At 72.8% G+C, this 55,173-nt stretch carries 58 protein-coding genes (1 of these 58 only partly in view); 37 read left to right on the top strand and 21 right to left on the bottom strand.

The features are described from left to right. Positions 1-828 carry part of the coding region annotated (locus ABD875_RS08355) for an Ig-like domain-containing protein (RefSeq protein ID WP_345173276.1) on the bottom strand (this coding region is incomplete at its 3' end). 1,274 nt of the annotated region lie to the left of the window's left edge, so 828 of the 2,102 annotated nt are shown. 174 nt (positions 829-1,002) lie between these two features. Between ABD875_RS08355 and ABD875_RS08350 the strand changes: the two genes are divergently transcribed. Both ABD875_RS08350 and ABD875_RS08345 read left to right on the top strand, forming a co-directional pair. Further along, a complete protein-coding gene (locus tag ABD875_RS08350) occupies positions 1,003-2,433 on the top strand; it encodes a fatty acid desaturase (protein ID WP_345173273.1) in 1,431 nt (476 codons plus the stop codon). Next, positions 2,414-2,977, top strand: coding sequence for a TetR/AcrR family transcriptional regulator (locus ABD875_RS08345; protein ID WP_345173270.1), 564 nt, complete (start codon positions 2,414-2,416; stop codon positions 2,975-2,977). Before ABD875_RS08350 ends, ABD875_RS08345 begins: the two co-directional genes overlap by 20 nt. Positions 2,978-2,981: 4 nt before the next feature. On the opposite strand, the gene ABD875_RS08340 is transcribed toward ABD875_RS08345, so the two are convergent. After that, on the bottom strand, positions 2,982-3,842 hold the full coding sequence (locus ABD875_RS08340) for a GTP-binding protein LepA (protein WP_345173267.1): 861 nt from the start codon (positions 3,840-3,842) through the stop codon (positions 2,982-2,984). Between the two features lie 70 nt (positions 3,843-3,912). On the opposite strand from ABD875_RS08340, the gene ABD875_RS08335 reads away from it, so the two are divergent. Next, entirely contained in the window at positions 3,913-5,325 is a 1,413-nt protein-coding gene (locus ABD875_RS08335; protein WP_345173264.1) for an MFS transporter, read from the top strand. Between the two features lie 54 nt (positions 5,326-5,379). Here ABD875_RS08335 and ABD875_RS08330 read toward each other — a convergent pair whose 3' ends face one another. From ABD875_RS08330 to ABD875_RS08320, 3 genes are read right to left on the bottom strand one after another with little or no spacing between them, the layout of a single operon-like run. Next, a complete protein-coding gene (locus tag ABD875_RS08330; RefSeq protein WP_345173261.1) occupies positions 5,380-5,997 on the bottom strand; it encodes a pyridoxamine 5'-phosphate oxidase family protein in 618 nt (205 codons plus the stop codon). Beyond that, the gene (locus ABD875_RS08325) at positions 5,994-6,458 is read right to left on the bottom strand and encodes a GNAT family N-acetyltransferase (RefSeq protein ID WP_345173258.1); all 465 of its coding nucleotides are present in this window, start codon (positions 6,456-6,458) and stop codon (positions 5,994-5,996) included. Before ABD875_RS08325 ends, ABD875_RS08330 begins: the two co-directional genes overlap by 4 nt. Positions 6,459-6,504: 46 nt before the next feature. Beyond that, on the bottom strand, positions 6,505-6,930 hold the full coding sequence (locus ABD875_RS08320; protein ID WP_345173256.1) for a VOC family protein: 426 nt from the start codon (positions 6,928-6,930) through the stop codon (positions 6,505-6,507). 54 nt (positions 6,931-6,984) lie between these two features. Between ABD875_RS08320 and ABD875_RS08315 the strand changes: the two genes are divergently transcribed. Together ABD875_RS08315 and ABD875_RS08310 are read left to right on the top strand one after the other, a co-directional pair. Further along, entirely contained in the window at positions 6,985-7,158 is a 174-nt protein-coding gene (locus ABD875_RS08315; protein WP_345173253.1) for a hypothetical protein, read from the top strand. Continuing rightward, positions 7,155-7,316 carry a hypothetical protein gene (locus ABD875_RS08310; RefSeq protein ID WP_345173250.1) on the top strand — a complete coding sequence of 54 codons (162 nt, stop codon included), beginning with the start codon at positions 7,155-7,157 and terminating at the stop codon, positions 7,314-7,316. Before ABD875_RS08315 ends, ABD875_RS08310 begins: the two co-directional genes overlap by 4 nt. A 3-nt stretch (positions 7,317-7,319) precedes the next feature. Here ABD875_RS08310 and ABD875_RS08305 read toward each other — a convergent pair whose 3' ends face one another. Then, positions 7,320-8,162: a hypothetical protein gene (locus tag ABD875_RS08305; protein ID WP_345173248.1), complete on the bottom strand. Its 843-nt coding sequence runs from the start codon at positions 8,160-8,162 to the stop codon at positions 7,320-7,322. Then, entirely contained in the window at positions 8,162-9,007 is an 846-nt protein-coding gene (gene purU / locus ABD875_RS08300; protein ID WP_345173245.1) for a formyltetrahydrofolate deformylase, read from the bottom strand. Before purU ends, ABD875_RS08305 begins: the two co-directional genes overlap by 1 nt. A gap of 76 nt (positions 9,008-9,083) precedes the next feature. On the opposite strand from purU, the gene ABD875_RS08295 reads away from it, so the two are divergent. The 3 genes from ABD875_RS08295 (at position 9,084) to ABD875_RS08285 (ending at position 13,383) form a co-directional block, all read left to right on the top strand. Beyond that, positions 9,084-10,301, top strand: coding sequence for a M15 family metallopeptidase (locus ABD875_RS08295; RefSeq protein WP_345173243.1), 1,218 nt, complete (start codon positions 9,084-9,086; stop codon positions 10,299-10,301). A gap of 10 nt (positions 10,302-10,311) precedes the next feature. Next, complete coding sequence (locus tag ABD875_RS08290; protein ID WP_345173240.1) at positions 10,312-11,274, top strand: NADPH:quinone oxidoreductase family protein; 963 nt, start codon at positions 10,312-10,314, stop codon at positions 11,272-11,274. A 159-nt stretch (positions 11,275-11,433) separates the two neighbouring features. Beyond that, positions 11,434-13,383, top strand: coding sequence for a M13 family metallopeptidase (locus ABD875_RS08285; RefSeq protein ID WP_345173237.1), 1,950 nt, complete (start codon positions 11,434-11,436; stop codon positions 13,381-13,383). A gap of 108 nt (positions 13,384-13,491) precedes the next feature. Here the strand turns inward: ABD875_RS08285 and ABD875_RS08280 are convergent, their stop codons facing one another. Then, complete coding sequence (locus tag ABD875_RS08280; RefSeq protein ID WP_345173234.1) at positions 13,492-13,884, bottom strand: hypothetical protein; 393 nt, start codon at positions 13,882-13,884, stop codon at positions 13,492-13,494. Positions 13,885-13,936: 52 nt separating this feature from the next. Between ABD875_RS08280 and ABD875_RS08275 the strand changes: the two genes are divergently transcribed. Both ABD875_RS08275 and ABD875_RS08270 read left to right on the top strand, forming a co-directional pair. Next, complete coding sequence (locus tag ABD875_RS08275) at positions 13,937-14,632, top strand: 2-phosphosulfolactate phosphatase (RefSeq protein ID WP_345173232.1); 696 nt, start codon at positions 13,937-13,939, stop codon at positions 14,630-14,632. After that, the gene (locus tag ABD875_RS08270; protein WP_345173230.1) at positions 14,629-15,081 is read left to right on the top strand and encodes a pyridoxamine 5'-phosphate oxidase family protein; all 453 of its coding nucleotides are present in this window, start codon (positions 14,629-14,631) and stop codon (positions 15,079-15,081) included. Before ABD875_RS08275 ends, ABD875_RS08270 begins: the two co-directional genes overlap by 4 nt. On the opposite strand, the gene ABD875_RS08265 is transcribed toward ABD875_RS08270, so the two are convergent. Continuing rightward, on the bottom strand, positions 15,074-15,610 hold the full coding sequence (locus ABD875_RS08265) for a hypothetical protein (protein WP_345173227.1): 537 nt from the start codon (positions 15,608-15,610) through the stop codon (positions 15,074-15,076). The two genes, ABD875_RS08270 and ABD875_RS08265, sit on opposite strands and share 8 nt — an antisense overlap. Positions 15,611-15,728: 118 nt before the next feature. Between ABD875_RS08265 and ABD875_RS08260 the strand changes: the two genes are divergently transcribed. The 3 genes from ABD875_RS08260 to ABD875_RS08250 are packed head-to-tail and all read left to right on the top strand — an operon-like array spanning position 15,729 to position 19,519. Next, a complete protein-coding gene (locus tag ABD875_RS08260; RefSeq protein WP_345173224.1) occupies positions 15,729-17,828 on the top strand; it encodes a RecQ family ATP-dependent DNA helicase in 2,100 nt (699 codons plus the stop codon). 53 nt (positions 17,829-17,881) lie between these two features. Next, positions 17,882-19,024 carry a CDP-glycerol glycerophosphotransferase family protein gene (locus ABD875_RS08255; protein WP_345173221.1) on the top strand — a complete coding sequence of 381 codons (1,143 nt, stop codon included), beginning with the start codon at positions 17,882-17,884 and terminating at the stop codon, positions 19,022-19,024. 54 nt (positions 19,025-19,078) lie between these two features. Then, a complete protein-coding gene (locus ABD875_RS08250; protein ID WP_345173218.1) occupies positions 19,079-19,519 on the top strand; it encodes a hypothetical protein in 441 nt (146 codons plus the stop codon). Here the strand turns inward: ABD875_RS08250 and ABD875_RS08245 are convergent. Further along, positions 19,516-20,880 (bottom strand): flavin monoamine oxidase family protein, encoded by a 1,365-nt coding sequence (locus ABD875_RS08245; protein ID WP_345173216.1) that lies wholly within the window; start codon positions 20,878-20,880, stop codon positions 19,516-19,518. The genes ABD875_RS08250 and ABD875_RS08245 overlap by 4 nt on opposite strands. A gap of 61 nt (positions 20,881-20,941) precedes the next feature. Here ABD875_RS08245 and ABD875_RS08240 point away from each other — a divergent pair, with 61 nt between their 5' ends. Next, positions 20,942-21,982, top strand: coding sequence for an NAD(P)H-dependent amine dehydrogenase family protein (locus tag ABD875_RS08240; RefSeq protein ID WP_345173213.1), 1,041 nt, complete (start codon positions 20,942-20,944; stop codon positions 21,980-21,982). A 3-nt stretch (positions 21,983-21,985) separates the two neighbouring features. Here the strand turns inward: ABD875_RS08240 and ABD875_RS08235 are convergent, their stop codons facing one another. Together ABD875_RS08235 and ABD875_RS08230 are read right to left on the bottom strand one after the other, a co-directional pair. After that, a complete protein-coding gene (locus tag ABD875_RS08235) occupies positions 21,986-23,449 on the bottom strand; it encodes a DHA2 family efflux MFS transporter permease subunit (protein ID WP_345173210.1) in 1,464 nt (487 codons plus the stop codon). 134 nt (positions 23,450-23,583) lie between these two features. After that, a complete protein-coding gene (locus ABD875_RS08230) occupies positions 23,584-24,072 on the bottom strand; it encodes a glutathione peroxidase (protein ID WP_345173207.1) in 489 nt (162 codons plus the stop codon). Between the two features lie 96 nt (positions 24,073-24,168). On the opposite strand from ABD875_RS08230, the gene ABD875_RS08225 reads away from it, so the two are divergent. Further along, positions 24,169-27,258, top strand: coding sequence for an Ig-like domain-containing protein (locus ABD875_RS08225; RefSeq protein ID WP_345173205.1), 3,090 nt, complete (start codon positions 24,169-24,171; stop codon positions 27,256-27,258). Here the strand turns inward: ABD875_RS08225 and ABD875_RS08220 are convergent. Continuing rightward, complete coding sequence (locus tag ABD875_RS08220) at positions 27,195-27,485, bottom strand: DUF2249 domain-containing protein (protein WP_345173202.1); 291 nt, start codon at positions 27,483-27,485, stop codon at positions 27,195-27,197. The two genes, ABD875_RS08225 and ABD875_RS08220, sit on opposite strands and share 64 nt — an antisense overlap. A 64-nt stretch (positions 27,486-27,549) precedes the next feature. Between ABD875_RS08220 and ABD875_RS08215 the strand changes: the two genes are divergently transcribed. The 6 genes from ABD875_RS08215 to ABD875_RS08190 are packed head-to-tail and all read left to right on the top strand — an operon-like array spanning position 27,550 to position 35,591. Beyond that, positions 27,550-28,260, top strand: coding sequence for a helix-turn-helix transcriptional regulator (locus ABD875_RS08215; protein ID WP_345173199.1), 711 nt, complete (start codon positions 27,550-27,552; stop codon positions 28,258-28,260). Beyond that, positions 28,257-29,327, top strand: a complete 1,071-nt coding sequence (locus ABD875_RS08210; protein WP_345173195.1) for a hypothetical protein — start codon at positions 28,257-28,259, stop codon at positions 29,325-29,327. Before ABD875_RS08215 ends, ABD875_RS08210 begins: the two co-directional genes overlap by 4 nt. Further along, positions 29,324-31,825 (top strand): multicopper oxidase domain-containing protein, encoded by a 2,502-nt coding sequence (locus ABD875_RS08205; protein ID WP_345173191.1) that lies wholly within the window; start codon positions 29,324-29,326, stop codon positions 31,823-31,825. Before ABD875_RS08210 ends, ABD875_RS08205 begins: the two co-directional genes overlap by 4 nt. 33 nt (positions 31,826-31,858) lie before the next feature. Next, entirely contained in the window at positions 31,859-32,278 is a 420-nt protein-coding gene (locus ABD875_RS08200; protein ID WP_345173188.1) for a hypothetical protein, read from the top strand. Further along, positions 32,275-34,911 carry a DEAD/DEAH box helicase gene (locus tag ABD875_RS08195; protein ID WP_345173185.1) on the top strand — a complete coding sequence of 879 codons (2,637 nt, stop codon included), beginning with the start codon at positions 32,275-32,277 and terminating at the stop codon, positions 34,909-34,911. Before ABD875_RS08200 ends, ABD875_RS08195 begins: the two co-directional genes overlap by 4 nt. Beyond that, positions 34,908-35,591, top strand: a complete 684-nt coding sequence (locus tag ABD875_RS08190; RefSeq protein WP_345173182.1) for an SWIM zinc finger family protein — start codon at positions 34,908-34,910, stop codon at positions 35,589-35,591. The genes ABD875_RS08195 and ABD875_RS08190 overlap by 4 nt, the downstream gene beginning before the upstream one ends. Here ABD875_RS08190 and ABD875_RS08185 read toward each other — a convergent pair. The 5 genes from ABD875_RS08185 to ABD875_RS08165 are packed head-to-tail and all read right to left on the bottom strand — an operon-like array spanning position 35,539 to position 37,494. Further along, positions 35,539-36,108 carry a TetR/AcrR family transcriptional regulator gene (locus ABD875_RS08185; RefSeq protein ID WP_345173179.1) on the bottom strand — a complete coding sequence of 190 codons (570 nt, stop codon included), beginning with the start codon at positions 36,106-36,108 and terminating at the stop codon, positions 35,539-35,541. The genes ABD875_RS08190 and ABD875_RS08185 overlap by 53 nt on opposite strands. 19 nt (positions 36,109-36,127) lie before the next feature. Continuing rightward, the gene (trxA, locus tag ABD875_RS08180; protein WP_345173176.1) at positions 36,128-36,508 is read right to left on the bottom strand and encodes a thioredoxin; all 381 of its coding nucleotides are present in this window, start codon (positions 36,506-36,508) and stop codon (positions 36,128-36,130) included. Between the two features lie 43 nt (positions 36,509-36,551). Next, positions 36,552-36,815, bottom strand: a complete 264-nt coding sequence (locus tag ABD875_RS08175) for a metal-sensitive transcriptional regulator (protein WP_345173173.1) — start codon at positions 36,813-36,815, stop codon at positions 36,552-36,554. Positions 36,816-36,820: 5 nt separating this feature from the next. Then, entirely contained in the window at positions 36,821-37,216 is a 396-nt protein-coding gene (locus ABD875_RS08170; RefSeq protein WP_345173170.1) for a DUF302 domain-containing protein, read from the bottom strand. Next, entirely contained in the window at positions 37,216-37,494 is a 279-nt protein-coding gene (locus ABD875_RS08165) for a thioredoxin family protein (RefSeq protein WP_345173167.1), read from the bottom strand. The genes ABD875_RS08170 and ABD875_RS08165 overlap by 1 nt, the downstream gene beginning before the upstream one ends. Positions 37,495-37,596: 102 nt before the next feature. On the opposite strand from ABD875_RS08165, the gene ABD875_RS08160 reads away from it, so the two are divergent. The 8 genes from ABD875_RS08160 to ABD875_RS08125 are packed head-to-tail and all read left to right on the top strand — an operon-like array spanning position 37,597 to position 47,814. Next, positions 37,597-39,756 carry an MMPL family transporter gene (locus ABD875_RS08160; protein ID WP_345173164.1) on the top strand — a complete coding sequence of 720 codons (2,160 nt, stop codon included), beginning with the start codon at positions 37,597-37,599 and terminating at the stop codon, positions 39,754-39,756. A gap of 14 nt (positions 39,757-39,770) precedes the next feature. Beyond that, the gene (locus tag ABD875_RS08155) at positions 39,771-39,974 is read left to right on the top strand and encodes a YgaP family membrane protein (RefSeq protein ID WP_345173161.1); all 204 of its coding nucleotides are present in this window, start codon (positions 39,771-39,773) and stop codon (positions 39,972-39,974) included. Between the two features lie 48 nt (positions 39,975-40,022). Then, a complete protein-coding gene (locus tag ABD875_RS08150) occupies positions 40,023-41,540 on the top strand; it encodes an acyl-CoA carboxylase subunit beta (RefSeq protein ID WP_425576187.1) in 1,518 nt (505 codons plus the stop codon). Positions 41,541-41,545: 5 nt separating this feature from the next. Further along, positions 41,546-43,483, top strand: a complete 1,938-nt coding sequence (locus ABD875_RS08145) for an acetyl/propionyl/methylcrotonyl-CoA carboxylase subunit alpha (protein WP_345173155.1) — start codon at positions 41,546-41,548, stop codon at positions 43,481-43,483. Then, positions 43,480-44,415, top strand: a complete 936-nt coding sequence (locus tag ABD875_RS08140; protein WP_345173152.1) for a hydroxymethylglutaryl-CoA lyase — start codon at positions 43,480-43,482, stop codon at positions 44,413-44,415. Before ABD875_RS08145 ends, ABD875_RS08140 begins: the two co-directional genes overlap by 4 nt. Then, a complete protein-coding gene (locus tag ABD875_RS08135; RefSeq protein WP_345173148.1) occupies positions 44,412-45,509 on the top strand; it encodes a hypothetical protein in 1,098 nt (365 codons plus the stop codon). The genes ABD875_RS08140 and ABD875_RS08135 overlap by 4 nt, the downstream gene beginning before the upstream one ends. Then, entirely contained in the window at positions 45,506-46,600 is a 1,095-nt protein-coding gene (locus tag ABD875_RS08130; RefSeq protein ID WP_345173146.1) for a hypothetical protein, read from the top strand. The genes ABD875_RS08135 and ABD875_RS08130 overlap by 4 nt, the downstream gene beginning before the upstream one ends. Further along, positions 46,600-47,814, top strand: coding sequence for a hypothetical protein (locus ABD875_RS08125; protein WP_345173144.1), 1,215 nt, complete (start codon positions 46,600-46,602; stop codon positions 47,812-47,814). The genes ABD875_RS08130 and ABD875_RS08125 overlap by 1 nt, the downstream gene beginning before the upstream one ends. Here the strand turns inward: ABD875_RS08125 and ABD875_RS08120 are convergent. Next, positions 47,775-48,407 (bottom strand): EcsC family protein, encoded by a 633-nt coding sequence (locus tag ABD875_RS08120; protein WP_345173142.1) that lies wholly within the window; start codon positions 48,405-48,407, stop codon positions 47,775-47,777. The genes ABD875_RS08125 and ABD875_RS08120 overlap by 40 nt on opposite strands. Positions 48,408-48,443: 36 nt before the next feature. Here ABD875_RS08120 and aat point away from each other — a divergent pair, with 36 nt between their 5' ends. The 3 genes from aat (at position 48,444) to ABD875_RS08105 (ending at position 50,139) form a co-directional block, all read left to right on the top strand. Further along, positions 48,444-49,136 (top strand): leucyl/phenylalanyl-tRNA--protein transferase, encoded by a 693-nt coding sequence (gene aat / locus ABD875_RS08115; protein ID WP_345173140.1) that lies wholly within the window; start codon positions 48,444-48,446, stop codon positions 49,134-49,136. A 4-nt stretch (positions 49,137-49,140) separates the two neighbouring features. Then, positions 49,141-49,533 (top strand): hypothetical protein, encoded by a 393-nt coding sequence (locus ABD875_RS08110; RefSeq protein ID WP_345173138.1) that lies wholly within the window; start codon positions 49,141-49,143, stop codon positions 49,531-49,533. Positions 49,534-49,596: 63 nt separating this feature from the next. Next, a complete protein-coding gene (locus ABD875_RS08105) occupies positions 49,597-50,139 on the top strand; it encodes a hypothetical protein (RefSeq protein ID WP_345173136.1) in 543 nt (180 codons plus the stop codon). Here ABD875_RS08105 and ABD875_RS08100 read toward each other — a convergent pair. Further along, complete coding sequence (locus ABD875_RS08100; RefSeq protein WP_345173133.1) at positions 50,136-50,453, bottom strand: rhodanese-like domain-containing protein; 318 nt, start codon at positions 50,451-50,453, stop codon at positions 50,136-50,138. The two genes, ABD875_RS08105 and ABD875_RS08100, sit on opposite strands and share 4 nt — an antisense overlap. Positions 50,454-50,461: 8 nt before the next feature. Then, positions 50,462-51,328: an Fpg/Nei family DNA glycosylase gene (locus ABD875_RS08095; RefSeq protein WP_345173130.1), complete on the bottom strand. Its 867-nt coding sequence runs from the start codon at positions 51,326-51,328 to the stop codon at positions 50,462-50,464. A 71-nt stretch (positions 51,329-51,399) separates the two neighbouring features. Between ABD875_RS08095 and ABD875_RS08090 the strand changes: the two genes are divergently transcribed. The 5 genes from ABD875_RS08090 (at position 51,400) to ABD875_RS08070 (ending at position 55,113) form a co-directional block, all read left to right on the top strand. Beyond that, a complete protein-coding gene (locus ABD875_RS08090) occupies positions 51,400-51,654 on the top strand; it encodes a hypothetical protein (protein ID WP_345173127.1) in 255 nt (84 codons plus the stop codon). Positions 51,655-51,801: 147 nt separating this feature from the next. Next, entirely contained in the window at positions 51,802-52,989 is a 1,188-nt protein-coding gene (locus ABD875_RS08085; RefSeq protein ID WP_345173125.1) for an ATP-binding protein, read from the top strand. 30 nt (positions 52,990-53,019) lie between these two features. Beyond that, positions 53,020-53,379: a VOC family protein gene (locus tag ABD875_RS08080; RefSeq protein WP_345173122.1), complete on the top strand. Its 360-nt coding sequence runs from the start codon at positions 53,020-53,022 to the stop codon at positions 53,377-53,379. After that, a complete protein-coding gene (locus tag ABD875_RS08075) occupies positions 53,376-54,164 on the top strand; it encodes a glycerophosphodiester phosphodiesterase family protein (protein WP_345173120.1) in 789 nt (262 codons plus the stop codon). The genes ABD875_RS08080 and ABD875_RS08075 overlap by 4 nt, the downstream gene beginning before the upstream one ends. Positions 54,165-54,174: 10 nt before the next feature. After that, a complete protein-coding gene (locus ABD875_RS08070) occupies positions 54,175-55,113 on the top strand; it encodes a DUF5926 family protein (protein ID WP_345173117.1) in 939 nt (312 codons plus the stop codon). Positions 55,114-55,173 lie beyond the last annotated feature (60 nt).

The raw sequence follows: 55,173 nt of genomic DNA, 5'->3' as shown, positions 1-55,173 counted from the left end.
CGGCGCGCTGCCGGCGAAGTAGGAGGTCGTGCCGGGACCGGCCGTCACGGCGGGCGGGACGGACCGGGGGGAGATGGTGATGCGCAGCTGGGTCGCGGTGCTGCGGTCCGCGCCGCCGGACGCCACTCCGCCGTCGTCGGTGAGGGTCACCGTCACGGTCGCCGAGCCGTTCGCCCCCGGTGCGGGCGTGTAGGAGAGCAGACCCTTCGGCGACACCGTCGGGAGGCCGTCGTCCGCGAAGAGCGCGGGGTCGGACACGTCGTCGATGCGGAAGGCGAGGCGCTGCGCCTGCTCGTTGGGCGCGCCGGCGTCGATGCCCGTGGCCCAGCCCGGGACGACCTGCCGACCGGCGTCGGGACCGACCACCTGGTCGGGACCGGGGACGAAGACGGGCGCGTCGTTGACCGGGACGACGCGGACCCGGCCGACCGCGCGGTCGCTGCGGCCCTCGGCGTCGACGGCACGGTAGGCGAACCGCAGGAGACCGTTCACGTCGGTCGCCGGGACCACGCGGACGGCGCCGTTCGGGCGGACCTCGACCCGTGCCCGAGCCGGCGCGGCGGCGAGCACGGCCCGCAGCCGTCCGGACCCGGAGTCGTTCGCGAGCACGCCGGGCGCGGGGAGCCGCAGCACCCGGTCCTCCAGGACCCGGAGCCGGTCGGCACGGGCCTGCGGCCTCCGGTCGTCGGGGGTGGCCATGACCGCCGGGGAGGACGTGACGGTCAGGCCGGCGGCGGTGACCACCGCACCGACCACGGCACCGACCGTGGACCGCGTGGCCAACCTGCGCATGACGACCCCCGTGAACGCGCTCCCGAGACCGAGCACGTCCCCGATCCTCGCGGCTCACGCTAGGCGAGCCACCCCGCCACCCGTGGAGCATGTCTAGACCTCTCCGTGAGGTTTACAAACAGGACCCTCTTGTCAAAGACGTTGACATTTTCTAGGGTGCTGTAAACCGCACCGGACTGACCGCCGTCATGCCGCAGGAGGCCACCCGCCATGTCCGCCATCGCGAACAGCACCGTCCCGACCGGCTCGACCGACGCCTGGAAGGACCGCAAGCGCTACCTCTGGCTGATCGGGCTGGTGGTCCCGTCGCTGGCGTTCATCGGCTACGGCCTCTGGGCCGCCACCGGCTGGGGGGTTTGGTTCTGGATCGGCCCGATCGTGATCCTCGTGGTCGTCCCGGCGATCGACCTGGTCGCCGGCCTGGACCGCTCGAACCCGCCCGACGACGTGATCGAGGCCCTCGAGCAGGACCGCTACTACCGCTGGATCACCTATCTCTTCCTGCCGATCCAGTACGCCGGCTTCGTGGGCGCCATGTGGCTGATCGGCGGCGGCGCCGAGCTGTCGACCGCCGCGAAGGTCGGACTGGCGGTCTCCATCGGCTGCATCGGCGGCATCGGCATCAACACCGCCCACGAGCTCGGCCACAAGCGCGAGGCCAACGAGCGCTGGCTGTCGAAGATCGCGCTCGCCCAGAGCTTCTACGGGCACTTCTACATCGAGCACAACCGGGGCCACCACGTGCGCGTGGCCACCCCGGAGGACCCGGCGTCCTCGCGGGTCGGCGAGAACTTCTACCAGTTCTGGCCGCGCACGGTGATCGGCTCGCTGCGCTCGGCCTGGCGGATCGAGAAGCGCCGCTACGCCCGCCGCCAGCAGCACCCGTTCCGGCTCGGCAACGACGTCCTCAACGCCTGGCTGATGTCGGCGGTCCTGTGGGGCGGCCTGGTCGCCTGGCTGGGCGTCGAGATCTTGCCGTACCTCCTGATCCAGGCCGTCGTGGGCTTCTCGCTGCTCGAGGTCGTCAACTACATGGAGCACTACGGCATGTTGCGCCAGAAGGTCGGCGTCGGCGACCGCCAGCGCTACGAGCGGGTCGACCCCACGCACTCCTGGAACTCCAACAACATCGCCACGAACGTGCTGCTCTACCACCTGCAGCGCCACAGCGACCACCACGCGAACCCGACCCGGCGCTACCAGTCCCTGCGCGACTTCGAGGAGTCGCCGGTGCTGCCGACCGGGTACGCCGGGATGATCGTGCTCGCGATCGTCCCCGCGGTCTGGCGCCGCGTGATGGACCCGCGGGTGCTCGCCCACTTCGACGGTGACCTGTCGCGCGCGAACCTCTCCCCGCGCAAGCGCGACAAGATCCTCGCCACGTACCCGCCGCCCCGCGCGGTGGTCGAGGAGGTCGCCCAGCTTCCGTCCGGCGCCCCGGCCGGCGACGACGTGCTCGCCGCGCGCTGCCCCGGCTGCGGGTACACCTACCGCGTCGAGGAGGGCAACGAGCTCGAGGGCTTCGCCGCCGGGACCGCGTGGTCGGAGGTGCCGGACGACTGGTGCTGCCCGGACTGCGGGGTCTGCGAGAAGGTCGACTTCCGCTCCCTAGAATCGGTGCATGGTCTCACCGACGCGTGATCGCATCGTCGAGGCCGCGGTCGCGCTGACCACGGAGTCCGGCTGGTCCGCGGTCACCATGGCCGCGATCGCGGACCGGGTCGGCGTCAGCCGGCAGACCGTCTACAACGAGGTCGGCTCCAAGGAGGGTCTGGCCGAGGCGATGATCCTGCGGGAGCTCGCCCGGTTCCTCGCGGTGGTGGAGTCCGCGTTCGACGAGCACTCCCAGGACCTCGTCGAGGCGATCCGTGCGGCGACGTACGGCGTGCTCGAGCTCGCGCAGGACAACAAGCTGCTGCACGCCGTGGTGTCCGCGACCCACGGCGCCGACACCGAGCTGCTGCCGCTGCTCACCACCCACGCCGAGCCGCTCCTCGCCGCCGCCAAGGTGGTGGTGGCCGAGCGGGTGGCGCCGTACCGGACCGGCCTCCAGGCCGACCGGCTCGAGGTCGCCATCGACGTCGTCGTGCGGGTCGTGCTCAGCCACGTGATGCAGCCCTCGGGACCGCCGGCGGAGGCCGCCGACGGGATCGCCTGGCTGGCCGGGCGCGCCCTGCGCCCGTAGGGGGTCAGGCCGCGCGGCGGAGCTCGGCGAGCTCCACGGCCTCGCGGAACGCCTTGACGACGTACGCCGGCACCGGCAGGCCGCTGCGGTGGGCCCAGAGCAGCTCGCGCTCGACGCGCGCGATCTGGGTCGAGAACTCCTCGGCCTCGCGGTCGATGCCGAGGCTGGCGAGCAGGTCGCCGAAGTCGGCCTTCTGCCGGTCGTTGTTGGCGCCGACCGGGGCGAACGAGAAGCTGCGCATCCGGCGCACCATCCAGCGCTGCCAGGACGCCAGCTCCGACCACAGCCCGCGGGCGGAGAGCTGGTAGAACGCGTAGTGGCCGGGCTCCTGGCGCTTGATCGGCGCGATCACGGTCTGCGCGATCGCGCGCTCGCCGAGCTCGGCGACACCGGTGTGGAGCAGGTTGTAGGCGAGGACCGCGGAGCGCTCGGTGGCCATGCCGGTGAGGTAGTAGAGCATCCGGCAGACGTCCTGGAACGCCGGCAGGTGCGCGAGCGCGCCGAGGACCCGCAGCTTGAGGCCGATCGAGGTGAGGTCGGTCTGGGCCGGCGGGCGGCCGAGGTGGACCTGGAGCTCGTCGAGGATCAGCCCGTGCCTGGTCTCCTGCGGCTGCCACACCTCGGCGTAGAAGCGCCGGTCGATCTCGGGCGGGTCGGGCAGCAGCGTGGTGAGCTCGAGGACGTTGCGGTCGACCTCGAGCTCGACACGAGCCATGTAGTCGAGGACGTGGCCGTAGCGGCGGTTGAGCTCCGCGGGGCGGCGTACCGAGTAGTCGACGCTCGCGAGGTCGATCGGCGGGTGCTCGAGACCGAGGCGGTCGACGTGGTCGGCAAGCCGCGCAGCGGTCTGGGACGCCTGGGCCATTGCTGAATCCTAGAGTGGGGAGCGTGGAGCCTTCATCGGGGTTTCCCCCGAGTCTCCTAGGCTCTTCGGAGTGAGCGAGTCGGCTGGATGGGCAGGCGTGCGCCTCGGGACGGCGGCCGGCCGGGGCGTGGTGCTGGCGGCCGTGCTCGGCTCCGGCATGACGATGCTCGACGGCACGGTCGTGAACGTCGCCCTCCACACCATCGGCGCGGACCTCGACGCGTCGCTGGCGCAGCTGCAGTGGATCAGCAACGGCTACCTGCTGGCGCTGAGCAGCTTCATCCTGCTCGGCGGCTCGCTCGGCGACCGGTTCGGCCGGCGCCGGATCTTCGTGGTCGGCACGGTCTGGTTCGCGCTCGCCTCCCTCCTGTGCGGGATCGCCCCGACCGCCGAGGTGCTGATCGCCGCGCGGGTGCTCCAGGGCGTCGGCGCCGCGCTGCTCACGCCGGGCAGCCTCGCGATGATCCAGGGCGCCTTCGTGCCCGACGACCGGGCGAAGGCGATCGGCGCGTGGTCCGGACTCGGCAGCATCGCGGCCGCGATCGGCCCGTTCGTCGGCGGTGCGCTGGTGCAGTACGCCGACTGGCGCTGGATCTTCCTCATCAACCTGCCGCTGGCGGTGGCCACCGTCCTGATCGCGCAGCGAGCGGTGCCCGAGACCCGCGACCCGAACGCGCACCGCGAGATCGACGTCGTCGGCGCGCTGCTCGCGGTGCTCGCGCTCGGTGGGCTGACGTACGCGCTCATCGAGTGGGGCAGCCCGGTCGTGCCGTGGGCGCTGGTCGTCATGGTGCTGGCGGTCGTCGGCTACGTCGTCGACGAGCGGCGCAGCGACCACCCGATGCTCCCGCTCGGGATCTTCGCGAACCGGAACTTCAGCGCGGCCAACGCGATGACGTTCGTCGTGTACGCCGCTCTCGGTGCGGTGCTGTTCTTCCTCGTGCTGCAGCTGCAGACGGTGAGCGGGTACGGCGCCCTCGAGGCCGGCATCGCGACCCTGCCGATCACGGTCTGCATGCTGCTGCTGGCCTCGAAGGGCGGCGAGCTCGGCACCCGGATCGGGCCGCGGATCCCGATGACCGTCGGGCCCCTGGTGATGGCCGCCGGCGCCCTGCTGCTGCTCCGCGTCGGGCCGGACGTGAGCTACTGGACCGACGTGTTCCCGGGCCTCACCGTCTTCGGCCTCGGCCTCGCGCTGATGGTCGCGCCGCTGACAGCGACCGTGCTGTCCTCCGCCGCGGACGAGCACGCGGGCATCGCCAGCGGGGTCAACAACGCGGTCGCGCGGGCCGGCTCACTGCTCGCGGTCGCGGCGCTGCCGGTCGCGGTCGGTCTCGCCGGGGAGGAGTACACCGACCCGGCCGCCTTCGACGCGGCGTACGTCACCGCGACCGTGGTGTGCGCCGTGCTGCTCGCGCTCGGCGGGCTGCTGTCGTGGGTCGCGATCAGGAACCCGGAGCGGCTGTCCTCGACCGTCGAGTGACGCGGATCGGCCGTGTTCCGGCCGGATTCTGGGCCATCTCACGTCACTCGACGGTCAACGGGCCAGGCGCAGCACCGACGGCGGCACCGGCAGGTGCTCCGCCCACGGCGCCGGCTGCGGGGGGTCCAGCACGGTGCGCACCGGCACCAGCCCGCTCCACACGTCCGGGTCGGCGCCGGCCTCCTCGGGCGTCGCCGGCCAGCCGCCGCTGATCTTGAGCAGCCAGCTGTCCGGCTCGATCGGGAGTGCCAGCGCCATCGAGGCGGCGAGCTCCTTGCGGGACGAGGGGCGCACCTCCGCCGTACGTCCGGGCAGGATCGCCTCGGAGAACACGTCGAGCGCGCTGTCGTCCACGCGGGTCAGCGCTCCGCGGATCGTCGCGGACCGGTAGTTCACCGAGGACTCGAACGTCGTCGGCGCCACCGCCAGCGCGTCGATCGCGAACACCGTCAGCACCGCCGGCGCCCCGGCTCCCACGGTGCGCAGGGCGCCCGCGCCGGTGGAGCCGTGCAGGAGCACCCGGTCGCCGTCGCGCGCGTAGAGCATGGGGACGGCGAGCGGCAGGCCGTCCGCGACCGTGGACAGCACCCCCGCCCACTGGGAGTCGAGCAGCGCGTCGAGCGCGGCCCGGTCGGTCACGCCGTACTCGGCGAGGCGGTTGAGCTCGGTCATGCCAGGGAGCGTGTCATGAACGTGCTCCACGGGCTGAGCACGTAGTCGCCGAACGGCCCGCACTCGGCGAAGCCGCGGCGTGCGTAGAGCGCCCGGGCGGCGGCGAACCCGTCGGGCGTCCCGGTCTCGAGGCTGAGCCGGGTCATCCCGCGGGCGATCGCCAGGTCGACCAGGTGGTCGACGATCGCCGACCCGACACCGCGCCCGCGCGCGGCTGCCGCGGTGTGCATGGACTTGAGCTCGCCGTGCCCGTCGCCGAGGTCCTTCAGCGCACCGACGCCGATCAGCTCGCCGCCGGCGCGGTACCCGACGAACGTCACCGACGGATGAGCGAGGGCGTCGACGTCGAGGGCGTGCACCTCCTCCGGTGGGCTGAGCCGGTTCATCAGCTCCAGGTGCGTCTCCAGCAGTGCGCACACGTCGGCCGCCCGCGGGTCGTGGGCCGTGATCGTTCCCTCCACAGGCTGGAGGGTAGAGAGCGCCTGTTTCGCGGTCGTTACCGAGTCTTCACACCGTCGCCACGAAGATGCAGAACGGGTGGCCGGCCGGGTCGGCGAACACGTAGAGCGGCTCGTCGGCGTCGTCGCTGCGGTCGAAGAGCACCGCGCCGCCGAGCTCGAGGACGCGCAGCCGCTGCTGCTCCAGGGAGTCGGGGTCGGGGACGCCCATGTCCAGGTGCAGCATCATCTGCTGGTCGCCCCGGCGGTCCGGGCCGGGGGTCCACGCCGGCGGCACGTACTCCGCGTTGAGCTGGAACGCGAGTCCGTGGACGCCGGCCGGCGCGCGCAGCACCAGCCAGTCCTCGCCCTCGCTGGGCGTCTCGTCGCCCGGCCGGTAGGTCCAGCCCAGCAGGTCGCGGTAGAAGTCGCCGAGCAGCCGGGGTTCGCGGCAGTCGAGGACGGTCTGTAGGACGGTCGGATACGACGCGCTCATCGCTCCACCGTACGGCGCTCGACGTTAAGTAGAGTAAGACGCTAGAGTTTATCTATGGAGAGGTTGCATGCGCTCGACGTGGCCCTGCTGGTCACCGGCGCCGGCGTGGTCGGCCTGCTCGCGCTCACCGAGAGCTACGGGCAGCTGCTGGCGGCGCTGGCCGCCTACGCCGGCGTGTGGTGGGTGCTCGACCTCGAACGACGACCACGATCCGGGGACCCGAGATGAGCACTGGCGACCACACCGACGACCTCGCCCAGCTGCGGCAGCGCCGTGAGGCCCACCGCGCCAAGGAGCTGGCCGAGCTGCTCCAGCGCCGACCCGAGCTCTGGGGCGTGCACCTGCCCGCGGACCTGGCCGCCGAGTACGTCCTCTGGTCGGCCTGACGCTCACATGCAGCCGGCCGGCTCGTCCAGGGCCGGCCAGCGCTCGACCTGGCGCGGGTCGTCGCTGTCCACGAGGTACGCCGCGCGGGGCTCGTCGCCGAGCCAGAGCTCCTGACCCTCGCGGCTCCACCCGGTGTCGACGGCGTCGCCGGGCAACGTCGCGGAGGGGTCCGGGTCGGTCGACATCCCGAACCCCAGGTCGCCACTGACGTACTGGTCGAACCGCCGGTCGACGTCCGTGGCGAAGCCGATCCGCAGGAACGTCAGGTCCTGCCAGTCGCAGTGCTCGGGACCGGCGTAGGAGACGACCTCCGTCGTCGGCACCGGAGCGCCGCCGTCGTCCTGCCAGACCTCGAAGCCGAGCTCCTCGGCGACCTCGACGCCCAGCTCGGCCGGGTCGCACGTCGCCCAGGCCTCCACGCCCCAACCGGTGTCGCCGTCGAAGTCGGTGACGTCGTCGTGGACGACCACCGCCGCCTTGGTCTCCTCGCCGACGTCGTACGACAACAGCACCCGCCCGTCCTCGACGCGCTCCACCCGGTAGCCGTCCTCGGGCACCGCTGCCCGCTCCTGCTCGCGCCAGTTCCCGAGCGCCTCCTGCGGCGAGTCCTGGACTGTCTCGAGGCCGTCCTCGTAGGCACCGCCTCCCCCGCGGCGCGGGTCACCGGCGCACTCGAGCGCGAGACCCGCAGCGCCGGACGCCTCCAGCGCGGACGCCCGGTCGCGGTGGTCGAGCTCGACCACCATCGGGCCGTCGTACGGCGCCCCCGCGGGGTCGGCCTCGATCGCCGTCTCGGAGCCGCAGCCCGCGAGCAGGAGCACCGCGAGGCCGGCCGCGAGGCGCATCAGCGGAAGACGACCGTGCGGTGGCCGTTGAGCAGCACCCGCGACTGCGCGTGCCAGCGCACGGCGCGGGAGAGCACCTGCGCCTCGACGTCCCGGCCGGCCCCGACCATCGCGTCCTGGTCGTAGCCGTGGTCGATGCGCATCACGTCCTGCTCGATGATCGGCCCCTCGTCGAGGTCCCCGGTCACGTAGTGCGCGGTCGCGCCGACGATCTTCACGCCGCGGTCGAACGCCTGGTGGTAGGGCTTGGCGCCCTTGAAGCTCGGCAGGAACGAGTGGTGGATGTTGATCGCGCGGCCGGACAGCTCGCGGCACAGCGGGTCCGAGAGCACCTGCATGTAGCGCGCGAGCACGACCAGGTCGATGTCGAGCTCGCGCACCAGCTCGAGCAGCCGGGCCTCGGCCTCCGGCTTGGTGTCCGGGGTGACCGGGACGTGGTGGAACGCGACGCCGTACGACGCCGCCATCGCGCCGGCGTCGGGGTGGTTGGAGACGACCGCCGGGATCTCGATCGGCAGCGAGCCGGTGCTGGTGCGGAACAGCAGGTCGTTGAGGCAGTGCAGGTGCTTCGACACCAGGATCAGCGTCCGGTACGGCGCGCTCGCGTCGTGGACCTCCACGTGCATGTCGAACTCCTGGGCGATCCCCGCGAAGTCCGCGCGCAGTCCCTCGGGGGTGGCCGGTGCCGGGACGTCGACGTCGATGCGCATGAAGAAGCGGCCGCTGAGCCGGTCGCCGAACTGCTGGCTCTCGAGGATGTTGCCGCCGCGCTCGGCGAGGAACCCGGACACCGCATGGACGATGCCGGGTCGGTCGGGGCACGAGAGGATCACCAGGAAGGACACGGAGTCATGCTGGCACGACTCGGGGTTGCCGAGCGCCCGCGGGGGTAGACGTACCCTGGACGCGGGGAGGGCACGGATGCGACTGGGGCGCGCACTCACAGCGACGACGCTGGCACTGGCGATCGCCGCGACGGCGGCGTGCTCGGGCTCCTCGCAGGCCGGCGACCCCGAGCCGAGCGCCTCGACCACTGCCGCGGCCCCGACCCCGAGTCCCGCGTCCGGGCCCACGCTCGATCCCGCGCACGCGGTCGACCCGCCCGGGCGCCGTACCGGCCAGATCGCGCCGGCCGACATCGTCGTCAACGGGGCCGAGACCATCCCGCAGGAGAAGGTCGACGAGATCCGCGAGCTGCGCGGCGTGCAGGACATCGAGCAGATCTCGCTGGTGCAGATCCCGGTCGAGAACCGGTCGCTCAGCGTGGCGGCCGTCGACCCGGGGACGTACCGGAACTGGATCACCGACGCCGCCGACGCCCAGCTCGACGAGGCCTGGCAGCGCGTCGCCGCGGGCGAGCTGGCGATCCCGAAGGCGACCGTGCGCCGGCTGCCGGTCGACGACACCGGCTTCCTCGCGCTCGGCAGCACTCGCGACGCACCACGGGTGCACGTCGGCGCCTACACCCAGCAGTCCTGGCTGGTCGACGCGGTCGTGAACGACACCTGGGTCCCCACGCTGGGCATGACCGAGGGCAACGCGCTGCTGATCCGGACCGGCGACACCGCGCCCGAGCCGCTGCGCAAGCCGATCCAGCAGATCCTCGACGGCACCGACGCCACTGTCTCGATGACCGACGCGGTCGCGCGCAACGGGCTCGACCCCGGCGTCGTCCAGACCGCGGTCGTCGTCGGCACCATCGCCGACGCCGTCGGGACCTACCGCTACTCCGTGCTGTCCGGCGGCAGGATCGCCCCCGACCCGGCCTGGGTGCGCGAGCACATCGTGACCTCACCGGTGCCGATCCTCGGCAACGTCACCTGCAACAAGCTGCTGATCCCGCAGCTGCGCGCGGCGCTCGAGGACGTCGTGGCCCAGGGGCTGGCCGACGAGATCCACCCCGACGAGTACGCCGGCTGCTACTACCCCCGCTTCATCGCCGGCTCGACGACGCTCTCCAACCACGCGTTCGGTCTCGCGCTCGACTTCAACGTGCCGGGCAACCAGCGCGGCACCGTCGGCGAGATCGACCGTGGCGTGGTGGCGATCTTCAAGCGCTGGGGTTTCGCCTGGGGCGGCGACTGGAGCTACACCGACCCGATGCACTTCGAGATGAACCGGCTGGTGGCCCCTCGCTAGGGTCGCAGCCATGCGCGCAGTCCAGGTTCTGCAGACCACCGGTCCCGCCGATGTCGTCGTGGGCGACGTGCCGGAGCCGACGCCCGGCCCCGACGACGTCCTCGTGGAGGTGCACGCGGTCGGCGTCTCGTTCCCGGACCTGCTGCTGAGCAAGGGCGAGTACCAGCTCAAGCCCGAGGTGCCGTTCACGCTCGGCGTCGACTTCGCCGGCACGGTCGTCAGCGGCCCCGGCTTCGAGCCCGGGCAGCGCGTCGCCGGCGTGGGCGGGTACGGCGGTGCCGCCGAGCTGGTCGCCAACCCGGGCATGTTCACGTTCGCGCTGCCCGACGAGCTGTCGTACGACGAGGGCGCGGCGCTCCCGATGAACTACCTGACCGCGCAGTTCGCGCTCGCCGAGCGCGGCCAGCTGAAGGCGGGCGAGACCGTGCTCGTCCACGGTGCCGCCGGCGGCGTGGGCACCGCGACCATCCAGGTCGCGAAGGGGTACGGCGCCCGCACCATCGCGGTCGTCAGCACCGACGAGAAGGGCGCGGTGGCGAAGGCCGCCGGCGCCGACGAGGTCGTGCTGCTGGACGGGTTCAAGGACGCGGTCCAGGAGCTCACCGGCGGCCGGGGCGTCGACGTCGTGCTCGACGTGGTCGGGGGTGACGCCTTCACCGACTCGCTGCGCGTGCTCGGCACCCAGGGCCGGCTGCTGGTGGTCGGCTTCGCCGCCGGTCAGGGCATCCCGGAGGTGAAGGTCAACCGACTGCTGCTCAACAACGTCGACGTGCGCGGCGTCGGCTGGGGCGCCTACGCCATGCTGCGCCCCGGCTACATGCAGCAGCAGTGGGCGGAGCTCGTGCCGATGATGGCGTCCGGAGTGGTCAAGCCCCCGATCGGGGCGACGTACGACCTGGAGGGGTTCGCCCAGGCGCTGCTGGACATGGACGCCCGCCGGACGCTCGGCAAGTCGGTCGTCCGGGTCCGCTGATCGGGCTGGACTTCTCGGGCAATCCCTGACGTTTTCGGGCGAAGCTTCGGCCCAGAACGTCAGGTTTCCCCGGGTAGCCGGGGAAACCGCACCCCCCGCGACGTTCGCCCTCCGCGAAGCCCGGCGACGGATCCCAGGACCGCCGGTTAGGGTCGGATCGTGAGCACTCTCGACGCGGCCCGCCCGGGCATGGACCCCGCCATCCGTCCCCAGGACGACCTCTTCGGCCACGTCAACGGGCGCTGGCTCGACGAGACCGAGATCCCGTCAGACCGCTCCAGCTGGGGACCGTTCGTCCAGCTGGCCGACGCCGCGGAGGAGCAGGTCCACGCGATCATCGAGGACCTTGCCCGCCAGGTGGCCGAGGGCGCCGACGTCAGCGACGACGCCCGCAAGATCGGTGACCTCTTCGCGTCGTTCATGGACACCGAGACCATCAACGCCAGCGGCATCGAGCCGGTCCGGCCCTGGCTCGCGAAGGTCGACGCCCTGCAGGACGTGCGCGAGCTCGGCGCGTTCCTCGGCGCGTTCGAGCGGATCGGCGGCCACGGCCTCTTCGGGTCGTACGTCGACACCGACTCCAAGAACTCCGACCGGTACCTCTTCAACCTGCTCCAGGGCGGGCTCGGGCTCCCGGACGAGTCGTACTACCGCGACGAGAAGTTCGCCGAGGTCCGCGAGAAGTACGTCGCCTACCTGACCACGCTGTTCACGCTCGGCGAGCACGCCGACCCGGCCGCCGCGGCCGCGACGGTGCTCGCGATCGACACGAAGATCGCCGCGGGGCACTGGGAGCGCGCGGAGACCCGGGACGTCCAGAAGACGTACAACCTGATGACCAAGCCCGAGCTGGCCGAGCTCTGCCCGTCGTTCGACTGGGACGGCTACGTCACCGCGCTCGGCGGCAGCGACGTCACGCTCGCCGAGGCGTGCGTGCGGCAGCCGTCGTTCTTCACGCACCTGTCCGGCGTCATCGACGAGGTCCCGATCGAGCAGTGGCGCGAGTGGCTGCGCTCGCACGTGCTGCGCGCGGCGGCGGCGTACCTCACCGACGACTTCGTCGAGGCAAACTTCGACTTCTACGGCCGCACCCTGAACGGCACCCCGGAGCTGCGGGCGCGCTGGAAGCGCGGTGTCGCGCTGGTCGAGGGCGCGATCGGGGAGGCGGTCGGCAAGGAGTACGTCGCGCGGCACTTCCCGCCGCGGTCCAAGGCGCTGATGGACGAGCTGGTCGCGAACCTGCTCGCCGCCTACCGCCAGTCGATCTCCAAGCTCGACTGGATGACCGACGAGACCAAGGAGCGGGCGTTCCAGAAGCTCGAGAGCTTCCGCACCAAGATCGGCTACCCCGACAAGTTCCGCGACTACTCCAAGCTCGAGGTCAGCGCCGACGACCTGTTCGGCAACGTCGCCGCCGCGTCGGCGTTCGAGACCGACCGCGAGCTGGCCAAGATCGGCGCGCCCGTCGACCGCGACGAGTGGTTCATGCTCCCGCAGACCGTCAACGCCTACTACAACCCGGGCACCAACGAGATCTGCTTCCCGGCCGCGATCCTGCAGCCGCCGTTCTTCTCGCCGGACGCCGAGGAGGCCGAGAACTACGGCGGTATCGGCGCGGTCATCGGCCACGAGATCGGGCACGGCTTCGACGACCAGGGCGCGCAGTACGACGGCGCGGGCAACCTCAACGACTGGTGGACCCCGGACGACAAGGCGGCGTTCGAGCTGAAGTCGAAGAAGCTCATCGACCAGTACGACGCCTTCGAGCCGCGCAACCTGCCCGGCGAGCACGTCAACGGCGCCCTCACCGTCGGCGAGAACATCGGCGACCTCGGCGGGCTGACGATCGCGCACACGGCGTACCTCATCGCCCGCGGCGGCAGCGCCTCGGCCGAGGAGCGCCGGACCCTGTTCACGAACTGGGCCTACTGCTGGCGGACCAAGCGCCGCAAGGAGCAGGAGCAGCAGTACCTCACGATCGACCCGCACTCGCCCTCGGAGTTCCGCGCGAACATCGTGCGCAACCTCGACGAGTTCCACGAGGTGTTCGAGACCGCCCCCGGCGACGGGCTGTGGCTGGACACCGAGGACCGGGTCCGGATCTGGTGACCGCGGCTCGCGTGTCGGCTTCGCCGCCACGCGTGGCCGCGGGATCGATTCGCGGAGTAGTCGTTCGACGATGTGGCACAGGTAGGCGCGGAAGGCTGCGGGCAGCTCCTAGCAGCGGGCGAGATCGCTGACCAGGAAGTCGCCGCCGGCGCCCTCGCCGGTGACCTCGCCCATGCCGGCGACGAACTGGTCGCCGCGCTGCCAGACCAGCGACTTCACGCCGGACAGCCGGCCCGCCGCGGTCCGGTGGTTGACGTCGACGCGCTCGCCGCCGCGGGTGCGGGACATGCCGCCGAGGTGGGTGTGGCTGGCGCCGCGGTTGTCGAGGCGGATGTTCACGCGGACCCGGCCGTCGCGGAGCGGCTCCTTGCAGAGCTGCAGCTTCCCGCCGTGGATCCGCATCGAGGTGGTCCACGCGGCCTCGGCGGCCGGGCCGGTGAAGGCCATGGTGGCGAGCAGGAGACAGGTGAGCGCTCCGAGGACGGTCAGTCGCTGGGTCATGCTCCCGGTCTATCCCGAGGGCGACCGCGCGAAACTCCTCTAGGGTCGCTGCGTGCAGCTCCGATTCGAGTGGGGTCCGACCGGCGCGGCCGCGGTCGCCGCGCCCGTCACCGTCGTCGTCGACGTGCTGTCGTTCACCACGACGCTCACGGTGGCCGTCGAGCGCGGGATGACGGTCTACCCCTTCGGCTGGAAGGACGAGCGGGCGGCGACGTACGCCGCCGAGCGTGACGCGGTGCTCGCGCGGGGCCGGTCGGAGCGTGCGGGCGTCAGCCTGTCGCCCGCGTCGGTGCGCGCCGCGGCCGGCGTCGAGCGGCTGGTGCTGCCGTCGCCCAACGGGTCGGCGATCGCGTTCGGGCTCGCGGGGACCGGCGCGACGGTCGTCGGTGCGTCGCTGCGCAACGCGTCGGCGGTGGCCCGCTGGGTCGCGGGCAGGGAGGTCTCGGTGGTCGCCGCCGGCGAGCGCTGGCCCGACGGCTCGCTGCGCCCGGCCGTCGAGGACCTGTGGGGCGCTGGTGCGGTGATCGCGGGCCTGGTCGACCGGGGCGTCACCGGCCTGACCCCGGAGGCGCGGATGGCCGAGCGCGCGTTCCGGTCAGCGAGCCTGCCCGATGACCTGGTCGCGTGCGCGAGCGGGCAGGAGCTGGTCGAGATGGGCTTCGGCGGCGACGTCGACATCGCTGCCGAGGTGGACGCCAGCGACGTCGTACCCGTTCTCCGAGGTGACGCCTTCGAGGAGGCGCGATGACCGGACCCCGTGACGCCGCGGCCCGCAAGGCCGACGCCCTGGCCATGTGGGCGACGCCCGAGATCGACGTCTGGGTGGCGACCGCCTCGCCCGAAGGCGAGGCGCACCTGGTGCCGCTCTCGCTGGCCTGGGTCGGCGAGCGGTTCGTGGTCGCGGTGCAGGCCGGCGCCCGCACCGCGCGCGACCTCCGCGCGACCGGTCGGGCCCGGCTGGCGGTCGGGCCGACGCGCGACGTGACGATGGTCGACGCGGTGCTGGAGCGCGAGGTCGCGGTGGACGACGACGCCGGCCTGGGCGCGGCGTACGCCGCCCAGGCCGACTGGGACCCTCGTGGGTCGGACGGCTACGTCTTCCTCGTGCTGCGCCCCGACCGGGTGCAGGTCTGGCGGGAGGCGGACGAGATCGCCGGCCGGACCGTGATGCGGCACGGATCCTGGCTGGTCAGCTGAAGCGCTGGTAGCTGACGGTCGGGAAGTACAACGTGCTCGCGCCGCCGCCGCCGTCAGCAACCCGCAGGGCGAGGGTGTGGTTGCCCTTGCTGATCTTGGTGCAGAACGAGACGCTCGCCTGGTCGAGCACGTTGTTGTACGTGAAGTACTTCGTGCCCTCGTTGGTCCCGACGCCGTCCTTGTAGAACGACACCTGGGTGAGCTCGCCCGCGCCGCCGCTGGAGGCCATCGCCGTCAGCGTGACCAGGACCGTGTCGGTGCCCTTCTTCGGGCCCTTGACCTGCCACTGGGAGCCCTCGACGTCGACGGTCGCTCCGGCCGCCACGCTCTGGAAGTCCATGCTGCGGTAGAAGAGGCCGACCGACGGGCCGCCACCACACGTGGAGACGAGCGCCCGCTCGGCCGGTCGCGCCGGCATCCGGGCGGTGTCGTCGCCCGCGGTGGCCGAGGAGCCGGTGAGGGCGGCCCCGCCGACGAGGGCGAGGCCGGCGGCGCCGGCTGCGGTGAGAGTGCGGAAGGTGGTGATCATGGCTGCTCCTGATCTCCGGCGGTCCTGAGTGGGCCGCGACACGGTTGAAGAGACAGCGCCGGTGGTCTAGATACCCACCCGATCGGGCCATGTCCCTGGCGGCTGATAGACAGACGGCATGAGTCGAGAGCGCGCCGAAGCCCACCTCCGCGCTCTGGTCGGCAGCGACACCGCGACGCTGCGCGAGGACCAGTGGTCGGCGATCGAGGCGCTGGCCGTCGACCGACGGCGCGCGCTCGTCGTGCAGCGCACCGGGTGGGGCAAGTCGGCGGTCTACTTCGTCGCCACGCTGCTGCTGCGTGAGCAGGGTGCCGGCCCGACCGTCATCGTCTCGCCGCTGCTCGCCCTGATGCGCAACCAGATCGCCGCGGCCGAGCGCGCCGGGATCCGCGCGGTCACCATCAACTCCACCAACATCGAGGACTGGGAGCCCATCCAGCAGGCGATCCTCGACGGTGACGTCGACGTGCTGCTGGTCAGCCCGGAGCGGCTCAACAACCCCGGTTTCCGCGACGAGGTGCTCCCCCGGCTGGCCGCCACCTGCGGGCTGCTGGTCGTCGACGAGGCGCACTGCATCTCCGACTGGGGCCACGACTTCCGGCCCGACTACCGCCGCATCCGCACCCTCCTCGGCGACCTGCCCGACGGCATCCCGGTGCTCGCGACCACGGCGACCGCCAACGCCCGCGTGACCGCGGACGTCGCCGAGCAGCTCGGCAGTGCCGGTTCCCTGGGGGACGTCCTGGTGCTGCGCGGCTCCCTCGACCGCGAGTCGCTCCGGCTGGGCGTCGTGCGCCTGAAGACCGCCGAGCAACGACTGGCCTGGCTCGCCGACCACCTCGCCGAGCAGCCGGGCTCCGGCATCGTCTACTGCCTGACGGTCGCGGCCACGCAGGAGATCGCCGACTACCTGCGCTCGCGCGGCCACGAGGTCGCGGCGTACTCCGGCCAGACCGAGACCACGGAGCGGCAGGCGCTCGAGCAGGACCTCATCACCGGCCGGGTCAAGGCGCTGGTCGCGACCAGCGCGCTCGGGATGGGCTTCGATGCGACCCTCGGCTTCGTGGTGAACATGGGCGCGCCGTCGTCGCCGGTCGCCTACTACCAGCAGGTCGGCCGCGCCGGCCGCGGCACCGACGAGGCCGCCGTGGTGCTGCTGCCGGCCATCGAGGACCGCGACATCTGGGCGTACTTCGCCTCGCTGGCGTTCCCGCGCGAGGAGCAGGTCCGCCAGACGCTCGCGGTGCTCGCCGACGAGGGCCGCCCGCTGAGCACGGCCACCTTGGAGACCTACGTCGACCTCAACCGCAACCGGCTCGAGACCATGCTCAAGGTCCTCGACGTCGACGGCGCCGTACGTCGCGTCAAGGGCGGCTGGGAGTCGACCGGGCGGGAGTGGGTCTACGACGAGGAGCGCTACCGCCGCGTCACCGAGGCGCGCGAGCGCGAGCAGCAGGCGATGCTCGACTACATCGCGACCGACCGGTGCCGGATGCGCTTCCTGCGCGACCAGCTCGACGACACCTCGCACGATCCTGGGGAGTCCGCGGACTGCGGCCGCTGCGACAACTGCGGCGGTCTCGCGCTCTCGGCGGACGTCTCTGCCGCCGCGGTCGAGGAGGCCGGCGCCCGGCTGTCGCGACCCGGCGTCGTCGTCGAGCCCCGCAAGATGTGGCCGACGGCGCTGGCGAACCTCGGCATCGACCTCAAGGGCAAGATCGCCGAGGGCGCCGAGGAGGGCCGCGCCGTCGCCCGGCTCACCGACCTCGGCTACGGCCAGGCGCTGCGCGAGCTGTTCGCCCCCGCCACCGAGGACGGGACGGTGCCGCTGCCGCTGGTGAACGCCGTGATCGAGGTGCTCGGCGACTGGCGTCCGCCGGTCGACGCGATCGTCGTCGTCGAGTCCCAGACCCGGCCGACGCTCACCGCCGACCTCGCCTCCGGGCTGTCGCGCTTCCTGCGGGTCCCGGTGGTCGGCCGGTGGGCGATCGCCGACCCCGAGGTGGCGCCCGAGCAGGGCTCCGCCAACTCCGCGCAGCGGGTCGCGGCCGTCGGCCGGCGGTTCACGCTGCAGCTCGACGAGGCGTTGGACGGGCAGCGGATCCTGCTCGTCGACGACCGCGTCGGCACCGGCTGGACCCTCACCCTGGCGGCGCGCGCGCTGCGCCGCGCGGGTGCCGCCGAGGTCCGCCCACTCGTGCTGGCCACGACGTCCTGACGCGAGGGCCGGCCGATGCAAGGGATCGGGGCCCTGGGCCGTAAAATCTGGGAGTGAACCACGCAGTCCTCGCCTACTTCGCAGACGACACCACCCGCAGCTACCAGCTCATCCAGTGGCTGCCCGTGCTCGAGCTCCTCGACCAGCAGCACCCGGTGGCCATCGTGGTGCGCGACGACGAGGTCGAGGAGCTGCTCCGCTCGCGGACCCACCTGCCGCTTCTCCTGGCGCCGACGTTCCGCGACCTGACCGAGCTGTACGCCGGGCACGAGGCCGCGGTCGTGCTGTACTGCAACAACTCGATGCTGAACTTCCAGTCGCTGCTGGACGGCCGCAAGCTGCACGTCCACATCAACCACGGCGAGAGCGACAAGCAGAGCATGGCGAGCAACAACGCCAAGGCCTACGACCGGGTCTTCGTCGCCGGCGAGGCCGCGGTCCAGCGCCACGAGGCCGGACTGCTCGAGTTCGACACCAGCCGGCTGGTCCGGATCGGACGCCCGCAGCTCGACCTCAGTCCGCCGGCGCTGCTCGAGCCCAGCGAGCGGCGTACGGTCCTGTACGCGCCGACCTGGGAGGGCGACGCGGAGTACAACGACTACACCTCCGTCGACACCGTCGGGATCGAGATCATCCAGGCCGTGCTGGCCGTCCCCGACGTGCGCGCGGTCTACAAGCCGCACCCGAAGGTCACCACGAGCCCGAACCCCGCGGTCAGCGGGGCGCACCAGGCGATCCTCGCGATCCTCGCCGACGCCGCGCGGCGCGACCCCGAGGCCGGCCACCGGGCGATCACCAGCGGCGACATCCTGGCCGTGCTGCCGGACTGCGACGCGATGATCACCGACGTCTCCTCGGTCGGGCTGGACTGGCTCTACCTGCGCACCGAGCGGCCGATCTTCATCACCGACCGGCACCACGACGCCGACCGGCTCCGCCAGGAGGTGCCGGTCAGCCGCTGCGCCGACGTCATCGACGAGGTGGACGTCGTCGACCTGGCGGCGCTGGTCACGAGCCGGCTCGAGCACGACGAGCACCACCTGGCCCGGGTCGCCATGCGGCACTACTACTTCGACGACGTCCAGGTCGGGGAGAGCACGACCCGGTTCATCACCGAGGTCGCCGAGCTGATCGCGCTGCGCGACCGGCTGGTCGGCGCCGGCGCTCCGGACCGCGGCGAGCTGATCATCGCCTGAGACCGGGTATCCGTACTCATGTGACGCGGTGACCGCCCGGCCTAGCGTCGCCACGTGACCCAGAACCGCCGGCTCCGGCTGATCGTGCTCGTCGTGATCCTGGTGACCGTGCTCGTCTGGCTGGCCGTCCTTCTCCTGGTGCGCGAGCGCCCCACGCCGCTGTACGACGCGATGCAGGCCGACCCGATGGCGTCGGAGGAGCTGCCGGGGCTCGAGCTCGAGCACGACCACCGCCAGGACGTCAGCACCCCGCTGGGGATCGAGTCCCCGGCTGAGGTCGAGCGGTCCTGGCGGATCACCGACCGGTCCACCCGCCCCGAGAAGCTCGCCGAGCTCGGCCGCCTGGCGCAGACGTGGGGGTGGCGCCCCGGCCCCGAGCCGCTGTTCTGCGGGTGGCAGAAGAGCGTCGACGGCCAGGACCTGTGCCTGGTGATCCGGCCGGGTGTCGTCGAGGGCGAGGTGGTCGTCGAGATCACCGAGGACATCGGGTTCTAGGCCAGGTGCGCCTCGACCGCCCGCGCCACGCGCTCGCCGGACCACACCGCGCCGTTCAGCGTCGCGCGGTTGTGGAACGTCGCGGTGTGCTCGCCGGCGAAGAACGCCGCACCCTCGGGCCTGATCTCGACCCCGGCGACGTCGGTCATCGTGCCGACCCGGTAGTAGGAGTACGTCCCCCGTGACCACGGGTCGTCGACCCAGCGGTCGACGCGCATGAACCCGCCGTACGCCGCGCGCGAGCCGGGCACGGCCGTGTCGAGCGCGTCGAGGTAGGTGTCGGCCAGCGGCTCCGGCGCGAGGCCGCGCACCGGAGCGCCGGTGACGTCGGGCATCGCCCGGGCGCCGGTCAGGCACACGGTCAGGTCGCCGTCCGGCCAGGTCCAGCCGGACGTCAGGTCGGTGACCGACTCGCCGCTGCCCGGCGGGTCGAGCAGCAGGTTGACCTTCATGCCGACGCCCATCCCGAGCGAGCGGATCGCGCGCCGCTTGCGCGGGGAGAAGCCTGCGCGCGACAGGTCGACGTGGGCGAGCGCGGAGAACGGCAGCGCGAGCACGACCACGTCGGCGACGACGGCGCCGTCCGCGAGGTCCAGCCGGTAGCCGCGCCCGCGGCGCTCCAGCGCCAGCAGCGGGGAGCCGAGGCGGATCGACCCCTCCGGCAGCCGGTCCGCCAGCGTGGTGGCGAGCCGGTCGGTGCCGCCGTCGACGACGTAGCGCTCGTCGTAGCTGCGGCCCTCGGTGCCCAGGTCGAGGACCGCCATCAGCGCGCTCGCCTCGTCGATGGGTGCGGTGTGGTCGCTCTCGAAGTAGACCCGCAGGAAGTCGGCGAACGCCGGCGCCCGCACGTCGACGTACCGGTCGATCCACGCGGCGATGCTCATCCGGTCCAGGCGGGCCGGGTCCACCTCGCGAACCTGCCGCGCAGCCTCGCGCCAGGTCGCGGCGCGACCGCGGAAGACCTCCTCCCGGCCGAGCGCCCGGCCGCCGAAGCGGTACGTCGTCGCGCCGGCGGGCCAGGTCTGATCGAGGTCGACCAGCGGGACGCGCAGCTCGCGGGCGAGGTCACGGATCGCGCGGTCGCCGGTGCTGATGAACGACCCGCCGGCCTCGCAGCGGCGCCCGCCGGGGAGGTCGCGGACCGTGTAGGCCCGGCCGCCCACGCGATCGCGTGCCTCGTGGACCTCGACGCGCCAGCCGGTGCGCCGGTGCAGGCGGTACGCCGCCGTCAGCCCGGCGAGCCCGGCGCCGACCACGACCACGCGGGGTGCGTCGGCCCGCGGGACCGGCGTCGTACCGCACGAGGCGAGCGCGCCGGCCACCCCGCCGAGGAGGACGCCGCGTCGGCCGAGCGGATGCATGCCCCGATCATCACGCGACGGGGCTGGCCGGATGTATAGAACACGTTCTAGTCTGCGCTCCATGGACCGACCCCTCCGCGTGATCCAGTGGACGACCGGCAACATCGGACGGCGGTCGCTGCACGCGATCCTCGGCCGTCCCGACATGGAGCTGGTGGGCGTGTTCGCCCACGGCGCCGCGAAGGTCGGGGTCGACGCCGCCGAGCTGTGCGGGTGGCCGGAGCCCACCGGGGTGCTGGCGACCGACGACATCAACGCCTTGCTGGCGCTGGGCGCGGACGCCTGCTGCTACAACCCGCTGTGGCCGAGCATCGACGAGCTGTGCGCGCTGCTCGAGTCGGGGGTCAACGTCTGCTCGAGCGCCGCGTGGATCACCGGCGGCAAGCAGTCACCCGAGGACCTCGAGCGGATCCGCAAGGCCTGCGAGCGCGGCGGCACCTCGATCTTCGGCAGCGGCGCCCACCCGGGCATGACCAACATGGTCGGCATGGCGCTCAGCGGCTCCTGCGAGCGCGTCGACGAGATCCGGATCACCGAGTCCGTCGACTGCTCGACGTACGAGAGCGCCGAGACCCAGACCGCGATGGGCTTCTCGCAGCCGCCGGACACCCCCGGGCTCGCCGAGAGCGTGCGCCGCGAGAGCGAGGTCTTCGCCGAGTCCGCCGCGATGATGGCCGACGCGATGGGCGTGACCCTCGACCGGATGACGTTCGACGTCGAGTTCACCGCCGCCACCGGCGACAGCGACCTCGGCTTCATGACGATCCCGGCCGGCACGGTCGGCGGCGTGATGGGCTACCACCGTGGCTGGGTCGGCGACCGCAACGTCGTCAGCGTCGGCTTCACCTGGACCATGGGCGAGCACACGGTGCCGCCCAAGCCGCTCCAGCACGGCCACGTCATCCAGGTGTTCGGCGTGCCGAACATGCGCACGGTGCTGCACTGCCTGCCGCCGAAGGACTGGACCGAGGGCTTCATGGACCTCGGCATGATCTACACCGCGATGCCGGTGACCAACGCGGTGCCGTACGTCGTCGCCGCCCCGCCCGGCATCGTGACGCTCGCGGACCTGCCGCCGATCACCGGGCGCGTGCAGCTCTAGGGATCAGTGCCCGACGAGCACCGCGGGGTCGACGTGGTGCTCGATCTTCTTGCGGGGCAGGAAGAACGCCGGGACGAGCACCAGCGCCACCAGCACGGTCGCGACGACGAACACGCCGCCGAAAGCATCGGCCATGCCGGCCGGCGTCGGGGCGGCGTCCTCGAGGCCGTTGGTGAGCAGCACGGTGAAGACGGCGGTGCCGATCGAGGCCGCGACCTGCTGGATCATGTTCATCAGCGTCGAGCCACGGGCGATCGTGTGCTCGCGCAGGGTCGCCAGCGCCGCCGACATGATCGGCATCATCGTGCCGCCCATGCCGAGGCCCATGATGAACAGCGCGGTCAGCAGGAACGTGTACGACGTGGTGTCGGTCAGCGTCGCGAACATCGCCATGCCGGCGGTGATCACGAGGATGCTGGTGATGACGATCTTGCCGGGACCGATCCGGTCGGCGAGCACGCCTGCGATCGGCATCGTGATCATCGCGCCGATGCCCTGCGGCGCGAGCAGCAGGCCGGCGTCCATGGCGTCCTCGCCGCGGACCAGCTGGAAGTACTGCGGGAACAGCAGACCGGCGCCGAAGAACGACATCGCGAACAGCGACATGGCGACGATGGCGACCGTCATGTTCCGGTTCTGGAACAGCCGCAGGTCGACGAGCGGGTGCCGGTTGCGGGCGCTGAGCGCCCACGGCACGAACGCGACGATCAGCACGGTGCCGACGGCCGCCGGGCCCAGGACCTTGGTCGCGAACAGGGTGCCGGTCTCGGGGATCGTCGAGACGCCGTACAGGAAGAGCGCGAGACCGGGGGAGAGCAGCACCATGCCCAACCAGTCGAAGGACTCCGACGGCTCGACGTGGTCCTTCGGCAGCACGATCGCGGCGTAGGTGATCGCGGCGACGCCGATCGGGACGTTGATGAGGAAGATCCAGTGCCAGCTGGCGGTGTCGATCAGCCAGCCGCCGAGGATCGGGCCGAAGATCGGGCCGAGCAGCATCGGGATGCCCATGATCGCCATCACGCGGCCGACCCGCTCGGGGCCGGCGGCGCGGGTCAGGATCGTCATGCCGAGCGGCATCAGCATGCCGCCGCCGAGGCCCTGGACGACGCGGAACGCGACCAGCATCGGCAGCGTGGTCGCCAGCGCGCACAGCGCGGAGCCGGCCGCGAACAGCACGATCGCCAGCAGGTAGAGGCGCTTCGTGCCGAACCGGTCCGCCGCCCAGCCGGTCAGTGGGATCACCGCGGCCAGGGCCAGCGTGTAGCCCGTCATCGTCCACGCGACCTGCGCGGGCGTCGCGTCGAACTCCTGCTGGAAGGTCTGCATCGCGACCGTCACGACCGTGATGTCGAGGATCGACATGATCGCGCCGAGGACGACGACGCCGGCCACGGCGACGACGCGCTTGTCGAGCTTGTCGGACGGGGCGGGGGAGGGGGAAGGAACCTGGGTCTCCGTGCTCACCGGACGAGGCTAGGTGGACCCATCGGCAGGGTCATCCGACTTTCGCCTCCGGTGGACGTGGGCTCGGTCACCACCGGAGTGCAATCTTCGGCTGGTCCTCGGCCCGCCGACCTGTCGGCAGGGAGGACCGGCGGTCACGCCAGAGCGTCCTCGATGACCTCGATGACGGCCGAGTCCTGCGGCTCCACGCGGGGAGAGAACCGCGCGACCACGACGCCATCGCCGTCGATGACGAACTTCTCGAAGTTCCACGTGACGTCGCCGGCGACGCCGGCCTCGTTGGGGGTGTCGACCAGGCCGCTGTAGATGGCGTGCCGGTCGTCGCCGTTCACGTCGATCTTCTCGGTCATCGGGAACGTCACGCCGTACGTCGCCGAGCAGAACTCCGCGATCTCCTCCGGCGAGCCCGGCTCCTGTCCCATGAACTGGTTGCAGGGCAGCCCGACGACGGTGAACCCGCGCTCGGCGTAGCGCTCCTGCAGCGCCTCGAGGCCGGCGTACTGCGGGGTGAGCCCGCACTTGCTGGCCACGTTGACCAGGAGCGCCGGCTTCCCGCCGGTCAGCTCGCCCAGGGTGGTCGGCGTGCCGTCGAGCCGCGCGATCGGCGTGGAGAGGATGCTCATGGACCGAGCCTAGGCCGCGGCGGGTAGCCGACGAGTCTCGTCTTGATTTCTGGCATTCTCCGGCGCGCGGTACCCCGAGCACGGCAGGCTCGTCCGGTGCGCTCGTCGGCTGCCCTCACTGTCCCCCGCTCGCTCCTTCGCCGTACCGGCCTCCCTCTGCTCGTCGTCGCGGTCGTGTCGCTCGCCGTGGTGGGAGTCGGGCCCGTCGCCCCGGCCTCGGCCTCCGGCGCCGCACCGATCGCCCAGGGCGACTCCGTCACGGTGTCGGAGGGAGGCACGGCGACCCTGCTGGCCAGCTCCGGGAGCAGCGTGCTCGCCAACGACACCGACGACGAGGACCTCTTCCTGACCGCGGTGCTGGTGAGCGGTCCTGCGCGCGGCACCTTGGTCCTGAACTCCGACGGCACGTTCAGCTACACGCACGATGGCAGCGACACCGGGTTCGACTCGTTCTCCTACCGCGCGGACGACGGTACGTCGAGCTCGAACGTCGCCACCGTCACGATCACCGTCATCCCGGTCAACGACGCCCCGATCGCGTTCGCCGACGCCATCGAGGTGAGCGAGGGCGGCACGGCGACCACGTTGCAGGGCGGTGCGACCAGCGTGCTCGCCAACGACACCGACGTCGAGCTCAACGTCCTGACCGCGGTGCTGGTGAGTGGCCCGGCGCACGGCAGCCTGACCCTGAACGCCAACGGGACGTTCAGCTACACCCACAACGGCAGCGAGACCACGACGGACTCGTTCACCTACCGCGCCAACGACGGCACCGTGAACTCGGGCCCCACGACGGTCACGATCACCGTGACCCCCGTCGACGACGGCGCCCCGGTCGGTGTCGGCGACGGGCTGACGGTGGCGGAGGGTGGCACCGCGACCACGTTGACCGGCGGCGCGACCAGCGTGCTTGCCAACGACACCGATCCCGACGGTGCCGTGCTGTCGGCGGTGCTGGTGACCGGTCCCTCGAACGGCACCCTGGTCCTGGACCCCGACGGGACGTTCAGCTACACCCACGACGGCAGCGAGACCACGACGGACTCGTTCACCTACCAGGCGGACGACGGGACCACGAGCTCGAACACGGCGACGGTCACGATCACCGTGACGCAGGTGAACGACGCCCCGACTGCGCAGTCGAACAGCCTGTCCGTGCTCGAGGGCGGTACGGCGACCACGCTGACCGGCGGCGCGACCAGCGTGCTCGCCAACGACAGCGACGCCGAGAACGACGTCCTGACCGCGGTGCTGGTGAGTGGCCCGGCGCACGGCAGCCTGACCCTGAACGCCAACGGGACGTTCAGCTACACCCACAACGGCAGCGAGACCACGACGGACTCGTTCACCTACCGCGCCAACGACGGCACCGTGAACTCGGGCCCCACGACGGTCACGATCACCGTGACCCCCGTCGACGACGGCGCCCCGGTCGGTGTCGACGACGGGCTGACGGTGGCGGAGGGTGGCACCGCAACCACGCTGACCGGCGGCGCGACCAGCGTGCTTGCCAACGACACCGATCCCGACGGTGCCGTGCTGTCGGCGGTGCTGGTGACCGGTCCCTCGAACGGCACCCTGACCCTGAACTCCAACGGGACGTTCAGCTACACCCACGACGGCAGCGAGACCACGACGGACTCGTTCACCTACCAGGCGGACGACGGCACCACGAGCTCGAACACGGCGACGGTCACGATCACCGTGACGCAGGTGAACGACGCCCCGACTGCGCAGTCGAACAGCCTGACCCTGCTCGAGGGCGGTACGGCGACCACGCTGACCGGCGGCGCGACCAGCGTGCTCGCCAACGACACTGACGCCGAGAACGACGTCCTGACCGCGGTGCTGGTGACCGGTCCCACGCACGGCAGCCTGACCCTGAACGCCAACGGGACGTTCAGCTACACCCACAACGGCAGCGAGACCACGACGGACTCGTTCACCTACCGCGCCAACGACGGCACCGTGAGCTCGAACACCGCAACGGTCACCATCACCGTCACCCCCGTGAACGACGCCCCGGTGGCGGTGGACGACAGCCTGACGGTTGTCCAGGACGGCACCACGTCCACGCTCGACGGTGGCGCGACGAGCGTGCTCGCCAACGACAGCGACGCAGAGAACGGCGTCCTGACCACACACCTGGCGGCACCGCCGGCGCACGGCACCGTGGTCCTCGGCGCCCTGGGGACGTTCACCTACACCCCGGACCCGGGCTACTCCGGCCCGGACTCCTTCGACTACGAGGCGTCAGACGGCATCGTGACCTCCACCGCGACCGTCTCGATCGCCGTGACCCCGGCGACCCCGACCGACGCTGTTCCCGTGGCCGTGCCGGACGCCGCGACGGTGGTCGAGGGGGGCACGGTCACCGTGCTCGCCGGCGGCGCGACCAGCGTGCTCGCCAACGACCGCGACCCCGACGGCTACGCCTTGATGGCCGTCCTGGTGAGCGACGTCCAGCACGGCACCCTGACGCTCGGCCCGGACGGCACGTTCCGCTACGTCCACGACGGCAGCGAGAGCACCACGGACTCCTTCACCTACCGCGCGAGCGACGGCACCCTGAGCTCCGGGGCCGTGACGGTGACGATCACGGTCACCCCGCGCAACAGCGCACCGGTCGGCGTCGCCGACCGGGCGACCGCGGCCGCGGGCGACGCGATCGCGGTCCTCGCCGGCGGTGCGACCAGCGTGCTCGCCAACGACACCGACCCGGACGGCGACGCGCTGACGGTGGTGCTGGTGCGCGACGCCGAGCACGGCACGCTGACCCTGAACGCCGACGGCACGTTCCGCTACCGGCCGTCGGCCGGCTACTCCGGCCGGGACGCGTTCGCCTACCGCGCCGACGACGGCACCGCGACCTCGAACACCGTGACGGTCCGGATCAGGGTCCAGCCCGCCGGTCGGTGCACCATCACCGGAACGCCGGGCGCCGACGTGCTCGTGGGCACCTCCGGCGACGACGTCATCTGCGGCGGTGGCGGGGACGACGTGCTGCGCGGCCGGGCCGGTGACGACGTGCTGCGCGGCGGCCGGGGCGACGACGTGCTCCGGGGCGGCCCGGGGGAGGACGTCCTCGAGGGTGGCCCCGGCCAGGACTCCCCGGAGCGGTCTCAGCTGCGCACGAAGGCGAGCCTCCAGGCCTCCGGCCCGCGGGCGAGGTACTCGACGGCGTAGCGGCCCGGTGCCTCTGCCTCGACCTGCTGCAGCAGCGGGACGGGGTCGTGCGGCGCGACCAGCACCATCCCCGCGCCGGGAGCCAGGGAGCCGAGCGCGCCCTTGATCGTCGCGTGTCGGATCGCGTGCGGGATCGCCCGCGCGTCGAGCTCGGGCAGCGCGGTGTCCGCCTCGTGGCAGCCGCAGCCGCCGGTCTCGGTGAGGCCCAGGTCGGGTCCGGTCGTCATCTCGTCTCCTACGTCACACCCGATCGGGGTGACCGGGTCCGGTTATTTTGGCACAATCTATTCCGTGGAAAATAACGACGCCGGGAGACGTGGGCCACGTCCGGCCCGGACCCCCAGCGGCCGCCGGCTCTCACCGACCCGGGCGGCTCTGCTGGAGACGCTGCAGGCGCAGCCCGAGCCGACCAGCCTGCCGGCGCTGGTGAAGACCACCGGGCTGCACGACAACACCGTGCGCGAGCACCTCGAGGGGCTGCGCATCAGCGGCCTCGTACGGCGCACCAAGGCGCCGTCCTCGGGCCGGGGCCGCCCGCGCTGGCTCTACGAGGCCACGCCGTCGAGCCACGAGGACCCGCGGCCGGAGTACGCCGCGCTGGCCGCCGCGCTGGCCACCGTCATCGTCCGCACCAGCCCCGAGCCCGCCGCCGAGGCGCGTCGCGCCGGCGCGGACTGGGGCCGCCGCCTCGCCGCCGAGGCAGGGCCAGTCGAGGGGCCAGTCGAGGGGCCGGTCGAGGGGCACGAGGGAGCGCGGCGCGGCGTCGCCGAGATCTTCGAGAACATGGGCTTCGCGCCCGAGGCGGACGCGGACGTGCGGGAGCTGCGCCTGACCCGGTGCCCGCTGCTCGAGGCCGCGCACCAGGAGCCCGACGTCGTCTGCTCGGTCCACCTCGGCATCGCCCAGGGTGCCCTCGAGCGGTACGACGCCCCGACCGACGGGCTCGAGCTGCTGCCGTTCGTCGAGCCCGGCGCCTGCCTGCTGCGGCTGGGCCGGCCATGACCGTCGCCGCGCCGCCGCGACCCGCCACCTGGCGGCCGCTGCTCGTCGTGCCGGCCGGCCTGTCCCTGCTCGCCGGCCTCGACGCCGCGCTGCTGCTGCTCGACCTGCCCGCGCCGGTCGACACCGAGCGGCTGCCGCAGGTCCACGGCGTGCTGCTGGTGCTCGGCTTCGTCGGGACCCTGATCGCGCTCGAGCGCGCCGTCGCTCTCGGTCGGGGGTGGGGACTGGCGGCGCCGGCGCTCCTCGGGGCCGGTGCGGTGCTCACGATCTCCCCGGCACCCCTGCGGGTCGGGCAGGTCCTCCTGGCGGCGGGCGCCCTCGCCCTGGTGGCGGTGTACGTCCCCCTCTGGCGCCGTCAGCAGGACGAGGCCGTGCTGGTCCAGGCGCTCGGCGCGGTCCTCGCCACGGGCGCGGCGGTGCTGTGGGCCAGCGGGGTCGAGGTCCCCACGCTGCTGCCGTGGCTGGTGGCGTTCGTGGTGCTCACCATCGCGGGTGAGCGCCTCGAGCTCGCGCGGCTGGCGATGGGGCCAATGGCCGGCCCGGTCCTCGTGCTGCTCTCGACCGCTGTCGGTGGCGCCGTCGTCGCTGCGCTCCTGGCACCCCGGGCCGGGTCGGTGCTGTTCGGCGCGACCCTGGCCGTGCTCGTCGGCTGGCTGGCGCGGCACGACGTCGCTCGCCACACGGTGCGGTCGACCGGCCTTCCCCGGTACATGGCGGCCTGCATGCTCGCCGGCTACGCGTGGGCGGGCGTCGCGGCCGCGACCTGGCTGCTGTCCGGCCCGGTCACCGACGGGGCGCGCTACGACGCCGTCGTGCACGCCGTGTTCCTCGGCTTCACGCTGTCGATGGTGATGGCGCACGCCCCGGTCATCCTGCCGGCGGTGACCGGCCGCCAGCTGCGCTACGGCCCGGTGCTGTACGCCCCGGTCGCCCTGCTGCACGCCTCGTTGCTCGTGCGGATCTGGCTCGGCGACGGGCTCGACGTACCGCATGCCTGGCAGGTCGGTGCCGTGCTCAACATCGTGGCCGTGCTCGGCTTCCTCGGTCTCGCCGGGACCCGCGGATGAAGCGCGGATTCTCGCCGTGGCGCGACCTGCCGGCGCTGGTCTGGCTGGTCGCGATCCCGGTCGTGGCGTTCGCGCACCCGTGGATCCCCGAGCCGCGGTGGCTGCTGCTCCACCTGCTGCTCCTCGGCGCCGTCACCCACTCGATCGTCGTGTGGAGCCAGCACTTCACCGACGCCCTGCTGCACGTCCCGTCGCCCCAGCGGCCGGCGCTGCTCGCGCTCCTCGACCTCGGCGCCCTCGCGGTCATGGTGGGCACCCAGACGGCGGCCTGGCCGGTGACGCTGGCCGGCGCGACCGCGGTCGCGGTCGCCGTCCTGTGGCACGCCTCCCGGCTCGCCGGCCAGCTCCACCGGGCGCTGCCCGCGCGGTTCTCGGGCGTGGTCCGCTACTACGTCGCCGCCGCGGCGCTGCTCCCCGTCGGCGCGACGCTCGGGGTCCTCCTCGCCCGCGGTCTCCCGGATCCCTGGCACGAGCAGGTGCTGCTCGCGCACGTCGCGGTGAACCTGCTCGGCTGGGTGGGCCTCACGGTCGCCGGCACGGTCGTCACCCTCTGGCCGACCATGCTGCGCACCCGGCTCGGCGCCGGCTCGGACGCGGCCCTGCGCCGCGCGCTCCCGGTCCTGCTCGCCGGCGTGCTCGTGACCGCCGGCGGCAGCCTGCTCGGCCTCCGCCTGGCCGCGGCCGCGGGGGTCGCGGTGTACGTCGGCGGCGTCGTCCTGCTCGGCGCGCCCCTCCTCGAGGCCGCGCGCCGCAAGCCTCCGACCAGCCACCCCGCCTGGTCGCTCGGTGCGGGGCTGCTGTGGCTGGTCGGCTGCCTGATCGCCTGGGGGGTGATCCTGGCGACGCCGGGCGGAGACCTCGCCGCGCTGGTCCCGTTCCTGGCCGTCGGCTTCGCCGCCCAGGTCCTCCTCGGCGCGATGGGCTACCTGATCCCGTCCGCGCTCGGCGGTGGGGGTACGGCGGTGCGCGCGGCCGGCGAGGTCCTCGACCGGGCCGGAGCGTTCCGGGTCGTGGCGGTGAACCTCGGCCTGCTGGTCTGCCTGCTGCCCGCGCCGAGCGCGGTCCTGGTCGGCTGCTCCCTGCTGGTGCTGCTCGCGCTCGCGGTCGAGCTGCCGCTGCTCGTCCTGGCGATCCGCGCCTCGCACCGGGCCCGTCGTACCGGCGACGGGCCGTCCCTCGCCGGCCGCAGCCGGGGTGCCGCCCTGGGCTCCGCCGTGGCGGGCGCCTCGGCGGTCCTGCTCGTGGTCGCCGCGGGAGTCGCGGTCGACCCCGGCGCGCTCAGCACCGGTGACGTGGTCTCGGCCGCCGCCGGGGCCACGCCGACCGGGCACACGACGACGGTCCGCGTCGAGGCCGCCGACATGCGCTTCGTCCCGTCCGAGGTCGACGTGCCCGCCGGCGACCGGCTGGTCATCGAGGTCGTCAACACCGACAACCAGATCCACGACCTGGTGCTCGAGACCGGCGCGGACTCCGGCCGGCTGTCGCCGGGCGAGGAGACCAGCATCGACGTCGGCGTCGTGGGCCGCGCGCTCGACGGCTGGTGCTCGCTGGTCGGCCACCGGCAGATGGGCATGACCCTGCGGGTCAACGTGACCGAGCCCGGCCACCACCACGACCAGATGACCGAGCACATGACCGAGCCGCCCGTCGACCACGAGGCGGCCGATGCCGAGCTGCCACCGCTGACCGGGGACGGGCCGCAGACCCGCCGGGTGACGCTGACCGTCGGCGAGGTCGACCGCGAGGTCGCTCCCGGGGTCACCCAGCGGTTGTGGACCTACAACGGCCAGGCGCCCGGACCCGTGCTGCACGGCCGCGTCGGCGACCGGTTCGTCGTCACGCTGGTCAACGACGGGACGATCGGGCACTCGATCGACTTCCACGCCGGCGCGCTCGCGCCCGACCGGCCGATGCGCACCCTGGAGCCCGGGCAGTCCTTGACGTACCGCTTCACGGCTGAGCGCGCCGGGGTGTGGATGTACCACTGCTCGACGATGCCGATGTCGGTCCACATCGCCAACGGCATGTTCGGCGCGGTCGTGATCGAGCCGCGCGACCTGGCTCCGGTCGACCACAGCTACCTGCTCGTCCAGAGCGAGCAGTACCGCGGACCGGAGACCGTCGATCCCGACGAGATCGCCGCTGAGCAGCCGGACGCCGTGGTGTTCAACGGCTACCCCAACCAGTACGACGCCGACCCGCTCCAGGTGGCCGCCGGCGACCGGCTGCGGATCTGGGTGCTCGACGCCGGACCGAACCGGGCCACGAGCTTCCACGTCGTGGGCGGGCAGTTCTCGACGACGTACGCCGAGGGCGCGTATCTGCTGCGCGACGGTGAGGGTGGTGCGCAGGCGCTCGCGCTGATGCCGGCGCAGGGCGGGTTCGTGGAGCTCGAGCTGGACCAGCCCGGGCACTACCCGTTCGTGTCGCACGTCATGGTCGACGCCGAGCGTGGCGCGCACGGGGTCATCGAGGTGGGGGACCTTCGCCCCTGATCAGCACGGCACCCGACCGCGCAGGATTTCCGCATGCTCACCGGAAAGGTCGCCGACAACGTCGTCCGGCTGCCCAAGACCCTGCCCCTGACCACCACGGTCGCCGAGGCGCGCGCTGAGTTCGCCGACGACCACATGCACATGCTGCTGCTGACCGCGAACGGCTTCCTGCTCGGCACGCTGGTGCGGTCCGACATCGCCGAGACCGACAGCGACGCCGACCTGGCGCTCGTGTACTCGTCGATGGAGGGCCGCACGGTCCCGCCCTCGGTGAACGCCGAGGTGATGCGCCGGGTGCTGGTCGCCAGCGGTGACCGGCGCCGCGCGGTCGTCGACCGGGAGGGCCGCCTGGTCGGGCTGCTGTGCCTCAAGCGCCGGATGAGCGGGTTCTGCAGCGATGCCGATGTGGCCGCTCGGGCACGGAGGGTGGCCCCCGCTACGTTCAGTGCGTGAGCTTCGTCCCCGTCACCGGCCCCGCGACCTTCCGGGCCGCGGAGCCGCCGCGAGACGGGGTCGTCGAGTTCACCGACGAGCGCCGCACCGTCGCCCTGCCGATCCGCGCCGCGCTGCCGGTGCTGACCAAGGCCCGCACCCGCGACGACCTGCACCCGACGGTCAGCCTGCTCTCCGGGGCCGCGCTGCTCGGCATGCGGATCGTCGCGGCCGGGAAGTTCGCGCCCGCCGGCAACCACTGGGCGGCCGCCGGGCTGGACCGCGACGACGAGGACCGCATCGCCAGGCTCGCGAGCGGCCGCCCGGACGACGAGCGCCTGGTCCGCGACCTGGTCGACGCGATCGCCGACGCGATGCCGCGCGGCGCCCCGACCACGACCGCGCGGCCGGTGCACCGCAGCAGCGCCCCGACGTTCGAGCAGCGCCTCCAGGCCCGGCTGGCGCGGCACCAGCGCCACGACCCACGCGACCTCCCCCAGCTGGTCACGATCTCGCTGCGGGTCGAGGCCGACGAGGAGGAGCTCGTCGCGGGCGCCGTACGCCTGGTGCCGCAGGCCCACGACGAGCAGAACCCGCTCCACCTCTGCGACCTCGCGCTGCTGTGGACCGACACCCCCGAGGAGCACGGCTTCGGCGACCGGGCGCGCACGCACGCCACGATCGCGCTGCGCACCGCCGCCGACGCGTGGCCCGTGCTCGACCGGCTGCTCGAGCTGCGGGTGCCCGACGAGATCACGCTGGACTCCGACGAGCTGGTGAGCCTCCTCGACGAGGGGGTGGGCGCGCTGCGCTCGGCCGGCGTCGACGTGCTGTGGCCCAGGAGCCTGGGCCGTGACCTCACCGCGACCGCGGTGCTCGACCGCGCGGACCCCGGACCCCGCGAGGGGCCGCTGAACGAGCCGGTGCTCGGCACCGAGGCGCTGTTCGCCTTCAACTGGCAGATCGCCGTGCACGGCGACCCGCTGACCGCCGAGGAGATGGACCAGCTCGCCCGCTCGGCGGCTCCGCTGCTGCGGCTGCGCGGCAACTGGACGGTGGTCGACCCGTCGATCGCACGCAAGGCCAAGAAGCGCCTGGTGCGCACGGTGCAACCGGCCGAGGCGGTCGCCGCGGCGCTCACCGGCACCGTCCAGGTCGCCGACGTCGAGGAGCAGGTGATCGTCGGGGCCTCGTTGCTCGCGGTGCGCGAGCGGCTGCGGAACGCCGCCACCCGCGACCCGGTCGAGCCCCCGGCGGGACTGCAGGCGACGCTGCGCGACTACCAGCGGCACGGGCTGACCTGGCTGGCCGAGATGACCGACCTGGGGCTGGGTGCCTGCCTCGCCGACGACATGGGCCTCGGCAAGACCATCACGCTGATCGCCCTCCACCTGCACCGTGCGCAGGGACCCACGCTCGTGGTCTGCCCGGCCAGCCTGCTCGGGAACTGGGAGGACGAGATCCGCCGGTTCGCCCCGGGAGTGCCGGTCGTGCGGTTCCACGGCAGCGCCCGCGACGTGTCCGCCGCGGGCGACGGGTTCGTGCTGACGACGTACGGCACCATGCGCAAGGACGCCGAGACGCTCGCGGCCGTGCGGTGGGACCTCGTGGTCGCCGACGAGGCGCAGCACGTGAAGAACCCGCGTACGTCGACCGCGCGGGCGCTGCGCTCGATCCCGAGTGCGGCCCGGGTGGCGCTGACGGGCACGCCGGTCGAGAACGACCTCACCGAGCTGTGGGCGATCCTCGACTGGACGACCCCGGGCCTGCTCGGCAGCCGCAACGCGTTCCGCCGGGCGTGGGCCGCGCCGATCGAGTCGGGACTCGAGCCCGCGAAGGCGCGCCAGTTCGCCGACCTGATCGGCCCGTTCCTGCTGCGCCGCCGCAAGTCCGACCCCGGCATCGCGCCGGAGCTGCCGCCCAAGACCGAGACCGACCACCCCCTGCGGCTGACGCGCGAGCAGGTGGTGCTCTACGAGTCGTTCGTGCGCGACACGATGGAGCGCATCGAGCGGGCCGACGAGGACGCCCGGCGCGGGCTCGTGCTCATGCTGCTCACCGGGCTCAAGCAGATCTGCAACCACCCGGCGCACTTCCTCAAGCAGTCCGCGACCAGGCTGACCGGCCGCTCCGAGAAGGTCGACCTGCTCGACGAGCTGGTCGGCACGGTCCTCGCCGAGGACGGCGCCGTGCTGGTGTTCACCCAGTACGTCGCGATGGCGCGGCTGCTCGAGGCGCACCTCGAGCGCTCCGGCGTACCCCACCAGCTGCTGCACGGCGGGACGCCCGTGCGCGAGCGGGAGGCGATGGTGCGCCGCTTCCAGGCCGGCGAGGCGCCGGTGTTCCTGCTGTCGCTGAAGGCGGGCGGCACCGGCCTCAACCTCACCCGCGCCGACCACGTCGTGCACGTCGACCGGTGGTGGAACCCGGCCGTCGAGGAGCAGGCGACCGACCGCGCCTACCGGATCGGGCAGACCAAGCCGGTGCAGGTGCACCGGATGATCACGCGCGGCACGGTCGAGGAGAAGATCGCCGAGCTGCTCGCGCGCAAGCGGGCGCTGGCCGACGCCGTCCTGGCCAACGGCGAGGCGGCGCTGACCGAGCTCAGCAACGAGGAGCTCCGCGACTTCGTCAGCCTGCGGAACGACCCGTGACGTCGGTCGTGCACCCCCGCCTCGCGCCGCGCCGCTCGACGGCCCGGGCCACGACGTGGTGGGGCAAGGCATGGGTGCGAGCGATCGAGGAGGCGGCGTACGCCGACGCCGACCTGGTCGCCTCCCGGGCGCTCGCCCGCGGCGGCCACGTCGGCCAGATCGCGACCGAGCCGGGGCGGTTCGTCGCCTCGGTCGAGGACCGGCGTGGGCTGTGGACGGTCGCCGGCGGCATCCCGGTCCTCGACGACGGCGCGGTCTCCGCGCTCGTCGAGGCGGTCGCGGCCGAGTCGGGCCGGATCGCGGCGCTGCTGGCCGGCGACCTGCCGTTCTCGCTGGTCGAGCACGCCGAGGAGGCCGGCGTCGAGCTGCTGCCGTACGGCGCCGAGCTCTCGTCGACCTGCACGTGCGACCACTGGGCCGACCCGTGCACGCACGCGCTCGCGGTGCTGCACCAGCTCACCTGGCTGCTGGAGGCCGACCCGTTCGTGCTGCTCCAGCTGCGGGGGCTGCCGCGCGACGAGCTGCTCGGGAGGCTGCACGCGCGCGCCGAGCCCGCAGGGGACCCCGATGAGACGGAGGTCGACCTCGACGCCGCGGTCGAGGCGGCGCTCTACGCGGCGCGGCTGCTCAGCGACGCCGCGGACGCAGGGCTCCCAGGGCCCCCAGCGCCATCGACGTGAGCACCTCGCGCATCTCCGCATCCGGCAGCAGGGCGCTGTGCGGGGTGGAGTTGATCAGCCCGAACGCCGCGTGCGCCATGGCCCGCGCGGTCGGGAGGTCGAGGCGCGGGTCGGCGGCGCGCAGCTGGGTGGCCCACAGGTCGACGTACTCCCGCTGGAGCGTGCGCACCCGCTCGCGCGCCTCGGCCGGGAGCGACTCCCAGTCGCGGTCCTGGACGACGATCAGCGGCCGGTGCCGCAGCGCGAAGTCGACGTGCCACTCGACCAGCGCGGCGAGCGGGTCGGCCTGCTGGGCGCGCTCGGTGCCGACGCGGAGCAGCTCCTCGCTGATCGAGACCAGCATCTCGGCGAGCACCGCCTGCTTCGACGCGAAGTGCTTGTAGAGCGCGGGACCGGAGATCCCGCACGCGGCGCCGATGTCGACCACCGAGACGCCGTGGAACCCGCGGGCGGCGAACAGCTCGGCCGCGGTCGCGAGGATCTGGTCGCGGCGGCTGGTCTGCTCGGTCTGCGTCACCGCCCCAGGTTAGCGGTCACTAACCCTGGGTGGTGTCGCCGTCCTGCTGCTCGGCCAGCTGGCGGCGTACGTCGTCCATGTCGAGGTCCTTGACCGCGGTGATCACCTGCTCGAGCGCCTGCGCCGGCAGCGCGCCGGGCTGGGCGAAGACGAGGATGCCGTCGCGGAACGCCATCAGCGTCGGGATCGAGGTGATCTGCGCGGCCGCCGCGAGCGACTGCTCGGCCTCCGTGTCGACCTTGCCGAACACGACGTCCTGGTGCTGCTCGGCCGCCGCCTCGAACACCGGCGCGAACTGACGGCACGGCCCACACCAGGAGGCCCAGAAGTCGACCAGCACGATGTCGTTCTCGACGACGGTCTGCTCGAAGGTGTCGGAGGTCAGCGTGGTGGTGGCCATGTCACCCCAACGACGGTGACCGGGCGGATGTTCCGCGGCCCGCTCACGCGAGGGAGAGGAACAGCTTCTCCATCTTCTTCACGTCCATGCCGTCGAGGCCGTCGCCGGAGGCCAGGCACTGCTGCAGGCCGGTCGCCACGATCGCGAAGCCGGCGCGGTCGAGCGCCTTCGACACGGCGGCGAGCTGGGTGACGACGTCCTCGCACTCGCGGCCCTCCTCGAGCATCCGCAGGACGCCGTCGAGCTGGCCGCGGGCGCGCTTGATGCGGTTGATGACGGGTGTCATCTCGTGGGGATCGAGCTCCATGGTGGTCAGTCCTCGGTCAGGGCGGCCAGCGCCGCGGTCAACAGGGAGTGTGCCTCGTCGGCGACCGGACGGAGATCCGGTCCCGCCAGTGCGGTCATCGCGTGGGGGTCGAACGCCTCGACGATCGCCGTCTCGTCGTCGAGCGCCCGGACGACCACGTTGCACGGCAGCACGGTGGCGATGGACGGGTCGATCTCGAGCGCGCGGTGCGCGAGCGGGGGCCGGCAGGCGCCCAGGATGACCTGGGGAGCGACGTCCACCCCGAGCTTGGCGGCCAGCGTGGCCCGGATGTCGATCTCGGTGAGGATCCCGAAGCCCTGCTCGGCCAGGGCCTCGCGGACGGCGGCGACTGCTGCGTCGTAGGGACGGCGCATCGTGGTGGCCAGCGTGTAGTCCGCCATCACGACTGCCCGCCCTGCTGGGCGAAGACGAGGATGCCGTCGCGGAACGCCATCAGCGTCGGGATCGAGGTGATCTGCGCGGCGGCGGCGAGCTCGCGCTCGGCCTCGGTGTCGACCTTGCCGAACACCATGTCCGGGTGTGCCTCCGACGCGGCCTCGAAGATCGGGCCGAACTGCCGGCAGGGTCCGCACCAGGACGCCCAGAAGTCGACCAGCACGATCGGCTCGGCGGTCACGGTGTCCTCGAAGGTGCCGTGGGTCAGCGTCGTGGTGCTCATGGGTTCCTCCCTCTCGTCTCCCGGGTTTGACGATACCCCCCGGGGTGTTATGGTCGATAACGAAGATACCCCAGGGGGTATTCCCGAACGCGAAGGAAGAGCATGTCCGCGACCGACACCGGTGCTCCCGCAACCGCATCTACCTCCACGCCGCGACCCGGCCCCTTGGGCCGCCTCGGCACGACCGTCGTCCGCCACTCCCGCCTGACCGCGATCGTCTGGGTGCTCGTGGTCGTCGGCCTCGGCATCTTCGCCCCGCGGGTCGAGGCCGAGCTCTCCGGCGCCGGTTGGCAGGCCCAGGGCTCGGACTCCGTCGCCGTCCGCGAGCTCGCGCAGGACCACTTCGGCGGCAACGCCAGCTCCGCCATCCAGGTGGTCGTGCACGACTCCGCGGGGCCGGTCGCGGAGGGCGACGGCGCGGAGGTGCTGGCGCGGGCGACCGCGCTCCTGGAGGACGATCCCAGGATCGGCCAGGTGCTCCAGCCGCAACCCGGCGCGACGCTGAGCGAGGACGGCCGCACGGCGGTCCTCCTGGCCGGCGCCGACGCCTCCACCGACGACATGGTGCGAGCCGCCGACGACCTGACCGGGCCGCTGCAGGACCTCTCGACCGGGTCCGTCGACGTGCACCCGACCGGCGCCTCGCAGCTGTGGGCGGACTTCAACCACGCCAACCTCGACGCGATGCTGAAGTCGGAGATGGTCTCCTGGCCGGTCACGCTGGCGATCCTGGTGCTCGCCTTCGGCGCCCTCGTCGCCGCCGGGCTGCCGCTGCTCCTGACCCTCGCGGGCCTGGTCGCCTCGGCCGGCTCGCTGGTGCTGCTGAACCAGCTGTTCCCGGTGTCCATCTGGGCGATGAACTTCGCGATGATGTTCGCCCTGGCGCTCGGGATCGACTACGCGCTGTTCCTCGTCGTCCGCTACCGCGCCGCCCGGATGGGCCACGACCGGCCGGTCGCCGACGCGATCGCCGAGACCATGGACACCGCCGGCAAGGCCGTGCTGCTGTCGGGCCTGACCGTGCTGGTGTCGCTGTCGGCCGTGATGCTGGTCCCGTCGCCGGCGTTCCGCTCGATGGCCGGCGGCATCATGCTCGCGGTCGTCTTCGTGCTCGCCGCGACGCTCACCCTGCTGCCCGTCGTCCTGGCCAAGCTGGACCTGCGGATCAACCGGCTCGCGCTGAAGTGGGTGCACTCCGGTGAGCACCGCTCGCCGCGGTTCGCGGCCTGGGGTGAGCGGCTGTGGCGCAACCCCCTGCGGTACGGCGGCGCCGCCCTGGCGGTGCTGCTCCTCCTCGCCGTGCCGGTGGTCGGCCTCGCGACCGCGATGCCGTCGATCAAGGTGCTGCCCGAGGACGCGAGCGCGCGGGTCGGGTACGACCTCGTGCAGGAGTCCTTCGGGCCGGGCGCCCCCGGCACCCTCCAGGTCGTGGTCGACCAGGGCCAGGCCGCGGCCGCCGCCGAGGTCCTCGGCGCCGACCCGGGCATCGCGGCCACCCTGCCGGCACAGCCCGCGGCCGACGACAGCGGACTCGCGATGATCCAGGCGGTGCCGACCGTCGACCCGTCCGACCCGGCCCTGACCGACACCGTCGACCGGCTGCGCACCGCGCTGCCGTCGTCCGCGCTGGTGGGCGGTGCCGCGGTCGAGAACCTGGACCTGAAGTCCCAGCTCGACGCGTCGACGCCGCTCGTGCTCGGTGTCGTGCTGGGTCTCGGCTTCCTGCTCCTGCTGATCGCCCTGCAGGCGCCGCTGATCGCGCTGCTCGGCACCCTCGCCAGCCTGCTGTCCACCGCGGCGGCGTTCGGGGTCGCGCGCCTGGTCTTCCAGGAGGGATGGGGGACCTCGGTGCTCGGCTTCGAGCACCAGGGCTTCCTCGACGCCTGGGCTCCGGTCTTCTTCTTCGCGATGATCTTCGCGATCGCGATGGACTACACGGTGTTCCTGCTCGCCTCGGCCAAGGAGCACTACGAGACCTCGGGCGACCCGCGCGACGCGATGGTCGGCTCGCTGGCCCACTCCGGTCGCGTGATCTTCGCGGCGGCGGCCGTCATGGTCGCGGTGTTCTTCACGTTCTCGCTGTCCGGGCCGCTGCCGCCCAAGGAGATGGGCATCGTGCTCGGCGTGGCGGTCCTGCTCGACGCCTTCCTGGTCCGGCTGGTGCTGCTGCCGGTGCTGCTGCGCCTCACCGGCCGCGCCGCGTGGTGGTCGCCGCGCTGGCTGCGCCGGGTGCTCCCCGACGTCCACTTCAGCCACGGATGAGCGGGGACCACGTCATGAACCTCGACCGTGCCGTGCTCGCCGTCGCCGGAGGGATGGTCCTGCTGAGCGTGCTGCTCACCGTGGTGTTCTCGCCGTGGTGGCTGCTGCTGACCGCCTTCGTCGGCCTGAACCTCCTCCAGTCCAGCGTCACCGGCTTCTGCCCGGCCGCCATCGTGCTGCGGCGGCTGGGTGTGGCGGAGGGGTGTGCTTTCCGCTAGGCAGTGGACCCCCAGGTTAATGATCGCTAACCTTGCGACGTGAGCAACCTGGAGGAGCTGGTCGGCGAGCTGCGCGACCGGCTGGCGACGGCGCGGCAGGGCGGCAGCGAGGCCGCACGGCAGAAGCACACCGACCGAGGCAAGCTGCTGGTGCGCGACCGGGTGGACCGGCTGCTGGACCCGGGCAGCCCGTTCCTGGAGCTGAGCCCGCTGGCGGCGTACGGCATGTACGGCGGCGACAACAGCGTGCCCAGCGCGGGCGTCGTCACCGGCATCGGGCGGGTCAACGGCCGCGAGGTCGTCGTCGTCGCGAACGACGCGACCGTCAAGGGCGGCACCTACTACCCGATGACGGTCAAGAAGCACCTGCGCGCGCAGACCGTCGCGAGCGACAACCACCTGCCGTGCGTGTACCTCGTCGACTCGGGCGGCGCGTTCCTGCCGATGCAGGACGAGGTGTTCCCCGACCGCGAGCACTTCGGCCGGATCTTCTTCAACCAGGCCAACCTGTCGGCGCGGGGCATCCCGCAGATCGCCAGCGTGATGGGCTCGTGCACCGCCGGTGGCGCCTACGTCCCCGCGATGTCGGACGAGACCGTGATCGTGCGCAACCAGGGCACGATCTTCCTCGGCGGGCCGCCGCTGGTGAAGGCCGCGACCGGCGAGGTCGTCACGGCCGAGGAGCTCGGCGGCGGCGACGTGCACGCCCGCACCTCCGGCGTCGTCGACCACCTCGCGGAGGACGACGCGCACGCGCTCGCGATCGTGCGCAGCATCATCGGCACGCTCCCCAAGGCGCCGGCCGCGCCGTGGGAGGTCGCGCCGGTCGAGGAGCCCCACGACGACCCGAGCACGCTCTACGACGTCGTCCCGGCCGACACCCGCACGCCGTACGACGTGCGCGAGGTGATCCGCCGCGTCGTCGACGGCAGCCGGTTCCACGAGTTCAAGAAGCTGTACGGCGAGACGCTGGTGACCGGCTTCGCGCACATCTGGGGCCACCCGGTCGGCATCGTCGCCAACAACGGCATCCTGTTCAGCGAGTCCGCGCTCAAGGGCGCGCACTTCATCGAGCTCTGCAACCAGCGCGGCATCCCGCTGGTGTTCCTGCAGAACATCACCGGCTTCATGGTCGGCCGCGAGTACGAGAACGGCGGCATCGCCAAGGACGGCGCCAAGCTCGTGACCGCCGTCGCCTGCAGCGTCGTCCCGAAGTTCACCGTCGTCATCGGCGGCTCCTTCGGCGCCGGCAACTACGGCATGTGCGGGCGCGCCTACGACCCGCGCTTCTTGTGGATGTGGCCGAACGCCCGGATCTCCGTCATGGGCGGCGAGCAGGCCGCGAGCGTGCTCGCGACCGTCGCCGGCAAGCCCGACGACGAGGAGTTCAAGGCGCCGATCCGCGAGCAGTACGAGACCCAGGGCTCGCCGTACTACGCGACCGCGCGGCTGTGGGACGACGGGATCATCGACCCCGCCGACACCCGCCGCGTCCTCGGCATGGGCCTGGCGGCCGCCGCGAACGCCCCGATCCCCGAGCCGTCCTACGGCGTCTTCCGGATGTGATGACCATGCAGACACTCCTCATCGCCAACCGCGGCGAGATCGCCCTCCGCGTGATGCGCACCGCCACCCGGATGGGCATCCGCACCGTCGCGATCTACACCGACCTCGACCGCACCGCGCCGCACGTGCGCGCCGCCGACGACGCCCGCCGCGTCGAGAGCTACCTCGACATCGACGCCGTTGTGGCCGCCGCGCAGGACGCCGGGGCCGACGCGGTCCACCCCGGCTACGGCTTCCTGTCCGAGCGCTCGGCCTTCGCCCGCGCCCTCGAGACCGCGGGCATCACGCTCGTCGGCCCGTCCGCGGACGTCATGGACGCCATGGGCCGCAAGGACGCCGCTCGCGAGATCGCGGTCGCGGCGGGCGTCCCCGTCGTGCCCCGTGGCGACGAGGGTGGCTTCCCCGTGCTGGTGAAGGCCGCCGCCGGCGGCGGTGGCAAGGGCATGCGGATCGTCCGCGCGGCGTCCGAGCTCGAGGAGGCTCGGGCCGCGGCGGCCCGCGAGGCGCTGAGCGCCTTCGGTGACGACACCCTGCTCGTGGAGAAGTACGTCGAGCGCGGGCGGCACATCGAGGTGCAGGTGCTCGGTGACACCCACGGCAACGTGATCCACCTGTACGAGCGGGACTGCTCCACCCAGCGGCGGCACCAGAAGGTGCTGGAGGAGGCGCCCGCTCCGACGATCACGCCCGAGGTGCGCCGGCAGATCACGGGAGCAGCCGTCGCGCTGGCCCGGCACGTGGGCTACGTCAACGCCGGAACGGTCGAGTTCCTGCTGGACGACGACACCGGAGAGTTCTACTTCCTCGAGATGAACACCCGGCTCCAGGTCGAGCACCCGGTCACCGAGCTGGTGACCGGCAACCTCGACCTGGTCCGGCAGCAGCTGCTCATCGCGGACGGCCACCCGCTGCAGTGGGAGCAGCACGACATCTCCCTCAGCGGCCACGCGATCGAGGCCCGGGTGTACGCCGAGGACTCGTTCGGCGGCTTCCTGCCCCAGGCCGGGCGTACGTCGATCGTGCGGTGGCCCGACGGCGTCCGGGTCGACCACGCGCTGGAGCCCGAGCAGGTCGTCAGCACGTCGTACGACCCGATGCTCGGCAAGGTCATCGTGCACGGCCCCGACCGGGAGTCGGCCCGGCGTGCGCTGGTCGACGCGCTCGACCGGACCGCGATCCTCGGGCTCACTACGAACACCGGGTTCCTGCGCGCGCTGGTCGCGAGCGACGAGTTCCGCGACGCCACCATCGACACGGCGTGGCTCGACCACCACGAGGTGCCGGCACCCGACGACGAGCTGCCCCGGGTGTTCGTCGCCTGGGTGAGCGCGATGCTCGCGGCGTACGAGGACCGTGAGACCAGGGGGGAGCACCCGTTCCAGTCCGACGGCTGGCGCTCCGGCGCCGACCCGGCGCCCACGATCGTCGAGCTGGACCGGCCGGTCGTCGTCGACCGCTTCGCCGGGTCGGTGGACGGGCTCCAGGTCCGCCAGGTCTCGGCGGCCAACCACGTGCTGACCCTCGAGGTCGACGGCCGGCTGCACAGCGCCGTCGTCAACGTGCAGCCGCACACGGCCGAGGTCTCCTACCGGGGCCAGCGGTTCGCGTTCGAGCGCCCGGACGTCTTCGGCGACCACGCGGTGGCGGCCGGGGACGGCGCGATCACCGCGCCGATGCCGGGCACGGTCCTCGACGTGCGGGTCGCCGACGGCGACCGGGTCGAGACCGGCCAGGTGCTCGTCGTGCTGGAGGCGATGAAGATGGAGCTGGCGCTCAAGGCGCCGTTCGACGGCACCGTCGCCGGGCTCGCCGCCACCACCGGTGGGCAGGTCGCGCTCGGGCACACGCTCCTGGAGGTGGCACCCGATGAACCACCCCACGAAATCCTGGGTCTCCCCCGCCCCGCTCCTCCGACCCACGATTCCGCGGGGACCCCGGAATGAGTGAGCTGCCGATGACGGTGCGGGAGGACGGGCTCCCGACGCGCGTCACGATCTACGAGGTCGGCCCGCGCGACGGCCTGCAGAACGAGAAGGCGCTGGTCCCGACCGGCGTGAAGGCGGAGTTCGTGCAGCGGCTGGTCCGCGCCGGGCTGCCGGTCGTCGAGGCGACCAGCTTCGTCCACCCGAAGTGGGTGCCCCAGCTGGCCGACGCCGCGGACCTGATGGAGCTGCTCGGCGAGGCCGGGCGCGACTGCCCGGTGCTGGTGCCCAACGAGCGCGGCCTCGACCGCGCGCTCGAGCTCGGCGCGAAGCACATCGCGATCTTCGGCTCCGCCACCGAGACGTTCGCGCAGAAGAACCTCAACCGCAGCCTCGACGAGCAGTTCGCGATGTTCGAGCCGACCGTGCGCCGCGCCCGCGACGCCGGCCTCGACGTCCGCGCCTACGTCTCGATGTGCTTCGGCGACCCGTGGGAGGGCGCCGTTCCGGTCGAGCAGGTGGTGAGCGTCGGCAAGCGGCTCTTCGACCTCGGCGCCAGCCAGCTCAGCCTCGGCGACACGATCGGCGTCGGCACGGCCGGCCACGTGACCGCGCTGACCGAGGCGTTCGTCGACGCCGGGATGGACCTCGGCCACCTCGCGATGCACTTCCACGACACCTACGGCCAGGCGCTCGCCAACACCCACGCCGCGCTGCGCGCTGGGATCACGACGTACGACGCCAGCGCCGGCGGGCTGGGCGGCTGCCCGTACGCCAAGAGCGCCACCGGGAACCTCGCGACCGAGGACCTCGTGTGGATGCTGACCGGCCTCGGCATCGAGCACGGCGTCGACCTCCGCGAGGTCGTGGCGACCTCGGTCTGGATGGCCGGCCACCTCGGCCGCCCCAGTCCGTCCGCCGTGGTGAGGGCGCTGGCAGAATCACCGGCATGAGCCGGAGGGTCTACCTGCACATCGGTGCGCCGAAGACGGGTACGACGTACCTCCAGGACCGACTCTCGCTGAACGCGAGGACGCTCGCCGAGCACCAGGTGCACTTCCCGACGACCTCGCCGATCGTCAGCCCGGGCCTCGCGCACTTCCGCGGCGCGCTGGACCTGCTGGGCCAGGACTGGGGCGGCGCGCCCGGGCACGCCGAGGGCAGCTGGGACGCGCTGGCGCGGCGCATCAAGAAGCGCTCCGGCACCGTCGTGATCAGCCACGAGATCCTCGCGCCGGCCGCGCCCGGCCAGGTGGCCCGCGCGATGCGCGACCTCGCCGGCGCCGAGATCCACGTGGTCTACACGGCGCGCGACCTCGGCCGGCAGCTGCCCGCCGCGTGGCAGGAAAGCATCAAGCAGGGCCGCCGGTGGAGCTACAAGCGCTTCCTCGACCGCTACGAGAAGGGCCGGACCTGGTTCTACCGCGCCTTCGACGTGCCGCGCGTGCTCGGCACCTGGGGCGCCGGCCTGCCGCCGGAGCGCGTCCACGTCGTCACGGTGCCGCCGTCGGCGGCCCGGGACCAGCACGGTGACCTGCTCTGGCGGCGGATGTGCGCCACGCTCGGCATCGACCCGAGCTGGGCGCCGCTCGACAGCGACCGCTCCAACCGCTCGCTCGGCATCGCCGAGACCCAGGTGATCCGCCAGCTCAACCGCCGCATGGACCGCGCCGCGCGCCGCGAGTCGACGTACGACGGGCTGATCCGCGACATGCTCGCCCAGGGCGAGCTGGTCAAGCGCGAGTCGGCCGCCGTACGCCTGCCTCCCGAGCGCTACGACTGGGCCGAGGAGCAGGCCGAGCGCTGGATCGAGTGGATCGAGGGCAGCGGCGTCGACGTGGTCGGCGACGTCGCCGAGCTGCGCCCGGTGCGGCCCGCGGCGGACGAGCCCTTCAAGGACCCCGACAAGGTGCGCGCCAAGCGCCAGCTCGGCAGCGCCCTCGACGCCCTCGCGGCGATGACCCGCGAGGCCGCCCGCCGGCCCGACCCGGAGCGCCAGCTCACCCACCGGGTCCGCGCGCAGGCGCAGAAGCTGCGCGATCGATGAGCGAGGACAGCCCGGGAGTACGCCGCGCCTGGGGCTGGGTCGCGCACCTGCGCGCCGGCGGCACGACGCCGTGGCGCGACTGGTCGGGTGCGGGTGAGCCGCACGGGCGGATCCTGCCCGGCGCCCAACAGCTCGAGCTGCTGCGCCGACTGAACGAGGCCGGCGAGGCCGCTCCCGAGCTGGCGACCCGGGTGCTCGAGGCCAGCGCCCCCGGCCGGGGCCGGCCCGACCTCGAGCTCGAGGGCGCGGTGCCGCCGCTGGCGTTCGGCCCGCGGCCGGTCGACCCGGCCGGCCTGCCCGACGACGAGCTGCTGCGGGTCGCGGCCGGGCTGCTCGCCGAGGACGTGCACGCCGCCGGGCGCCGCGAGCCGCAGCAACCCGCGACCAGGCGCTGGTGGCGCCGTGGGCGCTACCGCCTCGCGGGCGACGTGGTGCTCACCGGCCCGGTCCGCGCGGATCTGCTCCGCCAGGGGCGGCCCCCGGGCGGTCGGGGCGCGAGCGTGCTGGTGCTCGGCACCGACCTCGCCACGATGTACGTCCACGCGTGGACCGCGCGCAGCCTGTCGGTCGGCGCTCCCGGCTGGCGCGAGTGGCTCGACCCGCACGTGCGCCGCGGCACGCTGCCGGTCCGGATCGACCTCGCCAGGATCGCCCGGTCCTGGAGCGACCGGGTCGGCGCCGAGCGCGTCCACATCGTGCTGGACCCGGCCGAGCTGCCCCGCCTGGTCGGCGTACGCCGCCCGCTCGCCACCCCGGTCCCGCTCTCCGCCGACGCCACCGACCTGGCGCGCCGGGTGGGGCAGGCGCTCGGCCTGCTCGCCGTCCCCACCGAGAAGCGGGCGCTGCTGCGCGAGACGCTGCGGCCGCGGCTCGCCGCGCTCCCCGGACCCGAGCTGGTGCTGCCCCCCGAGCACCGCGAGCGCGTGCACGAGCGCGCGACCCACCTGCGCGACGCGCTGCTGCGCGCTGGATACCCTGTCCACGGCGACCCGGACAGCCTGCTGCCCGTCGACCGCGCCGGCGCACCGGAACCCTCGGACGCCGGAGTCCTGGCGCTTGCGCTGCGCCTGCTGCTCGAGAAGAAGAACTAGTGGCCAGAACAGTCCTCCTGCACGTCGGCACCCCGAAGACGGGGACGTCGTACCTCCAGGACGTGCTGTTCCGGAACCGGCGCACGCTCGCCAACCAGGGCATCCTCTACCCCGCGGACCGCTTCGACGCGCACTTCCTGGCCGCACTCGACCTGATGCGGCTGCCGTGGGGCGGTCTCGAGGCCGAGGCGGTCGGCGCGTGGGACGCGCTGGCCGCGAAGGTGCGCAAGCACGACGGCACCGCGATCATCAGCCACGAGATCCTCGCGACCGCCTCGCGCGCCCAGGCGGGCCGCGCGCTGGAGTCGCTCGGCCACGGCGACGGCGCCGAGGTGCACGTCGTGCTCTCCGTGCGCGACCTGGTCCGCCAGATCCCGGCCGAGTGGCAGGAGAACGTCAAGCACCGGCACGGGCTGTCGTACGGCGCGTTCCTCGACCAGATCCGCGACCCGGAGCGCGCGACCCGGATCGCCACCTGGTTCTGGGGCGTGCAGGAGCTGCCGGACATCCTCAACCGCTGGGGCCACGACCTGCCGCCCGAGCGGATCCACCTGGTGACGGTGCCGCCGCGCGGTGGTCCGCCGAACCTGCTGTGGAAGCGGTTCAGCCTCGCCTTCGGGCTCGACGGCGTCGACCTCGACCTGGAGGCCGAGCGCGCGAACCCGTCGCTCGGCGCCCCCGAGACCGCGCTGGTGCGGCGGATCAACCGGGCCGCCAACCGGGAGCTGAACCCCGCCGACTACCGCCCCCTGGTGCGCGAGCTGCTCGCCCACCAGACGCTCTCGCGCCGCACCGGCTCGCCGAGGCTGGCGCTGCCCCCGGACGCCCACCCGTGGGTCTCGGACGTCACCAGCTCCTGGATCGCCGAGATCGAGCGGCGCGGGTACGACGTGGTGGGCGACCTGCACGACCTCGTCGGCGAGCCGCCGGTCCGCGAGTACGCCGACCCGGACAACCCGTCGGAGAAGCTGGTCGCCGCGGCCGCGCTGGACGCGATCAAGGCGCTGCTGCTGGAGAGCGCCCGGCTGCGGCACAACGAGGAGCGCCTCGAGCGCGAGCTGCTCGACACCCAGCTGGCGCTGGAGCGGTCGTACCTGCGGCCGACGTACCGCTGGCGCGAGAAGCTCGTGCGCCGGCTGAGGGGCAGCTCCGCCGGTCGCGGCCTGCTGAAGGTCTACCGCCGGGCGCGGGGCCGCAGCTCCCGCGAGGCGTAGTCACCGACGCGCCAGGTGCGGAAGCCGTCGGCGCCCATGCCGTAGGCGCCGCCGACGATCGGGACCTTCCGCACGAGCGTGATCGCGAGCCGCTTGCTCGTGACCCGGGTCATCAGCTCCGCGGCGACCTCGCCGGCCAGCAGGCCGTCGAGGTGGGGATCGTGCACCGGGGCCGTCGCGATCGCCATCGGTGGCGCGGGCAGCCTGCGGTCCGCGACCATCCGGTCGACCAGGTCCTCGCCGAGCATGGTGGCCAGGACCGCGTTGCGGACCCGCGGGTCGTCGAGGTCGTAGCCGCGCAGGTGCGCGATGCCCGCGACCATCCGCGCTTGCACCAGCGCCAGCCCGGCGAGGTTGGCCGGCATCGTGAACGTCGCCGCCAGGACGCCGCCGAGCCCGGTGAGCAGGCCCTGGGCGCCGGCGTAGCGGATGTGGGTGTCGATGTGGTCCTGCACCGTCGTCTCGACGTCGCCGTTGCGCTGCGCGAGCAGCTGGTCGGCCGTCGGCCGCACGGCGGTGATCGCCCGGTCGAGCGTGTCGCGGACGAAGCCCGCGCTGAGGTCGGGCGGCCGGTCCATCGCCTTCCCGCTCATGCCTCGATCGTACGGACAGCCACTACGGTCGGACCCGTGACGCCCGTGGAGCCGCCGCCGACGCGCTGGTCGTTCGGCGACCCGTCGACGTACGACGAGCTCGACGACCTGGTCGCGATCGGGGCCGACCTCGAGCCGGGCACCCTGCTGGAGGCCTACCGGCGCGGGCTGTTCCCGATGCCGTCGGGGCGGCGCCGCGACCCGATGTACTGGTTCTGCCCGGTGCGCCGCGGCGTGCTGCCCCTGGAGCACCTGCAGGTGTCCCGGTCGCTGCGCCGATCGTGTCGCGACTTCGAGATCCGGGTCGACACCGCCTTCGACGCGGTCGTCGCCGGCTGCGCGGACCCGACCCGCCCGTCGGGCTGGATCGACGCCGCGATCCGGCAGGCGTACGGCGAGCTGCACCGGCTCGGGTGGGCGCACTCGGTCGAGACCTGGCGCGACGGGGAGCTCGTCGGCGGGCTGTACGGCGTCGCGATCGGCGGGCTCTTCGCGGGCGAGTCGATGTTCCACCGGGTTCGCGACGCGTCCAAGGTCGCGCTCGTCGGCCTGGTCGAGGGCCTCGCCGACGAGCATGCTGCCGACCGGCTGCTCGACGTCCAGTGGCTGACCCCGCACCTCGCCTCCCTCGGCGCGATCGAAGTGTCGCGGGCGGCGTACCTCCACCGCCTGCAGCGGGCCCTGCCGCTGCCGGCCGCTGGCCTGTTCACAGCCGGCGGGACAGGATGAGCGCATGAGGGCAGCACTCGTGGTCGCCGCGCTCGCCCTGGTGCTGACCGGTTCGATGGCCGGCTGCAGCGGGAGCGACGAGCCGGAGGCGTCGTCGAAGGACGACTTCTGCGCGGAGTTCAACGGCCTTGTCGAGGACGTGCTCGGCGCCGGTGTCGACGACCAGGTGACGGCGGTCAAGGACTGGGCCGCCGACATGGAGGACGTCGGCGTCCCGGACGAGATGCCCGACGACGCGGAGCGCGGCTTCGCGCTGTTCCTCGACCACGCCGCCGACCTCGACGAGGACATGGGCGTGGACGACCTCTCCCGGCTCGGCGCCGACCTCAGCGACGACGAGCGGGCCGACGGCGAGGCGTTCACCGGCTGGGTGCAGGACAACTGCCCGGTCGGCTAGGTATCACCGCCCGCGCGGGCGGCTCTTGGGGATCGACGGCACACCGAGGACAGGAGACGGACCATGAGGGCAACGGCTCGGAGGGCGGCGGTGGCGCTGGCGGGCGCGGCGCTGGCGATCAGCGCGCTCGCGGGATGCGGCGACGACGACGGCGGCAGCGACGCCTCGAGCGCTCCTGACGACGCGTCGAAGGCGGACTTCTGCGAAGGGTTCGCGAAGCTGTACGCCGAAGTCCTCGGCGACGCGCAGGGCGATCCGTCCACGAGCGTCGAGGGCATCAAGGCCTGGGCCGAGGACATGGCCGACCTGGGCACCCCGGCGGACATGCCCGAGGAGGCCAGGAAGGGCTTCGAGGTCTTCCTCGACACCACGCGCGAGCTGCCCGACGACGCGACGCTGGACGATCTGGACAGCCTGGGCGGCGACCTCAGCGAGGCCGAGCAGCGGGCCGGCGACGAGTTCGGCCAGTGGGCGGCCGAGACCTGCGCGTCCGAGCTGATGGGCGACCTGCCCACCGAGCTGCCGTCGGACCTGCCGACCGACCTCGACCCCAGCGCGCTGGAGTCGACGCTCAGCGAGCTGACCGCGTCGATGGACGCCGGCTAGACGACCTGGGGCGGGTGGCCGGTGTCGCTCACCATCGGGCGGCCGGCCGCCGCCCAGTCGAGCATCCCGCCGGCGAGGTTCACCGCGTCGACGCCGTGCTGCTGCAGCCACTGCGTGACCTGGGCCGAGCGGCCGCCGACCTTGCAGACCACCAGCGTCTGGCCCTCGGGGAGCTCGGTGTAGCGCACCGGCACCAGCGACATCGGGATGTGGATCGCCCCGTCGATGTGGGCGTGCTCCCACTCGACGGGCTCGCGCACGTCGAGGACGACGAGCCCGTCGGGAAGCGGGTCGGGGACCTGGTCGATGCTCACGGTGGGGATCATTTGAGGAGCTTGCTCATCCTTCGGTCGGCCAGCGGCTTGCCGCCGGTCTGGCAGGTGGGGCAGTACTGCAGGCTGGAGTCGGCGAACGACACCTCCAGCACGGTGTCACCGCAGACCGGGCACGGCTTCCCGGTCTGGCCGTGGACGGCCAGGTTGGACTTCTTCTCGCCCTTGAGCTCGCTGGCGTGCAGGCCCCGGGAGCGCTCGACCGCGTCGCCCAGGGTGTCGCGGACGGCGGCGTACAGCGTGGCGAGCTCGTCGTCGGTCAGGCTGTTGGCCGGCTTGAACGGCGACATCTTCGCCGCGTGCAGGATCTCGTCGGAGTAGGCGTTGCCGATGCCGGCGATCGTGCCCTGGTGGCGCAGCACGCCCTTGAGCTGCTTGCGCCCTTCCTTCTCGAGGATCGCCCGGAGCCGCTCGATCGTGAAGTCGTCGGTCAGCGGGTCGGGGCCGAGGCTGGCGATGCCCGGCACGTCCTGCGGGTCGCGGACGACGTACGCCGCCAGGCTCTTGCGGGTGCCGGCCTCGGTGATGTCGAGCCCGGACTGGTCGTCGAGCACGACGCGGACCGCGAGCGTGGACTTCGTGCTCGGCTTCGGCGGGATCGCCGGCACCTCGTCGCGCCAGCGGACCCAGCCCGCGCGGGCTAGGTGCAGGACCAGGTGCAGTCCGGAGGCCTCGATGTCGAGGAACTTGCCGTGCCGGGTGACGTCGTCGACCAGCGTCCCCTCCAGCGCCGACAGCGGCGGGTCGAACGTCTTGAGCGCGCTGAACGCCGCGATGTGGATCTTCGCGATGGCATGCCCGTCCAGCCGGCCCTTCAGGTCGAGGGCCAGCGCTTCCACCTCGGGCAGCTCGGGCACGCCTGTGAGTCTAGGCGGGCGTCTGCGCAGAACCGGTGACAGAAGCCGAGAACGAGGCGCATCATGGGAGCGTGACCGTCGTACGTCCGCTGCCGGAGACGGGGTCGATCTTCCTCGACGCCCGCGGTGGCGACCGCGCGCTCCGGGTCACCTGGCACCACGAGTCCGGTCTCGTGGTGCTGTCGCTGTGGCGCGAGAACGTCTGCGCCGGCTCCTTCCGCCTCGCGATCGACGAGGTCCCCGACCTGATCGACATGCTCCGCGCCGGCCTGGTCCGCTCCTACGAGACCGCCCGCGACCGGATCGGCGCCGTCGAGTCCGCCTGACCGCTGAGTTGCTCGTCCGGCTTGTAACGCGGGGTTAGGACCTCTGGTGACCCCGAAATTCCGGGGATAGAAGTGGTGCTAACCCCGCGTTACAAGCGGCGGCGCGTTGTCTAGGACTGACGGTAGACACCCGGATATCGTCCTGACATGGACCCGATCCGGAACCCGTACGCGCCGGGGGCGGGGCAGCGGCCGCCGCTGCTGGCTGGGCGCGACCGCGAGCTGCAGCAGTTCGAGATCACCCTCGAGCGGATCGCGGCGGGGCGGCCGGAGCGCAGCATGGTGCTGTTCGGGCTGCGCGGGGTCGGCAAGACCGTGCTGCTCAACACCCTCCGGGGCCAGGCGGTACGGCGCGCCTGGGGGACCGGCAAGATCGAGGCGCGACCCGACCAGAGCATCCGGGTCCCGGTCGCCCAGGCTGTGCACGCCGCGATCCGCGAGGTCGGCCACCGGCACCGCGACCCGGAACGCGTGGACGCGGTCGCGGGCGTGCTGCGCAGCTTCGCGCTGCGCACCGACGTGGACGCCCGCAAGGGTCGGCGGTGGACGCCGCCGCTCGACGTACCCGCCACCCAGGGGCGCGCGGACTCCGGCGACCTCGAGCTCGACCTCGTCGAGCTGTTCACCGACCTGGCGGCCCTCGCGCGCGACCTGAGCGTCGGGGTGGCGCTGTTCATCGACGAGATGCAGGACATCTCCACCGACGAGCTCGCCGCCCTGTGCGGCGCCTGCCACGAGATCAGCCAGCAGGGCGCGCCGCTGATCGTGGTCGGCGCGGGCCTGCCGCACCTGCCGGTCGCGCTGGCGGCGTCGAAGTCGTACGCCGAGCGGCTGTTCCGCTACGTCTCCGTCGACCGGCTCCCGCGCGACATGGCGGCCTCGGCCTGGACGCGTCCCGCCGCGACCGAGGGCGTGCAGTTCGAGCCGGACGCGCTCGACGTGCTGTACCGGCTGACCGACGGCTACCCCTACTTCGTCCAGGCCTACGGCAAGGCGACGTGGGACGCCGCCGTCACCAGCCCGATCACCGTCCGCGACGTGCTCACCGCCGCCCCCGAGGCCGGCGCCGAGCTCGCGGTGGGCTTCTTCGGCGCCCGGTTCGAGCGGGCGACGCCGGCCGAGCGCGAGTACATGAGCGCGATGGCCGACCTCGGCGCCGAGCACGGCGACGCGGCGATCTCGACCGCGGAGGTCGCCAAGCACCTGGGCCGCAAGCCGCAGTCGCTCTCGCCGGCGCGCGACGGGCTGATCAAGAAGGGGCTCGTCTACTCGGCCCAGCGCGGGAAGGTGTCGTTCACGGTCCCGCACTTCGGGATGTTCCTGCGGTCCCGCTGACCGGCGTCTCGGAGTGCCATCATTCAGGTCATGGACCTCGTCCAGATCGCGCAGCACGCCGACGACCTCGAGCGCGCGACCGCGTTCTACACCGAGCTCCTCGGTGCGGGTCCGGTCGCGACGTACGACCCGCCCGGCCTGGTGTTCTTCGACGTCGGCGGCGTCCGCCTGATGCTGAGCCCGGGCAGCGAACGGGCCACGATCTACCTCCGCGTCGACGACATCGACGCGGCCGTCGACCGGCTGCGCGCCCACGTCGAAGCCGAGCCGCACGTGATCTTCGGGCACGACGACGACACGCTCGGACCCGCCGGCACCGACGAGTGGCAGGCGTTCCTGCGCGACCCGGAGGGCAACCTCGTCGGTCTCGTCGAGCACCGAGCCCGGTGAGGCCGCAGGTCGTCGCGCACCGCGGCGCCAGTCACGACAACGCCGAGCACACGCTGCGGGCGTACGTCGCCGCGCTCGACGCCGGCGCCGAGGGCCTGGAGTGCGACGTCCGGCTCACCGCGGACGGGCACCTGGTGTGCGTGCACGACCGGGACCTCCGGCGGATCGCGAGCAGCCGCGGCGCGGTGTCCACGATGGAGCTCGCCGAGCTGGACGAGCTCGACTTCGCGGCGTGGAAGAACCCGTGGCGCGACCTCGACGACGAGGCGCCGCCGCTGGACGAGACGCTGGACCGGGTGCTGACGCTGCGCACCCTGCTGGAGACGGTGGCCGACTACGACCGCCGGGTCGAGGTGGCCATCGAGACCAAGCACCCGACGCGGTACGGCGGCCTGGTCGAGCGCCGGCTCGTCGAGCAGCTGCGCCACCTCGGCTGGGACCGCCCGGGCTCTCCCGCCCGGGTCATGAGCTTCTCGTGGACCGCGCTGCAGCGCGTGGAGCGGGCCGCACCGCACGTGCCGCTGGTGCAGCTGGTCGAGAAGGCGCACCACTGGCCGATGCTGCGCAGGGTGATCGGCGAGGACTGGCTGGTCGGTCCGGGCATCCGCGAGCTCGACGACCACCGCAAGCTGGGACCGCGGATCACCAAGGCCGGGCACGACATGCACGTGTGGACCGTGAACACCGCGGCCGACCTCGACCTGTGCCTCGAGCTCGGCGTGAAGGCCGTGATCACCGATCGGCCGGCGTACCTGCTCGACCTGCTGGACGACCGCGACCTATAGCCTCTGGCGCATGGCCAAGAAGTCCCGCACCAAGTCCCGTCCGCAGCCCGTCGCCGAGGGCGAGGTCGGCCCCCGGCAGCCCTGCCCCTGTGGCTCCGGCAAGCGGTACAAGGCCTGCCACGGCGCGGCCGGCGGCGCCCCGGCGCCGTTCGTGAACCGGCCGTTCGAGGGGCTCCCGTCGGAGTGCGACGTCGTGGCGATGCGCGAGCTGGTGCCGGCCGCGACCGCCGAGCTCACGCTGAAGGACTCCGACCGCAAGGTCGTGCTCTGCTCGCTGCTGCCGATGGCGGTGCCCGCGATGGTCCGCAACAGCGGCGAGATCTGGCTGGGGCTGCAGGTTCAGCACAACTTCGGCGACCCGGCGCGCGACCTCGGCGCGGTGCTCGAGAAGGCGCTGGAGTCCGAGGCCGGCCTGATCGGCCTCACCGACCCTCCGGGCGAGGGCCCGCGACTGCAGGACCTGGTCACCGGCGACGCGCTGTCGGTGACCGTGCACGACGGCTTCGACTTCTGGGTCGCCGACGTGGAGGACGAGGACGAGCGGGCCGCGTTCACCGCCTCGCTGGAGCACGCCAACGCCGCGGCCATGCCGACCGCCCGCCTCACCACCGTCGACTCGGCGTACTGGACGAACGTCGGCTCCAAGGAGCACCTGCGCTGGGTCATGCCGGAGCCCGAGGACCAGCTCCTCGACGCGCTCGCGCGCCTGCACGCCGCCGGCAAGGACGTGCTGGTCGAGGGCTCGCGCTTCGTCGGCATGTTCCGCGCGCACGGGCTGCTGGCCCCGGTCTGGGACCTGCCCGTCGGCACCGGCCCGGAGGCCCTGGAGGAGCCCGCCGAGCGGTTCGCCGCCGACCTGAAGACCGCCCTGGCCGACGACTCCGACCTCACCGCCGAGGAGCGCTCGGCGCGGTCCGGCCTCGCCAACCGGCAGGTCACGATCCGCTGATCCGGTCCGGCGTGGCGGTTGTGCGCCGCGCCGGACGGGACGTAGATTCACAGCGCTCGG

The sequence above is a fragment of the Nocardioides caricicola genome, from assembly GCF_039541135.1.
Lineage (GTDB): Bacteria > Actinomycetota > Actinomycetes > Propionibacteriales > Nocardioidaceae > Nocardioides > Nocardioides caricicola.
Note: the sequence above shows the minus strand (reverse complement) of the source record. Positions and strands in the feature narration are given on the sequence as shown.

Excerpts from the sequence above, each read along its gene's own strand:
- ABD875_RS08350 (WP_345173273.1), top strand. The coding sequence starts at position 1,003 with ATGTCCGCCATCGCGAACAGCACCGTCCCGACCGGCTCGACCGACGCC.
- ABD875_RS08345 (WP_345173270.1), top strand. The coding sequence starts at position 2,414 with ATGGTCTCACCGACGCGTGATCGCATCGTCGAGGCCGCGGTCGCGCTG.
- ABD875_RS08340 (WP_345173267.1), bottom strand. The coding sequence starts at position 3,842 with ATGGCCCAGGCGTCCCAGACCGCTGCGCGGCTTGCCGACCACGTCGAC.
- ABD875_RS08330 (WP_345173261.1), bottom strand. The coding sequence starts at position 5,997 with ATGACCGAGCTCAACCGCCTCGCCGAGTACGGCGTGACCGACCGGGCC.
- ABD875_RS08320 (WP_345173256.1), bottom strand. The coding sequence starts at position 6,930 with ATGAGCGCGTCGTATCCGACCGTCCTACAGACCGTCCTCGACTGCCGC.
- ABD875_RS08315 (WP_345173253.1), top strand. The coding sequence starts at position 6,985 with ATGGAGAGGTTGCATGCGCTCGACGTGGCCCTGCTGGTCACCGGCGCC.
- ABD875_RS08310 (WP_345173250.1), top strand. The coding sequence starts at position 7,155 with ATGAGCACTGGCGACCACACCGACGACCTCGCCCAGCTGCGGCAGCGC.
- ABD875_RS08305 (WP_345173248.1), bottom strand. The coding sequence starts at position 8,162 with ATGCGCCTCGCGGCCGGCCTCGCGGTGCTCCTGCTCGCGGGCTGCGGC.
- ABD875_RS08295 (WP_345173243.1), top strand. The coding sequence starts at position 9,084 with ATGCGACTGGGGCGCGCACTCACAGCGACGACGCTGGCACTGGCGATC.
- ABD875_RS08290 (WP_345173240.1), top strand. The coding sequence starts at position 10,312 with ATGCGCGCAGTCCAGGTTCTGCAGACCACCGGTCCCGCCGATGTCGTC.
- ABD875_RS08280 (WP_345173234.1), bottom strand. The coding sequence starts at position 13,884 with ATGACCCAGCGACTGACCGTCCTCGGAGCGCTCACCTGTCTCCTGCTC.
- ABD875_RS08270 (WP_345173230.1), top strand. The coding sequence starts at position 14,629 with ATGACCGGACCCCGTGACGCCGCGGCCCGCAAGGCCGACGCCCTGGCC.
- ABD875_RS08265 (WP_345173227.1), bottom strand. The coding sequence starts at position 15,610 with ATGATCACCACCTTCCGCACTCTCACCGCAGCCGGCGCCGCCGGCCTC.
- ABD875_RS08260 (WP_345173224.1), top strand. The coding sequence starts at position 15,729 with ATGAGTCGAGAGCGCGCCGAAGCCCACCTCCGCGCTCTGGTCGGCAGC.
- ABD875_RS08245 (WP_345173216.1), bottom strand. The coding sequence starts at position 20,880 with ATGCATCCGCTCGGCCGACGCGGCGTCCTCCTCGGCGGGGTGGCCGGC.
- ABD875_RS08240 (WP_345173213.1), top strand. The coding sequence starts at position 20,942 with ATGGACCGACCCCTCCGCGTGATCCAGTGGACGACCGGCAACATCGGA.
- ABD875_RS08230 (WP_345173207.1), bottom strand. The coding sequence starts at position 24,072 with ATGAGCATCCTCTCCACGCCGATCGCGCGGCTCGACGGCACGCCGACC.
- ABD875_RS08220 (WP_345173202.1), bottom strand. The coding sequence starts at position 27,485 with ATGACGACCGGACCCGACCTGGGCCTCACCGAGACCGGCGGCTGCGGC.
- ABD875_RS08210 (WP_345173195.1), top strand. The coding sequence starts at position 28,257 with ATGACCGTCGCCGCGCCGCCGCGACCCGCCACCTGGCGGCCGCTGCTC.
- ABD875_RS08205 (WP_345173191.1), top strand. The coding sequence starts at position 29,324 with ATGAAGCGCGGATTCTCGCCGTGGCGCGACCTGCCGGCGCTGGTCTGG.
- ABD875_RS08200 (WP_345173188.1), top strand. The coding sequence starts at position 31,859 with ATGCTCACCGGAAAGGTCGCCGACAACGTCGTCCGGCTGCCCAAGACC.
- trxA (WP_345173176.1), bottom strand. The coding sequence starts at position 36,508 with ATGGCCACCACCACGCTGACCTCCGACACCTTCGAGCAGACCGTCGTC.
- ABD875_RS08175 (WP_345173173.1), bottom strand. The coding sequence starts at position 36,815 with ATGGAGCTCGATCCCCACGAGATGACACCCGTCATCAACCGCATCAAG.
- ABD875_RS08170 (WP_345173170.1), bottom strand. The coding sequence starts at position 37,216 with ATGGCGGACTACACGCTGGCCACCACGATGCGCCGTCCCTACGACGCA.
- ABD875_RS08165 (WP_345173167.1), bottom strand. The coding sequence starts at position 37,494 with ATGAGCACCACGACGCTGACCCACGGCACCTTCGAGGACACCGTGACC.
- ABD875_RS08160 (WP_345173164.1), top strand. The coding sequence starts at position 37,597 with ATGTCCGCGACCGACACCGGTGCTCCCGCAACCGCATCTACCTCCACG.
- ABD875_RS08155 (WP_345173161.1), top strand. The coding sequence starts at position 39,771 with ATGAACCTCGACCGTGCCGTGCTCGCCGTCGCCGGAGGGATGGTCCTG.
- ABD875_RS08145 (WP_345173155.1), top strand. The coding sequence starts at position 41,546 with ATGCAGACACTCCTCATCGCCAACCGCGGCGAGATCGCCCTCCGCGTG.
- ABD875_RS08140 (WP_345173152.1), top strand. The coding sequence starts at position 43,480 with ATGAGTGAGCTGCCGATGACGGTGCGGGAGGACGGGCTCCCGACGCGC.
- ABD875_RS08135 (WP_345173148.1), top strand. The coding sequence starts at position 44,412 with ATGAGCCGGAGGGTCTACCTGCACATCGGTGCGCCGAAGACGGGTACG.
- ABD875_RS08130 (WP_345173146.1), top strand. The coding sequence starts at position 45,506 with ATGAGCGAGGACAGCCCGGGAGTACGCCGCGCCTGGGGCTGGGTCGCG.
- ABD875_RS08120 (WP_345173142.1), bottom strand. The coding sequence starts at position 48,407 with ATGAGCGGGAAGGCGATGGACCGGCCGCCCGACCTCAGCGCGGGCTTC.
- ABD875_RS08110 (WP_345173138.1), top strand. The coding sequence starts at position 49,141 with ATGAGGGCAGCACTCGTGGTCGCCGCGCTCGCCCTGGTGCTGACCGGT.
- ABD875_RS08105 (WP_345173136.1), top strand. The coding sequence starts at position 49,597 with ATGAGGGCAACGGCTCGGAGGGCGGCGGTGGCGCTGGCGGGCGCGGCG.
- ABD875_RS08085 (WP_345173125.1), top strand. The coding sequence starts at position 51,802 with ATGGACCCGATCCGGAACCCGTACGCGCCGGGGGCGGGGCAGCGGCCG.
- ABD875_RS08080 (WP_345173122.1), top strand. The coding sequence starts at position 53,020 with ATGGACCTCGTCCAGATCGCGCAGCACGCCGACGACCTCGAGCGCGCG.
- ABD875_RS08070 (WP_345173117.1), top strand. The coding sequence starts at position 54,175 with ATGGCCAAGAAGTCCCGCACCAAGTCCCGTCCGCAGCCCGTCGCCGAG.